Source organism: Mucilaginibacter sp. UYNi724, from assembly GCF_054057495.1.
The window spans coordinates 1-57,671 of sequence record NZ_JBSRZI010000009.1; the positions used below are offsets into that span (position 1 = coordinate 1).

At 44.5% G+C, this 57,671-nt stretch carries 49 protein-coding genes (1 of these 49 running past the window's edge); 18 read left to right on the forward strand and 31 right to left on the reverse strand.

Features of this window, described 5'->3' with window-relative positions:
• Window positions 1-175: 175 nt before the first annotated feature.
• From ACVW0P_RS13720 to ACVW0P_RS13745, 6 genes are all read right to left on the reverse strand, one after another.
• The gene (locus ACVW0P_RS13720; RefSeq protein WP_457132615.1) at window positions 176-2,248 is read right to left on the reverse strand and encodes an IPT/TIG domain-containing protein; all 2,073 of its coding nucleotides are present in this window, start codon (window positions 2,246-2,248) and stop codon (window positions 176-178) included.
• Window positions 2,249-2,400: 152 nt separating this feature from the next.
• Window positions 2,401-3,408: a recombinase RecA gene (gene recA / locus ACVW0P_RS13725; protein ID WP_354432164.1), complete on the reverse strand. Its 1,008-nt coding sequence runs from the start codon at window positions 3,406-3,408 to the stop codon at window positions 2,401-2,403.
• A 171-nt stretch (window positions 3,409-3,579) separates the two neighbouring features.
• Window positions 3,580-4,341 carry an endonuclease III gene (nth, locus tag ACVW0P_RS13730; protein ID WP_457132616.1) on the reverse strand — a complete coding sequence of 254 codons (762 nt, stop codon included), beginning with the start codon at window positions 4,339-4,341 and terminating at the stop codon, window positions 3,580-3,582.
• Between the two features lie 213 nt (window positions 4,342-4,554).
• Window positions 4,555-4,755: a hypothetical protein gene (locus ACVW0P_RS13735; protein WP_457132617.1), complete on the reverse strand. Its 201-nt coding sequence runs from the start codon at window positions 4,753-4,755 to the stop codon at window positions 4,555-4,557.
• Window positions 4,756-5,028: 273 nt separating this feature from the next.
• Window positions 5,029-7,578, reverse strand: a complete 2,550-nt coding sequence (locus ACVW0P_RS13740; RefSeq protein WP_457132618.1) for a family 20 glycosylhydrolase — start codon at window positions 7,576-7,578, stop codon at window positions 5,029-5,031.
• 71 nt (window positions 7,579-7,649) lie between these two features.
• Window positions 7,650-8,576, reverse strand: coding sequence for a cobalamin-binding protein (locus ACVW0P_RS13745; RefSeq protein WP_457132619.1), 927 nt, complete (start codon window positions 8,574-8,576; stop codon window positions 7,650-7,652).
• Between the two features lie 495 nt (window positions 8,577-9,071).
• Here ACVW0P_RS13745 and ACVW0P_RS13750 point away from each other — a divergent pair, with 495 nt between their 5' ends.
• Window positions 9,072-9,698 (forward strand): LysE family translocator, encoded by a 627-nt coding sequence (locus ACVW0P_RS13750; RefSeq protein WP_457132620.1) that lies wholly within the window; start codon window positions 9,072-9,074, stop codon window positions 9,696-9,698.
• A gap of 318 nt (window positions 9,699-10,016) precedes the next feature.
• Here ACVW0P_RS13750 and ACVW0P_RS13755 read toward each other — a convergent pair whose 3' ends face one another.
• The 6 genes from ACVW0P_RS13755 to ACVW0P_RS13780 all read right to left on the reverse strand — a co-directional run bounded on the left by ACVW0P_RS13755 (window position 10,017) and on the right by ACVW0P_RS13780 (window position 14,987).
• Window positions 10,017-11,078 (reverse strand): DUF2157 domain-containing protein, encoded by a 1,062-nt coding sequence (locus ACVW0P_RS13755; protein ID WP_457132621.1) that lies wholly within the window; start codon window positions 11,076-11,078, stop codon window positions 10,017-10,019.
• A 160-nt stretch (window positions 11,079-11,238) separates the two neighbouring features.
• Window positions 11,239-12,189: a bifunctional riboflavin kinase/FAD synthetase gene (locus tag ACVW0P_RS13760; protein ID WP_457132622.1), complete on the reverse strand. Its 951-nt coding sequence runs from the start codon at window positions 12,187-12,189 to the stop codon at window positions 11,239-11,241.
• A gap of 59 nt (window positions 12,190-12,248) precedes the next feature.
• Complete coding sequence (gene truB / locus ACVW0P_RS13765) at window positions 12,249-12,974, reverse strand: tRNA pseudouridine(55) synthase TruB (protein ID WP_457132623.1); 726 nt, start codon at window positions 12,972-12,974, stop codon at window positions 12,249-12,251.
• A 10-nt stretch (window positions 12,975-12,984) separates the two neighbouring features.
• Entirely contained in the window at window positions 12,985-13,779 is a 795-nt protein-coding gene (locus tag ACVW0P_RS13770) for an undecaprenyl-diphosphate phosphatase (protein WP_457132624.1), read from the reverse strand.
• Window positions 13,779-14,039, reverse strand: coding sequence for a DUF3098 domain-containing protein (locus ACVW0P_RS13775; RefSeq protein ID WP_457132625.1), 261 nt, complete (start codon window positions 14,037-14,039; stop codon window positions 13,779-13,781). Before ACVW0P_RS13775 ends, ACVW0P_RS13770 begins: the two co-directional genes overlap by 1 nt.
• Before the next feature lie 69 nt (window positions 14,040-14,108).
• On the reverse strand, window positions 14,109-14,987 hold the full coding sequence (locus ACVW0P_RS13780) for a cell division protein FtsX (RefSeq protein ID WP_457132626.1): 879 nt from the start codon (window positions 14,985-14,987) through the stop codon (window positions 14,109-14,111).
• Between the two features lie 337 nt (window positions 14,988-15,324).
• Between ACVW0P_RS13780 and ACVW0P_RS13785 the strand changes: the two genes are divergently transcribed.
• Window positions 15,325-15,576, forward strand: a complete 252-nt coding sequence (locus ACVW0P_RS13785) for a hypothetical protein (protein ID WP_457132627.1) — start codon at window positions 15,325-15,327, stop codon at window positions 15,574-15,576.
• 1 nt (window position 15,577) lies between these two features.
• On the opposite strand, the gene ACVW0P_RS13790 is transcribed toward ACVW0P_RS13785, so the two are convergent.
• Window positions 15,578-17,443, reverse strand: coding sequence for an ABC transporter ATP-binding protein (locus ACVW0P_RS13790; RefSeq protein ID WP_457132628.1), 1,866 nt, complete (start codon window positions 17,441-17,443; stop codon window positions 15,578-15,580).
• Window positions 17,444-17,480: 37 nt separating this feature from the next.
• Window positions 17,481-18,272, reverse strand: a complete 792-nt coding sequence (gene truA, locus ACVW0P_RS13795; protein ID WP_457132629.1) for a tRNA pseudouridine(38-40) synthase TruA — start codon at window positions 18,270-18,272, stop codon at window positions 17,481-17,483.
• 79 nt (window positions 18,273-18,351) lie between these two features.
• Here truA and ACVW0P_RS13800 point away from each other — a divergent pair, with 79 nt between their 5' ends.
• The gene (locus ACVW0P_RS13800) at window positions 18,352-18,819 is read left to right on the forward strand and encodes a DUF4293 domain-containing protein (RefSeq protein WP_457132630.1); all 468 of its coding nucleotides are present in this window, start codon (window positions 18,352-18,354) and stop codon (window positions 18,817-18,819) included.
• A 5-nt stretch (window positions 18,820-18,824) separates the two neighbouring features.
• On the opposite strand, the gene ACVW0P_RS13805 is transcribed toward ACVW0P_RS13800, so the two are convergent.
• Window positions 18,825-19,697: an alpha/beta fold hydrolase gene (locus ACVW0P_RS13805; protein ID WP_457132631.1), complete on the reverse strand. Its 873-nt coding sequence runs from the start codon at window positions 19,695-19,697 to the stop codon at window positions 18,825-18,827.
• 301 nt (window positions 19,698-19,998) lie between these two features.
• Between ACVW0P_RS13805 and ACVW0P_RS13810 the strand changes: the two genes are divergently transcribed.
• On the forward strand, window positions 19,999-21,852 hold the full coding sequence (locus ACVW0P_RS13810) for a DEAD/DEAH box helicase (protein WP_457132632.1): 1,854 nt from the start codon (window positions 19,999-20,001) through the stop codon (window positions 21,850-21,852).
• Window positions 21,853-21,961: 109 nt separating this feature from the next.
• Here the strand turns inward: ACVW0P_RS13810 and ACVW0P_RS13815 are convergent, their stop codons facing one another.
• From ACVW0P_RS13815 to ACVW0P_RS13835, 5 genes are all read right to left on the reverse strand, one after another.
• Window positions 21,962-22,282: a hypothetical protein gene (locus ACVW0P_RS13815; protein ID WP_354432147.1), complete on the reverse strand. Its 321-nt coding sequence runs from the start codon at window positions 22,280-22,282 to the stop codon at window positions 21,962-21,964.
• A gap of 56 nt (window positions 22,283-22,338) precedes the next feature.
• Window positions 22,339-22,683 carry a hypothetical protein gene (locus ACVW0P_RS13820; RefSeq protein ID WP_354432146.1) on the reverse strand — a complete coding sequence of 115 codons (345 nt, stop codon included), beginning with the start codon at window positions 22,681-22,683 and terminating at the stop codon, window positions 22,339-22,341.
• A 29-nt stretch (window positions 22,684-22,712) separates the two neighbouring features.
• On the reverse strand, window positions 22,713-23,720 hold the full coding sequence (locus ACVW0P_RS13825; RefSeq protein WP_457132633.1) for an NAD(P)H-dependent glycerol-3-phosphate dehydrogenase: 1,008 nt from the start codon (window positions 23,718-23,720) through the stop codon (window positions 22,713-22,715).
• A gap of 314 nt (window positions 23,721-24,034) precedes the next feature.
• Window positions 24,035-25,372, reverse strand: coding sequence for an efflux RND transporter periplasmic adaptor subunit (locus tag ACVW0P_RS13830; protein ID WP_457132634.1), 1,338 nt, complete (start codon window positions 25,370-25,372; stop codon window positions 24,035-24,037).
• Window positions 25,373-25,403: 31 nt separating this feature from the next.
• Window positions 25,404-26,846, reverse strand: coding sequence for a TolC family protein (locus tag ACVW0P_RS13835; RefSeq protein ID WP_457132635.1), 1,443 nt, complete (start codon window positions 26,844-26,846; stop codon window positions 25,404-25,406).
• Window positions 26,847-26,936: 90 nt separating this feature from the next.
• On the opposite strand from ACVW0P_RS13835, the gene ACVW0P_RS13840 reads away from it, so the two are divergent.
• From ACVW0P_RS13840 to ACVW0P_RS13865, 6 genes are all read left to right on the forward strand, one after another.
• Window positions 26,937-27,569 carry a polysaccharide deacetylase family protein gene (locus tag ACVW0P_RS13840; protein ID WP_457132636.1) on the forward strand — a complete coding sequence of 211 codons (633 nt, stop codon included), beginning with the start codon at window positions 26,937-26,939 and terminating at the stop codon, window positions 27,567-27,569.
• A 153-nt stretch (window positions 27,570-27,722) separates the two neighbouring features.
• Window positions 27,723-28,403, forward strand: coding sequence for a hypothetical protein (locus tag ACVW0P_RS13845; RefSeq protein WP_457132637.1), 681 nt, complete (start codon window positions 27,723-27,725; stop codon window positions 28,401-28,403).
• 414 nt (window positions 28,404-28,817) lie between these two features.
• A complete protein-coding gene (locus tag ACVW0P_RS13850) occupies window positions 28,818-29,942 on the forward strand; it encodes a PQQ-dependent sugar dehydrogenase (protein WP_457132638.1) in 1,125 nt (374 codons plus the stop codon).
• 187 nt (window positions 29,943-30,129) lie between these two features.
• Window positions 30,130-32,397 (forward strand): aconitate hydratase, encoded by a 2,268-nt coding sequence (locus ACVW0P_RS13855; RefSeq protein WP_457132639.1) that lies wholly within the window; start codon window positions 30,130-30,132, stop codon window positions 32,395-32,397.
• A gap of 161 nt (window positions 32,398-32,558) precedes the next feature.
• A complete protein-coding gene (locus ACVW0P_RS13860) occupies window positions 32,559-32,972 on the forward strand; it encodes a hypothetical protein (RefSeq protein ID WP_457132640.1) in 414 nt (137 codons plus the stop codon).
• Between the two features lie 27 nt (window positions 32,973-32,999).
• Window positions 33,000-33,923: a TonB family protein gene (locus ACVW0P_RS13865; RefSeq protein ID WP_457132641.1), complete on the forward strand. Its 924-nt coding sequence runs from the start codon at window positions 33,000-33,002 to the stop codon at window positions 33,921-33,923.
• A 182-nt stretch (window positions 33,924-34,105) separates the two neighbouring features.
• On the opposite strand, the gene uvrA is transcribed toward ACVW0P_RS13865, so the two are convergent.
• A complete protein-coding gene (gene uvrA / locus ACVW0P_RS13870; RefSeq protein WP_457132642.1) occupies window positions 34,106-37,024 on the reverse strand; it encodes an excinuclease ABC subunit UvrA in 2,919 nt (972 codons plus the stop codon).
• A gap of 400 nt (window positions 37,025-37,424) precedes the next feature.
• Between uvrA and ACVW0P_RS13875 the strand changes: the two genes are divergently transcribed.
• Window positions 37,425-38,009: an RNA polymerase sigma factor gene (locus tag ACVW0P_RS13875; protein ID WP_191175799.1), complete on the forward strand. Its 585-nt coding sequence runs from the start codon at window positions 37,425-37,427 to the stop codon at window positions 38,007-38,009.
• Between the two features lie 141 nt (window positions 38,010-38,150).
• Here ACVW0P_RS13875 and ACVW0P_RS13880 read toward each other — a convergent pair whose 3' ends face one another.
• Both ACVW0P_RS13880 and ACVW0P_RS13885 read right to left on the reverse strand, forming a co-directional pair.
• A complete protein-coding gene (locus tag ACVW0P_RS13880) occupies window positions 38,151-40,229 on the reverse strand; it encodes a TonB-dependent receptor (protein ID WP_457132643.1) in 2,079 nt (692 codons plus the stop codon).
• A gap of 76 nt (window positions 40,230-40,305) precedes the next feature.
• Window positions 40,306-41,619: a PQQ-dependent sugar dehydrogenase gene (locus ACVW0P_RS13885; protein ID WP_457132644.1), complete on the reverse strand. Its 1,314-nt coding sequence runs from the start codon at window positions 41,617-41,619 to the stop codon at window positions 40,306-40,308.
• Window positions 41,620-41,760: 141 nt separating this feature from the next.
• Between ACVW0P_RS13885 and ACVW0P_RS13890 the strand changes: the two genes are divergently transcribed.
• Both ACVW0P_RS13890 and ACVW0P_RS13895 read left to right on the forward strand, forming a co-directional pair.
• A complete protein-coding gene (locus ACVW0P_RS13890; protein ID WP_457132645.1) occupies window positions 41,761-43,731 on the forward strand; it encodes a T9SS type B sorting domain-containing protein in 1,971 nt (656 codons plus the stop codon).
• Window positions 43,732-43,826: 95 nt separating this feature from the next.
• Window positions 43,827-45,752 (forward strand): T9SS type B sorting domain-containing protein, encoded by a 1,926-nt coding sequence (locus ACVW0P_RS13895; protein ID WP_457132646.1) that lies wholly within the window; start codon window positions 43,827-43,829, stop codon window positions 45,750-45,752.
• Between the two features lies 1 nt (window position 45,753).
• On the opposite strand, the gene ACVW0P_RS13900 is transcribed toward ACVW0P_RS13895, so the two are convergent.
• The 3 genes from ACVW0P_RS13900 to ACVW0P_RS13910 all read right to left on the reverse strand — a co-directional run bounded on the left by ACVW0P_RS13900 (window position 45,754) and on the right by ACVW0P_RS13910 (window position 48,328).
• Window positions 45,754-46,989: an outer membrane beta-barrel protein gene (locus ACVW0P_RS13900; protein ID WP_457132647.1), complete on the reverse strand. Its 1,236-nt coding sequence runs from the start codon at window positions 46,987-46,989 to the stop codon at window positions 45,754-45,756.
• A gap of 21 nt (window positions 46,990-47,010) precedes the next feature.
• A complete protein-coding gene (locus ACVW0P_RS13905) occupies window positions 47,011-47,739 on the reverse strand; it encodes a hypothetical protein (RefSeq protein ID WP_457132648.1) in 729 nt (242 codons plus the stop codon).
• A 67-nt stretch (window positions 47,740-47,806) separates the two neighbouring features.
• Window positions 47,807-48,328, reverse strand: coding sequence for an NADPH-dependent FMN reductase (locus ACVW0P_RS13910; protein WP_457132649.1), 522 nt, complete (start codon window positions 48,326-48,328; stop codon window positions 47,807-47,809).
• Between the two features lie 280 nt (window positions 48,329-48,608).
• Between ACVW0P_RS13910 and ACVW0P_RS13915 the strand changes: the two genes are divergently transcribed.
• The 5 genes from ACVW0P_RS13915 to lepB are packed head-to-tail and all read left to right on the forward strand — an operon-like array spanning window position 48,609 to window position 52,999.
• Window positions 48,609-49,412 (forward strand): ParA family protein, encoded by an 804-nt coding sequence (locus ACVW0P_RS13915; RefSeq protein WP_354432129.1) that lies wholly within the window; start codon window positions 48,609-48,611, stop codon window positions 49,410-49,412.
• Window positions 49,413-49,420: 8 nt separating this feature from the next.
• The gene (locus ACVW0P_RS13920; RefSeq protein WP_457132650.1) at window positions 49,421-50,335 is read left to right on the forward strand and encodes a ParB/RepB/Spo0J family partition protein; all 915 of its coding nucleotides are present in this window, start codon (window positions 49,421-49,423) and stop codon (window positions 50,333-50,335) included.
• 5 nt (window positions 50,336-50,340) lie between these two features.
• Complete coding sequence (locus ACVW0P_RS13925; protein WP_457132651.1) at window positions 50,341-51,054, forward strand: DUF5683 domain-containing protein; 714 nt, start codon at window positions 50,341-50,343, stop codon at window positions 51,052-51,054.
• A 33-nt stretch (window positions 51,055-51,087) separates the two neighbouring features.
• Window positions 51,088-51,837, forward strand: a complete 750-nt coding sequence (dapB, locus tag ACVW0P_RS13930) for a 4-hydroxy-tetrahydrodipicolinate reductase (RefSeq protein ID WP_457132652.1) — start codon at window positions 51,088-51,090, stop codon at window positions 51,835-51,837.
• 22 nt (window positions 51,838-51,859) lie between these two features.
• Window positions 51,860-52,999 carry a signal peptidase I gene (lepB, locus tag ACVW0P_RS13935; protein ID WP_354432125.1) on the forward strand — a complete coding sequence of 380 codons (1,140 nt, stop codon included), beginning with the start codon at window positions 51,860-51,862 and terminating at the stop codon, window positions 52,997-52,999.
• Window positions 53,000-53,142: 143 nt separating this feature from the next.
• On the opposite strand, the gene ACVW0P_RS13940 is transcribed toward lepB, so the two are convergent.
• The 5 genes from ACVW0P_RS13940 to ACVW0P_RS13960 all read right to left on the reverse strand — a co-directional run.
• Window positions 53,143-54,105, reverse strand: a complete 963-nt coding sequence (locus ACVW0P_RS13940; protein ID WP_457132653.1) for a Gfo/Idh/MocA family protein — start codon at window positions 54,103-54,105, stop codon at window positions 53,143-53,145.
• A 114-nt stretch (window positions 54,106-54,219) separates the two neighbouring features.
• Entirely contained in the window at window positions 54,220-55,284 is a 1,065-nt protein-coding gene (locus ACVW0P_RS13945) for a hypothetical protein (RefSeq protein ID WP_457132654.1), read from the reverse strand.
• 69 nt (window positions 55,285-55,353) lie between these two features.
• Window positions 55,354-56,241, reverse strand: a complete 888-nt coding sequence (locus ACVW0P_RS13950) for a class I SAM-dependent methyltransferase (RefSeq protein ID WP_457132655.1) — start codon at window positions 56,239-56,241, stop codon at window positions 55,354-55,356.
• 124 nt (window positions 56,242-56,365) lie between these two features.
• Window positions 56,366-57,118 (reverse strand): ABC transporter ATP-binding protein, encoded by a 753-nt coding sequence (locus ACVW0P_RS13955; protein ID WP_354432121.1) that lies wholly within the window; start codon window positions 57,116-57,118, stop codon window positions 56,366-56,368.
• Window positions 57,115-57,671 carry the 3' portion of an MlaE family ABC transporter permease gene (locus ACVW0P_RS13960; RefSeq protein WP_354432120.1) on the reverse strand. 175 nt of this gene lie beyond the right edge of the window, so only the last 557 of its 732 coding nucleotides appear in the window; its start codon lies beyond the right edge, outside the window — the gene reads right to left on this strand; it ends in the stop codon at window positions 57,115-57,117. Before ACVW0P_RS13960 ends, ACVW0P_RS13955 begins: the two co-directional genes overlap by 4 nt.

Consider the following 57,671-nt stretch of genomic DNA (forward strand, 5'->3'; position numbering starts at 1 on the left):
TATACTTTAAATGCGAGGCTTCACCTTTTACTTTAACTACCTTGTAACTCATTTTGTTGACCATTTATTAGTCAACTTTTTTCAGGACGAGACATACAAACAATAAGCCCCCACATTGCTGCGGGGGCTTCGATAAAAAACACTTACAAGTGGTAACCTGTACTATCTGTTAAACTTACAGTTTCCTTTTAAATATCCTGTATCGGTACGAGCCTAACTGCCCGGTGTAGACCATGATATAGATATTTCCATTAGCCCGTTCAACGCCAGCTATTTTATAGCCCGACGGAATAGCGTAATCTTTAAATGTAGCGCCAACATCATTAGATACGTGCAAGCTGTTCATATTGCTGTAAACTACGTAGTCGCCAAAGGTTTTCACAAGGAAGTTAAATTCGTTGGATACTAAAGTCCAGCTTTCGCCCTGGTTGGTTGATTTGTATAAGCGCTGATCTGTAATTTGCGACCTGGTAGTTTCCGGGCTAAATAAGCAGAAGATGCTTGAGCCGGTTATTTCGAAAAAATTTTGGGAGCCATAATCCAGGAAGTATAAACCGGTTGTAGCGCTTGCTGCCAACCATGTTTTGCCCTGATCGGTAGAACGGTATAGCTTTTTGGGGTCAGTGGCGCCGTGGGTGTTGTTGCTGGTTTTAATCGCATAGAAGTATTTGCCGTTGTAGTCGCTTGAGATATATTCTAACCCGCTACCGGTAGGGGCGTTGGTTTTAGTCCAGCTTGAGCCCGCATTTTGGGATCGAAACAATTCGCCGCCTGATAATAACGACACAACGTTATTCTTTGCCGAAATGCCGGTAAAGCTCCTGTCCGGGGATGATGCGTCCGGGACAAGTTTTGTCCAGTTGATACCGTCGGTGGTTTTTGCAACGCCTTTACTGGTAGTTACATAATACGTACCACCGTCAGCTTTTATTAGATGGATACTTAAGCCCGAAAACGATAATGGGAGCTTTTGATAGACATTGGTGTAAGTAGCACCGTCGGCGGTGTAATATAAAAAATTTGCGCCATCGGCCCCGCTAAACATGAAGCTGTTGCCGGATGATGCGGATAATACAGTTGTTTGCAGTGGGCTACCGAAATCTATCGGCGTCCAATCGCTGTTGTTTTGTGGGACAGTTACCGTGAATATACCCGCACTTGTTAACGCAGCACCCTTATTCACCGTAAGGTTTAGTTTGCCAGTAGTGGCACTTTGCGGTACCACAGCTTTTATTTGGGTTGCCGTAGCTGCTATTACATTAGCACCAACCAGTAAGCCTGTAGGGCCGCTAAATTTTACTACATTATCTGTTAGGGTTGTGCTATAATTTGTTCCCGTGATCGTAATGGTATCGCCAACTTTACCCGAGGTAGGGCTAAAGCTTGCTAGTGTCGCAGCTTGTATGTAGGTAAATGTAGGGCCGTTAGCAACTTCGCTGTTTTTTACTTTTACGGTTACGGCACCAGTGGTGCCTGCAACGGGCGCTTTAACCATTAACTTGGTTGCGGTTGCAGATATAACTTCGGCTTTCGTGCCGTTAAACTGAACAATATCATCAGCGGGTGTAGTGCTGTAATTTACACCGGTGATGGAAATGGTGTCGCCAACGCGGCCTTTAGCAGGGGCAATGTTTTCTATGGTAGGTTTATCGGCTACCGGGGTTGGGTCTTTTACTTCCGATTTTGGTTTGGTTATCACCGATGCAAAAGTGATTGTAAAATCACCTGCCGAGTTAAATTCACGGCCATCCGCCGTTTTGAATTTGATATCCCATTTAACGGTGATGTAGGTATCAGTTATGGTAACAGTGATTGAGCCTGATAACGCATAATAAGCGTTGCCACTATTATAATACTGCACATACGTTTGGCTGGTACCGGCATTTAATTTAATAGTTTTAGTGCCCGGGTTTAATGATGTGCCTACCTTTTTTGTTAGGGCGATGGAACCGTTCTTCAGGTCATCTAAGAAGAAGGTGAGTTTATTGCCGTCGGTATCCAGCGTTGCAGATGTTTCCAGAGACTTAACGCCGTCGCCGCTGGTTGTGTAAAGAGTCGATTTAATGCCATTCTCTTTGATTGCGAAGTCTTTTCCATCAATTTTACCCTCTGCTTTTGGGGTAACGTTTACCGGGGTAATTGGCGTGGGTTTAATGGTTGTCTCTTTTTTACAAGAGCTTACTATTGTAAGTAACAGGAACATCATTACAGATGTTCTTTTTAGTATTTTTTGTAATTGTGCTTTCATGATCGGGCAGGAGATTAAGTGTCCTTAAATGTCTGCCAATTAAATGGTTAGCCATATACCGCATATGTGGTATATTAAACTGCGTAAAAAACACAAGCAACAAAAAAGCCTCCCATTGGGAGGCTTTAAATATATTCTGTGAAGAGCGTATCTTAAACTTCTGCTAAGCTTTCGCCGGTAACGGTTGCTTTGATTTTTGCTTCCAGTTCTTCCATCAGTTCGGGGTTGTCCAGTATCAATTGTTTAACTGCATCCCGGCCCTGGCCTAAACGGGTTTCGCCATAGCTAAACCACGAACCTGCTTTTTTAATGATATTATACTCCACACCCAAATCGATGATCTCGCCTGCTTTAGAGATACCCTCACCAAACATAATGTCGAACTCGGCAATACGGAAAGGCGGCGCAACTTTATTTTTAACGATCTTCACCTTAACGCGGTTACCTGATACTTCGTCGGTATCTTTAATTTGAGAGATACGGCGCACATCCAAACGTACCGATGCGTAGAATTTCAATGCGTTACCACCAGTAGTAGTTTCGGGGTTACCGAACATTACGCCAATTTTATCGCGTAACTGGTTGATGAAAATACAGCAGCAACCTGTTTTGCTGATGGTACCTGTTAGTTTACGCAATGCCTGCGACATTAAACGGGCATGTAAACCCATTTTAGAATCGCCCATTTCACCTTCGATCTCCGCCTTGGGCACCAATGCCGCAACAGAGTCGATAACTAATATATCAATAGCACCTGAGCGGATCAGGTTATCGGCGATTTCCAAAGCCTGCTCGCCGTTATCCGGTTGTGATATTAAAAGGTTCTCTACATCTACACCCAGTTTTTTGGCGTAAAAACGGTCAAAAGCGTGCTCAGCATCAATAAATGCTGCTATGCCACCTTTCTTTTGGGATTCGGCTATGGCATGTATCGCTAATGTTGTTTTACCTGACGATTCCGGGCCATAGATCTCTATAACCCTGCCTTTTGGTAAACCACCTACACCTAAAGCGATATCAAGGCCCAAAGAACCGGTTGATATAGTTTCTGTAGGTTCAATAACGGAGTCGCCCAACTTCATGATGGTACCTTTACCGTATGATTTTTCTAGCTTATCTAACGTTAGCTGTAATGCCTTTAATTTATCTGCGTTGCTCATCTTAAATTATTGTGAAACAAATATAATACATTTTTTATAATTACTAATATTTTTAGTAATTATTTTTTATTTATTGATTTTGAACTTAAAATAGCTTTAAAATCCTTCGACAACCTCCGGATTACGAGCCATTTGTGCCTGACGTAAACTTACTTATCGCTGCCGTACCAATCAAATATCTTTATCAACACTGCGTTTGGCAAGTTCTTTACTTATAGCGTTTAAGGTCTTTCTCTTTTTGGCTTCTTTGGCTTTGCGGATATTTGCAGCTTCGGCTTTTAACAAGGCGGTCTCTGTGTTTTGCTGTTCATAATATTTGCAGAACCAGGTAAGCGGGCAAATTTCGCATTTGGGCGTACGGGCCACGCATATATAACGCCCGTGCAATATCAGCCAGTGATGTGCAATGGCCAAGGTGTTTTGCGGGAGGTATTGTACCAGCTGCTTTTCTACCGCCAGCGGGGTGGTAGCCCGTGTGGTTAAGCCAATGCGGTTTGATACCCTAAATACGTGTGTATCTACCGCTATAGCCGGCGCATCAAATACCACCGATGCGATTACATTGGCGGTTTTGCGCCCAACCCCCGGCATTTGCTGCAACTCATCTAAGCCGGATGGTACTATCCCATTAAACTTCCCAACCAGCATTTTACCCATACCTGCAAGGTGTTTGGCCTTATTGTTTGGATAACTAACGCTGCGGATATAGGTGAAGATCTCGTCCGCATCAGACGCTGCCAGTGCTTCGGCATTGGGGAAACGTTTGAAAAGGGCGGGGGTGATTTGATTAATGCGCTTATCGGTGCATTGTGCCGATAGGATCACGGCTACTAACAACTCGTATGGGCTATTATAATGCAGTTCGGTTTCGGCCTCTGGCTGATTTTTGGAAAAGTATTCTACAAAATGGTGGTAGCGGTCGGCTTTAAGCATGGTTGGTTCACTGGTTCATTAGTTCAATTGTTCATTGGTACTTGCCTAAAGCTTGCCGCCAATAATTACAAAATTATTAAACTATCCACCAATAAACTAATCAACCAGTGACAAATGAACGTTCGTAAAAAATAGAAAGGTTCATAAATCAAACCAATGGGTGTTATACCCAGCCGGAATTATCTATGAACCAGTGCGTTGGCGTAGTACTACTTAGCGACGGCTTTTTGAATAATCGAGGATGTAGTGAATCGTCTGCAGTTTTGGCTTCTTTTTAAGAAGGTCCAAATCAGCACGGAGTGAATGATAAAATATCATATCGTCCGCTTCCAGATTTTCATTTACTACCTCTGATTGTTTCACCTGCGCTTTGTTAGTGACCGCATTAAAAATTGAAGTAAAGGTTTCACCCATAAGCTGTTGATTGTTTAATTATAAAAGTAACGAGAATTATTTATTAATATTTTATAAAAATGAAAATTAAATGAAATTTCTTTCGTGGGTTAATATTTAACTGAAGCTATAAGGTGCAATTAAGAATATTAACTTATTCAATTGAAATTTCACAAGAAATTCGACTTTTAAACGATAGGAGGTTGTTGTATATTGTTGTGAACCTAACAAAAAAAGCCACCCCATACAGGACGGCTTTTGTAACAATATTATTATATTTTTTCTATGGACTAATTACATCGCCGGTGCTTGTTTATTCTGCGCTTCGGCTACGTTGCCGCCGCGGCCTTTGGCATCAAACGCGCGGAACTTGATGATGCCGTTTGCAGGGATAGGGTTTTCGTAAAGGGGGCTGTTGGCATCCGGCTCTTTACCGTTGGTGGTGTAACGGATAACCATACCGGGGAACTGGATATTGCTTTTGTATTTGCCATCCTCTACAATTACTCCCGGTTTTGGGATGCGGAAATTGTAGCCGCCGTTGTAGTATGCTAAGCGTGGCAATTCGCGTTTGCCTAAAATATTCAGGAATTTGCTCCAATCGGCATTGTACATTTCGCGGGCTTTGGTGGTATCGCGCTCGGTAGCCCATGCCGGGTCTTTAGCCCAGGCGCGTTCTGCCAAACCTATTAGCTTAGGGAAGATCATGTAATCCATCCGCTCCGGCGATTTCACCGTTTCGGCCCAAAGCGCGCCTTGCAGGCCTATAATGTTTGTTTTACCATAATCGGTAAGGCGTTGTTTGCCTATAAAAATGTTGCGGTTTATGGGCTGGCCATTCTTATCTACGTCGGCATTTTTAAAATAATCGTAAGGGATAAACGAGAAGAATTTATCGATGCCCAAAAACGCGCCCCAATAATAACCAGGCTCATCAAATGATTTGTAGTTGGCCATATCAAAGTACAGATTAGTTACACAGGTAAGTACCGTTTTATAACCACCGTTTGCCAGTTTATAGGCCAGGTCTTCCTGCCCGTCGCCAAGTACGTTGTTCCAAACATCAACCTGCATCTTCTCGCCAGCAAATTGCGGGTTAGGCACATAAGTGCTTTGCCCGTCTACCAGGGTTTTGCGCAGGGCCATTTCTTCCCAGCCCGCCAGGCGGATGTTGCGTTTCTTCAGGATCTCGTTCACTCTGCCGTAAAAGTAATACCACAGGTCGCCCGTGTTTTGGATGTCGGGGTTGCTTGCCTTTAGTGCTAAATACGACGGCGATTTTTCCCAAACATGCGGCGGCACTTCGTCGCCACCAAAGTGGATAGCAGGCAATGCGGCACCAGCCTCTTTGTACATATTCACCAGGTCGCCAACTACGGTTTCGATGTAGTTATAGGTTGATGGCATCGATACATCTATCACATTATCGTTCCAGTATTGTACCGAGCGGTATTCGGACTTATCATTTACATCGCGCAGCAAATTGCGTTCGGCACCCGCCTTATCGCCGGCAGCCATCAGGCGGTCGTACCTCGCATCCATCGCTTTGATAGAAGCACGTGCGTGGCCGGGGGTCTCTATCTCTGGCAATACAATTATGTGGCGCTCTGTGGCATATTTTAAAATTTCTATGTAGTCGGCTTTGGTATAAAACCCCGTGCCGGAAGTATTTGTAAAATCGGGGCCTGAACCATGCGAGGCGGGCAGGAAGCCTTTACTATCTAACGTATGCCCGCGTTTAGAACCAACGGCTGTCAGTTCCGGTAACGATGGGATCTCTATCCTCCAGCCCTCATCATCGGTTAGGTGCATGTGCAGGGTGTTCAGCTTGTACACGCCCATCAGGCTAATGAGTTTTAGCACCTGTTGTTTGCTTTGAAAGTTACGCGCTACATCCAGCATTACGGCTCGGTATGGGAAACGCGGTTCGTCCTTAACATTCACACAAGGCACAGGAATGCTGGCCTGCGCTTTCATCCATGGGGAGGCAGATATAGCGGTTTTGAACGACTGAATACCGTAGAATAAACCTGCCGTGGTTGATGCCGAGATAGTTATGTCATTGGGCGTAACGCTAAGCGTGTACGCCTCGGCACCTAAGCTTGCGTCCTTTTTAAAGATGATCTTTTTATCTTTTGATGTCCCTTTTAATTTACTGCCCACAAGATTTTCGATATCGGCGATAAAATTGCCCTTCTCTTTGGCAAAGAGTGGGTCGCTAACTATAGCGACGGCATTAGTGATGATAAAGCTGCCCGTATTCTCGGTATAACTCACCGGCGTAGGAATGATTTTTTGCAATTGCGATGAGGGTACATCCTTTACTATCTTGTTTTGGTTGTACAATATCTCCGGTGTAATTAATCCCTGGTAAGTCGGGTCAAATGGTTTAACGGTAAATTCGCCGGGCAGGTAGCCTTTGGTTGGCTCGGCATCCCAAACAAAGTACGGGCCTTCAATGGCATCGGTAAAGTTTACCACCACGGCCTCGCAGATATAATCTATCCGGATACTTTCACCGGGCCTTACTTCCTTAAATTTTTCGTTTGGGGTGATGCTGTATAAGTCGCCATTGGCCTGTACTATTTTGGCGTTACCGCTCACCGCATCCGCAATAAAATTACGCGACGAGTTAAAATAGATCTTCCAGCCACCCGCAGGCAAGGTTTGCTTCCCCTTGTTGGTGATAACTAACGACGTAAGCGCCTCGGGTTTATTCTTGTAATTGTTATCTACAACTTCCCAGCTTAGGTGCAGGTCTTTGATATCAAATGTTAGCGCATTGGCCATTACATTCACAGTGCATAGAGCAACAAACAACAACAGGGTTATAAAACGGCGCATTAGTTTATATTTAGGTTTATAACCGTAAATATAATGATTTTAAGATGTAGAAATACTTTTTAAAATATTTTTTAAAGTACAAATTTTATCCAACCTTCACCCTCGTATCCAAACGCGAATTGTTTGGGATGGATGATCTCGGCCAGGATCTCTACTGAGTCTACCACCCGTGGGCCGGGCCGGTTAAAGTACTGGTTGCCATCGGCAATGTAAACTCGGTTATTTTTCACCGCTTTCAAGTCGGCGAAGCCGGGTTGCTCTAACAGGATATTGATCTCGCGCATGGTGCGCTCGATAGAAAAGCCGCAAGGCATCAGCAGGATAATTTCGGGGTCGCTTTCACGTATGTCACCCCAACTTACATAGGGCGAATGCTTGCCGGCTTGCGCCAATATGGGTGTGCCCCCCGCAATTTGCACTAATTCGGGGATCCAGTTACCGGAGATCATCATGGGTTCCAGCCATTCCACACAGGCAACGGTTGGCTTGTTTTCCATAAACTTCAGCTTATGGCGGATGATGTCGACACGCTCGGTAAGATCATCCAATAACCGCTCACCTGCATCTACCACGCTTAGGGCAGCGGCTACGGTTTTGATATCTGCAAAAATATCGTCCAGGCTGTTGGGTTGCAGCGAAATTATCCGCGCCTGTTTATCTAAATAGTTTTCCAGCGCCTCCTCTACCTCGGGCAACGATACCGCGCAAACCTCGCACTGCGCCTGCGTAATCACTACATCCGGCGACAATTCTTTGATCACCTCCCGCTTAACCGTATAAACCGATAATGCATCGGCCAAGATCTCTTTCACCTTAACATCAATATCGGCACTGCTCATGCCATCGGAAAAGTTTGCTTCAGAGCATACAGGCAAGCTTTTTACACGCTCCGGGTAATCGCACTCGTGCGAGCGGCCCACCAGGCTGCTTTCTAATCCTAATGCGCAAACTATCTCGGTAGCGGCGGGTAATAACGAAACTATTTTATGAGCAGACATAATTTTCAGTTTGCAGTGTGTGGTTTGCAGTTTGCATAAACACACAGCTTTATGGTGCAAATATGCAAATTATAGAAACGGATAGAAAATGGATTTCTGGTGTCGCTTGTTACCCACCATCGTTCTGCCCAATTTCGGACAAAGCTATTTTGTCTGACAGGGGAAATAAAAAAAGAAATCCCACCAATCGAATAGATCGCTGTTTTGTCGCGGTTCACCTGAGCCTGACCAACTGAATGTAAGATATCCAAATGCGGCCTCAGCGCGTTGCGGGTAGCACAGGCTCTGCCTTACTACACCCTTTAATAGCGACGCGGTACAGCCGCGTGTTTTTTCTTTGGTTCCGTTTCTTTTTTGCGACAGAAAAGAAAGGAACAATCACAGAACTGGTGATTTGAAACCGCCATTCCTAACGAAGAATTAACCCGCAATTTTATCTAAAAGCGTCGTCGACTGCCTGCTGCAATTATCCTCTTAAATATTATCTTTACGGCAATGATATTCCTAACCTTTTTTATCGGGATAATAGCCAACTTTATTGGCTACATACCACCCGGTAACATCAACCTTACTTTAATGCAGATCACCATAAACCGCGGCATGAAACAGGCGCTGCAGTTTATTATAGCCTTTAGTTGTATAGAGTTCTTTTTTACCTACGCGGTGATGCAGGGGGCAAAATGGTTATCTGAAGAAGTTAAGCTTGATACCATTATCGACTGGGTAATGGTGGTGCTATTTGGCACGCTGGGTACCATTACCTGGCTTAACCGCAACAAGCCACCAAAAACTACTTACAGTAACCACGCCAGCATTAAGTACGGCATATTGCTGGGTTTCCTGAACCCCATGCAGATCCCCTTCTGGATGGTGACAGGCACGTACCTGATCACACATGAATGGATAGAGGATGGCGCCGTCGCGTTGGTTATTTTTAGTATCGGATCGGCAGCGGGGGCGTTTATAGCGCTGTACCTATATGCCCGCTTCGCTAAATTTTTACAGAAAAAGTTTGAACTAAGCACTAAAGCGGTGGATATCGCTATCTCGATCTTGTTCTTTTCGTTTGCCGCTTACCATATTTTTAAGCAGATCTACCTGGTTTATTTTAAGCACCGCTAAAACCTTTAATGGCCTCGAAGTATGCTTAAATAATCAAACCGAACCTATCGCAGGTCGTTTTTTGGTGATTTAATGTGGAAAAATGTGCAATTATTGGGGGTGTCTCATGGTGTACCACGCTGTACCGTTTTTTGGTGAATGAGATGGCAGCCCAAAATCGTTTAAAGTATTAAATTACAGAATATTCTTTATTTTATTTAAAAAAACACTCGAGGTAAGATGGAAAATTGATAATTTGTTATTAACTGATTATCAATTTGTTCCGTTTTTAATTTGAGTTATGTAATAAAAAGTGGGACACCTTGTTGATTTGGGCGGCTATTCTTCGGCTACCTGCGGTTTGGCGGTGTTGATATTCCAGATCTTTTCTGCCTTGCGGCCGATGAGCCAAAACGACAACGCCAAGATGGAGAAGAACAGCGTTTTGTTCGTACCATCCCAAAAGTATTCGAAGTATTTGGTGTATAGGAATATGATGAGGAAGGTAATGCCAAACTCGCGGGCTATCTCGTCTTTGTATCTTAACCCGTAAAGCAGGAATGCCCCCGCTACTACAGCCGAGATGATGCCCCAGTAGAAAAGACTGATCTGTTTTATCTGCCACCAAACTTCCATACTGCCGTAATTGCCAAATATGCTAAGCAACCAAAGCGACATAAACAGGTACAGCATGCCGACTACATAGGTGAGTTCCCAGAAGTAAGCAAACCATTTTTTGCCTTTAAGCAGATGGCATGCGCCTACCGCCAGTAACCCGAATAACACAAAACGCAGCGGGTAGTTCATCCCCAAAAAGTATAATGCCCAATTAGTTTGATACCCCGTTTCTGTACCGAACCAGCTGCCCAATGATACCAACGCGAATAGCCAAATAAGCCTCGAGCGCATTCGGGAGGCCAAAACGCCATATATAAACACTGATACCAGGAACAAAATGGAATAATGCCCCGAGCCGTTATCAAACGTTTTACCGAGGTAGGCTATGCAGCTGGCGGTGAAAAATACCCCTAAAAATATAGTGGCCTCGTTACTGAAAACTTTTTCGGGGTATTGTTTTTCGCGTTTACGGCCTATCAAAAACAAGCCTGCGGCTGCTACTCCGGATAAAATACTGATGACAATATCGGGGGTATCGTATAAGGTTTTTATCCAGACGAGAACGGCATCATCTACAATTAATGACCCGATGGCTATGGCGCCACAGAACAGGGCAACCCAAATACTGTACTTAGCCAAACGCATCCAGTCGAACCCTTTTACCTCGTAAGAGGTGCGGAGTTTTTCGGCCTGGGTGGCGTCTACTAAGTTGTTTTTTTGCCAATGCGCGATGGTATCGTTCAAAAAGTCACTTTCCTGCCGGTCGATATTTAGTTTAGCCATAGGTTTACAGATACTAATTTAGGCTAATTACATTAATTAATATGAAGATTTAGTGAAATTGTATATCGCACGAAGAAATACCGGTATGATTTGGCTAAAGCCGGGAAATAATCATTTAAAACCCGCCCCATAAATGGGACGGCAATGAACCAACAATTGGCTATGTATTAAACTGCGGACCGTCGATAATCAACAGGGCTTGTACATCTTCTTTATCCTTGCCCAACTGCACAACCAATTGCTCCAGTGATTCGAACTTAACATCGCCGCGCACAAAGTGTAAAAACTCCATCCTGATCCGCTGGTTGTAGATGTCTTCTTTAAAATCGAAAATATTTACTTCGATATTCCTCGTCATCCCGTTAACGGTTGGGCGGTGACCTATGTATGCCATACCCGTATATTCTTTACCGGCTACCTTAACTTTCACGGCAAAAATGCCATCGGCAGGGATCAGTTTATAGCTTTCTTCGATAAGCAAGTTGGCTGTTGGGTAACCCAACTCGCGGCCTAATTGGTCGCCACGGATAACCTTGCCTGTGATGAAAAACGGATAGCCAAGGCATTCGTTAGCAATATTTATATCGTTATCCAGCAAGGCCTTACGGATACGGGTAGAACTGATGGCAACATCGTTTATATCCTGCTCGGGAATCTCTACCACCTCAAAATCGTATTGAGGGGCAAGGGTAAGCAGGTCCTGCAAGCCGCCCTGCCTGTCCTTTCCAAAGCGGTGGTCGTAACCTATCACGATAGTTTTAGTACCTATCTTGTTCACCAGCACATCACGGATGTAGCCTTCGGCAGTTTGGTTAGAAAAATCTCTGGAGAATGGGGTGATAATTAAATGATCGACGCCTAATTGTTCCAGCAGTTCGGCCTTCTCGTTGATAGTGTTGATAAGTTTGATGCTTTCGTCCTCGGGGTGCAATATCATCCTGGGGTGCGGGAAAAACGTCAGGATAACTGTTTCGCCACCGGTAACGGCAGCCAGTTCTTTTATGCGCGATATAATTTTACGGTGCCCAATGTGCACACCATCAAAAGTACCAATGGTAACCACGGCATTTTTAACAGGCGTAAATTCATCAATATGATTATAGATCTTCATCGTGTAGCTGCACAAAGGTAAAAGGACTAAGCAGCTTTTTGCTTGTTGAAGTGTAAAATTTACAAAGCGGGGTTTACTTGTTCACGCGCTTTCAACTCCCTGATAGTATCTACCAACTCCAATATCTCATGCGCATCTTCAACCTTATAGTTCCCGCTACGTGTACGCCTCAATGCCGACATGTACGCGCCATTATCAAGCGCCTTACCAAAATCGTTCACCAACGAGCGGATATAGGTGCCCTTGCTGCATACCACACGGAAATCAACCTCGGGTAATTCTACACGGGTTATTTCAAATTCGGAGATGGTGACGTTACGAAGTCGCAGTTCCACCTCTTCGCCGCGCCGGGCCTTTTCGTAAAGGCGTTCGCCGTCAATTTTTATCGCCGAGTGTGCAGGAGGGTATTGTTGAATGTCCCCCGTAAATTGTGCGCATGCGGCTTTTATCTGGTCGTCGGTAAGGTGGCTGGTTTCAAATTTCGCTTCCGGTTCGCTCTCCAAGTCATAGGTTGGGGTGGTTGCACCAAGCACCATGGTACCTGTGTATTCTTTCTCCTCGGCCTGGAAGGTGTCTATCTGCTTGGTCATTTTACCGGTACAGATGATAAGTAACCCGGTAGCCAAAGGGTCAAGTGTGCCGGCGTGGCCTACCTTAAGTTTTAAGGGCTTAAAAGAGTTGCGCAGTTTGCCCACTACATCAAAGCTTGTCCATTCTAAGGGTTTATTGATGAGGAGGAGTTGCCCATCGGCAAAGTCTTGTATGGATTGGAAAGAAGTACTCAATACCTAAAGGTTATATCACCTGTAAATTATGCCCGCTTAGGTATAGGATAATTATTATCCCGCCTACCAAAATACGGTACCAGCCAAAAAGCTGGAAGCCGCGGCGCTCTAAAAATGTGATGAATGTTTTGATAGCCAACAGGGCTACTATAAATGCGATGACGTTACCTACAGCCAAAAGCTTGATTTCTTCGCCGGTAAATACGTGGCCGTCTTTGTAAAAATCGTACATCTTTTTCGCCGTTGCGGCAAACATCGTTGGCACTGCTAAAAAGAAAGAGAACTCCGCAGCGGCCTTGCGGCTTAGCTTTTGGCTCATACCACCAACAATGGTAGCAGCAGAGCGCGACGTGCCCGGTATCATCGATAAACACTGGAAGAAACCGATCTTCAACGCGGTTAAATAGCTGATCTCTTTTTCTTCCGTAATAGTTGGCTTGTTAAACCACTTATCTACAAAAAGCAAAATAACGCCACCGATAAATAGGGTTATACCAACTGTTAAAGCGCTTTCCATCAAAGCATCTATCTTTTTACTGAACAGCAACCCAAAGACAGCAGCAGGTATAAATGCTACAAAAAGCTTATAGTAAAAATTGAGCGATTGAAAGAACCGTTTAAAGTACAACACCACTACCGAAAGGATAGCTCCTAACTGGATAGCAACTGTAAACAACTTAACAAAATCGTCGCTTTGAATACCCATTACCGATGAGGCAATGATCATATGCCCGGTAGATGAGATAGGTAAAAACTCGGTGATACCCTCTATAATAGCAAGGACAATTACGTGGATGATATTCATTACTTAACGCTTGGCTTTTTTAGGATTGCGTAAAAACCAAGGCCAAAGCCTGCCAGCACAACAATTGGCGCTATAACAATTTTGGTGGTGCTGTAAATATCAGTAGTACCGCTCATTAACACAAAACCAAAGGCTACCACAGCTACGCTGATGATGAGCCACATGTAGTTGTCTTTAGTAAATATAAATTGAGCAGGCGTAACTTCCGTTACCGGGGCCTGTGTTTTGCTTGCAGCTGTTTTTGTTTGTTGCAGTGCCATATTTTTAATTAGTGAATGTTGAATTAGTGTCCCGATAGCTATCGGGATTTGACCGATTGATATTATTAACTACCTGTACAGGTCGTATATTTTTAAGCGTAAAAATTTGTTAACCGCCAGGAACGTGCTAAAGGCCGATATAAATATGCCCAGTATCACGATGCCTAAAAATACCATACCAAACTCGGCAGGGCTTTGCAGGATAACCAGATCGGGGATCTGCTTGTTGGCTACAAATAACGTTCCTATCAATATCACAATAGATATTAACGCGCCAAGCAAACCATGCCAAACACCGTAAAGCAAAAACGGCTTACGGATAAACCCTTTTGTAGCACCCACCAGTTGCATAGATTTGATCAGGAAACGTTGCGAATAAATGGCCAGCCTGATGGTATTATTTATCAACGCTACCGACAGGATAATGAAGATCCCCGCGAACGCCAGTATAATTAAGCTGATCGATGTTAAGTTAGCGTTCATCTGGTCTACCAGTGATTGCTGGTATTTCACCTCTTTAACCAGTTTGTTTTTAAGCAGCTCGGCTTTAAATTTTTCTATACCGGCGTTGTTGGCGTAATCGGCCTTCAGGTAAATATCCAACGATTGCGATAACGGGTTATACCCCAGGAATTTTACAAAGTCTTCGCCAAGGTCCTTTTGCAGGTTGCGCGCGGCAAGTTCTTTACTTACATACGCGGTTTGCTTTACCATGGGGTTACCGTCCAGTTGTTTTTGCAGTTGCAGCACATCTGTTTCGTGGGCAGAATCGTCCATAAATATATTCAGCACAATGTTTTCCTTAACGTAGCGCGAAAGGTTATTGGCGTGTACCAATATTAAGCCCAACAGCCCTATCATCAATAAAACCATGGCAATCCCAAAAACGGTAGATATGTATATCGTTTTGGTTTTTTTTGCTGATTCGCTTGCTTCAAATTCTTCCATGCGTTGTTGTAGATAGTTTGCGAAATTAACAAACCTGCCCTAAAGGTAAAAGTTTATAGTGGATAATTAACAATAATTAACGGAAGGCAGATCCTATTGATTATATGATTGCCCTGATTCTTTTTTCATTGCCGTCCCATTTATGGGGCGGATCATAAATAATCAGGGCTTGGCTTTAGCCAGAACTTACGTGATTTTTTTGGCTAAAGCCCGGACTTTACTTGAAGGGCCCATCGGCTAAAGCCGATGGCAATGAATTACAGGTAAAAATCGCCGCAATTATACCAAACAATTAAATCAGCGGTCAACAAATCTAACTTTCACCTGTTATCCTTACATGACAACTCCAGCAAACGACCACGATAAACCGTCACCATCTGACACCCCGACCGAAAGGCCTGCCGATAACGGGCACAAAAGCGTTGTAAAAAACGAGGACAAGCGGTACAATGCCGATGAACCCGCGCAAGAAAATGTGGCTAAAAAATATGAGAAGGAAGAGCAGCCCGTTAACCCGGTAAAAAGTCCTCCCAAAGAAAACCAGCCCGATGCATCTGATGATGATAACCGCCGTTTAGAATCTAAATAAATTATTCCTGTGGTTTGGCTATACCTGCCGAATTAAATTGCAGGTCGTATAGTTTGCGGTAATAACCGTTGTCAATCCGTAGTAATTCCTGGTGGGTGCCCATTTCCTTGATCTCGCCATGGTCAAGCACGATGATCTTATCGGCATTTTGGATAGTTGATAAACGGTGGGCTATAACGATAGCCGTACGGCCCTGCATCAGCTTATTAATGGCACTTTGTATCAGCAATTCCGTTTCGGTATCTACGGATGAGGTGGCCTCGTCCAATACCAAAATAGCCGGGTTATAAACCAGCGCACGGATGAACGAAATCAGTTGTGCCTGCCCTGCAGATAGGGTTGCGCCGCGCTCCATCACATTATAATCGTAACCGCCGGGCAGACGCTCAATAAAATCGTGTGCGCCAACATCTTTTGCTGCCGCGATGATCTCTTCTCTTGTAATGTTGGGATTATTCAGGCTGATGTTGTTGCCGATGGTATCTGTAAACAAAAATACATCCTGTATAACCGTGGCGATTTTTGATCGCAGATAATCAACTTTATATTCGCGGATGTCGTGCCCATCTACCTTTACCTCGCCTTTGCCGATGTCGTAAAAGCGATTAAGGATGTTAATAGTAGATGATTTACCCGCGCCGGTAGCACCCACCAAAGCCAGCGTTTCACCTGGTTTTATGTGGAAGTTGATATCTTTCAACACCCAATTCTCGTCGTTATAGGCAAACCAAACGTTATTAAATTCTATCGCGCCCTGCAAAACGGCCGGGGCAAGTTTACCATCATCGGTAGCAACCTCGTCGGTATCTAACACTTTAAAGATCCTGTCGGCACCTACCATACCCATTTGCAGAGTGTTGAATTTATCGGCCAGCTGGCGTATGGGTCGAAACAGCATGTTCAGCAACACGATAAACCCTGTAATTACACCCGGCGTGATTCCATTTGGCGAAGCCGATAACGCGTGCATTTGCTGATCGTTCAGGATGCGTTTACAGCCATACCAAACCAGCAGTGCGATACAGATAGCAAACAAAATCTCTACCACCGGGAAGAAGATAGAATAGTACCAGTTAGACCGGATGTTAGCATCGCGGTACTTCTCGTTCACCGACCGGAATTTCCGCATCTCCTGCTCCTCGCGGGCAAAGTATTGGATGATGCTGATGCCGCTGATGTGCTCGGCCAAAAATGTATTCAGCTGCGCCACTTGCGTACGCACTTCCTGAAAAGATGATTTGATGGCTTCTTTAAACACATAGGTAGATGCAAAAAGTAAAGGCATCGGTATCAGGGTTATCAACGCCAGCTTCCAATCCTGCCACATCATGTAACCTATAACGGCTATTAACAACAGCATATCGCCCATAATGGAGATCAACCCCTCAGAAAATATATCTGCAATGGTCTCCAGATCAGATACCGTACGGGTGATAAGCATCCCGATTGGTGTACGGTCGAAATATTTTAGACGCAGGCTGGTGATATGGTTAAAAACATCCTTCCGCAAGTCGCGAATTACGGATTGGCCAAGCGCGTTGGTTAAATAGGTTTGATAATACTGGGCAACGGTTTGCACCAGCAACTGGGCTATCATCAGCCCAACCATAAAAACCAGCCCGTTGTAATCGTTACCCAATATATTTACATCGAGTGTCCGCTGTATCAATATGGGCTGCACCAAGGCAATAGCGGCCAAAAATATAGTAAGGAAAGTAGCTATTACAAAAGTGCGGTTATAAGGTTTTACATAATGCATAACCCGGCCCAGCAGCTTCCAGTCGAGCGCTTTGCCCGTAACGCTCGCCCCCCCGCCCCCTGAAGGGGGAGCTTTTGAAGTATCTTTTTTATTTTCTTCTTTACTCATAAATTTACATCTCAAATTCGGTTTCCCCTTTAGGGGGTTAGGGGGCTAACGAATAAGAGTATTTTATTTCCGTTAAATATAACCCGCATGCCGGTACACTTGTGCCTGCCTTGCTTCGGTTTTTACTATCGATAACCTTGCGGATCTCTTCTGGCTGCATCTCACCACGGCCAACCTGCAGCAACGTGCCCACAATAGCACGCACCATGTTGCGCAGAAACCTATCGGCAGAGATATGGAAAACGATCCCGTTTTCGGTCTGCACCCACTCCGCTTTTGCAATTTTACAATTATTGGTTTTAACCTGCGTATTACTTTTACTAAAACAGCTAAAATCTGTATCTTCCATGACTATTGCTGCCGCCCGGTTCATAAGCTCCAGAGCAGGTTTATCGCGAATGAGCCACGAGTAACCGTTTAAAAATGGGTTCTTTTCAAAATGGATATGGTACTCGTAAGACCGCAGCTTGGCATCAAACCTGGCATGCGCTTCGGGATGGACGGGGATAATATTTTTGATTGCGATGTCGTGCGGAAGCAGGGCGTTGAGCCCCCTAACCCCCTGAAGGGGGAACTTTTGAAAAGCATCTCCTATCCCCCCTTCAGGGGGCTGGGGGGCTTCAACATCTAAATGCGCAAAGTATTCTGTTGCATGCACGCCGGTATCAGTCCTTCCGCAGCCGATGGTTTCTATGGGTTGGCGTAACAAAGTGCTGAGGGCTTTGTCCAATACTTCCTGTACGGTTACGGCATTTGGCTGTACCTGCCAGCCGTGGTAATTTGTACCATCGTAAGCCAGTTCAATAAAGTATCGTTGGGTGTTTGCCACGGCGCAAAGTTAACATCATTTACGATTTTAGATTTACCAAATACCATTCTATATTTGCTTACAACTTACAATCAATAAAATGCTACAAAGAATCCAATCGATATACCTGCTTTTCGCTTCATTAGTGATCTTCGCGCTGTTCGTATTCCCGCTTGCCCACAACATTTTTGTGGATGGCAAACTGGTTAATGTAACCGTAACCGGCGTTTATGAAATAGTGAACGGACAAGACAAGCAGACCCACCCCTTTCTCCCGCTTACCATTGCTACAGTACTGGCAGCTATTATCCCACTATTTTTGATCTTTTTATATAAGAACCGCAAGCAGCAGATCACTATAAGCTATGTGGCAATATTGGTAATGATAGGTTATAGTTTTTGGATGGCCCAAACCGTTAAAAACGTAGTTGGCCCAATAACCCTGGAGTACAAAAATATGGGCATCGGCTTGTTCTTAACCTCGTTAAGTATTGTGCTTATCATCTTCGCTATTAAAGCAATCCAAAGGGATGAGAAGCTGGTAAAATCGGCAGATAGGTTGAGGTAAGAAACCTAATTAAACCTCCCAAATCCTTCTACCTTTCTGTAAGGCTTGGCAAAAAAATCGCCTACAACCTGGTTAAACATGTCCCGATAAAATATCGGGGTAGAATGGCCCGAGTTGGGCAAGATCCAAAGGTAAGCGTTAGCTATATTCTCCGCGATCAGCATAGTATGGTTGGTGGTTATCACATCATGGTCGCCGCCTATCACGAGAGTTGGGCAGGTTATTTTCTTTAATGCGGCCAGTTTAATATGCGGTTCATAGCTAAGCAAGTGCAGCAATTTTACCTGTACCTTCATGTCATCGGTTGGGTTTTTGATCTTCTTCATGGGATCGGCCGCAACGGTGTTCATTTTCATGGCGTAATCATAAATAAACTTATCTACAGCGCTGGTATCGGGCCAAAGGTTGGCACCCGTAACAGCAAGTTTTTTTATTTTGTCGGGGTGGTTCATGGCTAATAATAAACCTTCTATACCGCCGTCGCTCCATCCTATCACATTCGCGTTTTTTACTTGCAAGTGTTCCATCAGCGCGTTCAGGTCATCGCTCATCATTTCGTATGTGATGGAATCTTTAGTATCCACAGATTTCCCCTGCGAGCGGCTATCCGCCAGTATCACCCGGTAATTCTTGGCAAAGTATGGGATCTGGTACCTGAAGTTATTGATAGAGCCGCCATTGCCATGAATGATAAGCATCGGCTCGCCTTTACCATACACCTCGTAATACATTTTAAAACCACGCAAGGTTACAAATTTGCCCACGGCAGGGTTATTACCATATTTAGTGGTGTCTTTATCTGGTTTTTGCTGCGCGTAACTAACTATCGTGAGCAATAATAACAGGGTTGATAATAGTGCTTTGGCAAGGCATTTCATGATACTAAGGTATTAATGTGTTTAAAGATAGGTATTATAGCTGATTTTCAGTAGTTTTCATAATAGGGCCTAACATTGTTTAACACTTTTTAAAAGACGCTAAAAACCGGCGATGTGTACCCCCTACACTAATGTCAAAATCATTAACATAAAAAGCATGTTGATTTTAAGCCTGTTAACCTCAATCTAACCTGTAATTTTACCAGTATCATAAATTTAAAAATGAGTATTTGCAATATCAAATATTAATTGTACTTTTGCACCCGATTTGGCGATGTAGCCAAATACGTTATTTTAATTCATGAACCCATTTATCAATCTGGGAATCCGTCATGATATTGTTAATGCCATCTCTGAGTTAGGATTTGAAAATCCTACACCAATCCAGGAACAGTCAATTCCGGTATTGTTAACAGGCAGCAACGATTTTGTCGGATTAGCCCAAACAGGGACCGGTAAAACAGCTGCTTTTGGACTGCCGTTATTAGAACTGCTTAATTTCGAAGAAAATCATCCGCAGGCGCTTATTTTATGCCCAACACGTGAACTTTGTTTACAGATCACGAACGACATTAATAACTACGCCAAAAAAATGAACAACGTACATGTTGTTGCAGTTTATGGCGGTGCCAGCATTCAGGATCAGTTACGCCAAATTAAACGTGGTGTACAGATCGTTGTTGCCACACCAGGCCGTATGCTTGACATCATTAACCGTAAGGCGATCAATTTTTCGCAGGTTAAGTTTGTAGTATTGGATGAGGCTGATGAGATGCTCAACATGGGCTTCCAGGAAGACATTGACAGTATTTTATCTACCACTCCGGACGAGAAAAAAACTTGGTTGTTCTCAGCCACTATGCCTTCTGAGGTTAGAAGGATCGCTAAAAAATACATGGATAACCCTTTTGAGTTAACCATGGGCGAAAAAAATACAGGTAATGTAAATATCGAGCATGAGTACTACGTAGTACGTGCCCGTGATAAATACGCTGCCTTTAAACGTATTGTTGACAATAACCCACAGATCTTTGGTATCGTATTTTGCCGTACCAAAATTGAAACTCAGGAAATTGCTGAATCACTAATTAAAGACGGTTACAACGCCGATGCTTTACATGGTGACCTATCACAACAACAACGCGATAAGGTAATGAAACGCTACCGCGAACGCAGCCTGCAGTTATTAATTGCTACTGATGTTGCAGCACGTGGTATTGATGTTAATGATGTTACACACGTTATTAACTACAGCTTACCAGATGAGATCGAGAACTATACACACCGTAGTGGCCGTACAGCCCGTGCAGGTAAAATGGGTGTATCTATCGCTATCATCAACAGCAAAGAGCTTGGTAAAATTCGCCAGATAGAACGTGTAATTGGTAAAAAGTTTGTAAAAGCCGAAATACCTACAGGTTTTGATGTTTGCGAAAAACAGTTATTTGCACTTGTACACAAAGTACATAACGTAACCATAAACGAAGAGCAAATTGAGCAATACATACCGCGTATTATGGATGAGTTTGCTGAGTTAAGCAAAGAGGATGTGATCAAACGTTTTGCATCGTTAGAGTTTAACCGCTTTTTAGATTATTATCAAAATGCACCAGACCTTAACGCCCCTGCTGATGATCGCAGCAGAGATGGTGAAAGAGGCGAGCGCGGTATGCGCGAGGCTGGTGGCAAATCAGAATACACACGTTTGTTTATTAACTTAGGTAGTGTTGATGAGTTTAACCGCGGCGATTTGCTGGGTTACATTTGCAACAACTCTAAAATAAGCGGGCGCACCGTTGGTAAAATTGATGTTAAAGGTGTTTACTCATTCTTTGAAGTAAGCAACGGCGATGTTGACCAGGTAGTGAACAACTTTAAAGGCGTTGAATTTAAAGGCCGCGAAGTTAGGATCGAAATATCTGGCGAAGGCACCAGCAGCCCAAGAAGCGGCGGTGGCGAAAAACGTGAAGGTGGTTACCAAAGGCGCGAAGGCGGTGGCGGTTACAACCGTGATAGGAATAGTGGTGGTGGTGGCGGACGCCGCGAAGGTGGTACCAGGGACAGGAACAGTGGCGGCGGCAACGGCGGTGGTGGTTTCCGTGATTTCTCTGGCAAACCCCGCGAAGAGCGCCCTGAACGCCGCAGAAGGTTTTAATATTAGTTAGTTTCATAAGAGCTTTCGGATTAGTTACCCGGAAGCATAGTTTTAGTTTAGTTTTGTTTACAAAGCCTCTCGTTTGTTTATCATCCGGGAGGTTTTTGTTTTAACGGCTAAACGCCACTACCACCGAATCCGGGTATAGCAAATCCATGTGCTGCCCGTCAAGCTTTTTGATCACAAATTTTGTGTAGGGTTGGTTACCTTCAAACGAGGTGAATATGGTATCGCCTTTTGTAAAATAATCCTCGGCGTTTTGTACATCCCCATCCATAATAAACTTTTTGTCGGTTATTTTAAGTGTAACGTTGGCGTCTTTAGATTTCCAGTCGCCAAGTACTTTTTTGTTGGACTCGTGCTTTTCGCAGGCGGTTAGCAGGGTGGCAGCACCAAATACAGTAACAATTAGTAAAGCTTTTATTTTCATAGCGCGAATAAGGTAATAAAAAAGCACCGGTTGGTAAACCGGTGCTTTAACAAATATTATTTTACAGGTTTATCAACCAGTTTTGCTTTTGGCACGTAAATGTGATGGCCTTTTTTGTTCACGTAGTAATAATAAGAGTTTTTATCGATGTAAATGGTTTGGCCACCCGGCGCCACTTTTTCATCGAATTTTTTATCAGCCACTGCAGATGCACCTTTTGATGCAACCTCTGCGGTTTTATTACCTACAGCGCTACCGGCTTTTTTAGTAGCATGCCAGCCTTTTTTTGCTGTTGTACCAATTTTTTGGCCAAGTGTAGTGTCTTTATGTGTTTGTGCGAAGGCCGATGATGCCGCGAATAACGAAGCAGCGAACAAGGCCGATTTGAATAGATTTTTCATTTGGAATTTTTGTTTAGTAACTGCTGTTACTAACTCAATTTCTCTGCCAGTTTCCGCATTTCGACCACAGGGGTGCTTTTCTTGTATAAAATAGCATATACGGCATTACAGATAGGCATATCAACGTTGTATTGCTTATTCACCTGGTGTAGGCAATTTACTGCATAATACCCTTCTGCAACCATATTCATCTCTAACTGGGCCGATTTTACTGTGTAACCTTTCCCTATCATATTACCGAAAGTACGGTTACGGCTAAACTGCGAGTAAGCAGTAACGAGCAGATCGCCTAAGTAGGCCGATTCTTTTATATCGCGGTCTATCGGGTGCACTTTATTCACAAACCTTTCCAGTTCGCGAATGGCATTAGATATCAATACCGCCTGAAAGTTATCGCCATACCCTACACCGTGGCAAATACCACTGGCAATGGCGTAAACGTTCTTCAGTACAGCGCCGTACTCGGTGCCATATATATCATCGGACACGATGGTTTTGATGTATCGGGTGCTTAACATGCCGGCAAATTCGGCAGCCAGTTCCTCATCTTTAGAGGCGATGGTTAAGTACGAAAGTTTTTCCAGCGCAACCTCCTCGGCGTGGCATGGGCCGCTTATCACCAGGATATGGTCAAACGGCACTTCGTAGTTCTCGTTCAAAAACTCGCCAATGATCTTATTTTCATCGGGCACGATACCTTTTATGGCGGATACTATCTTTTTACCCTTCAGATCCGCCGGGGTAATACCCTCAAGTGCCTGTTTAAGAAAAGCAGCCGGTACGTTCAGCAGGATATAGTCAACATCCTGTATCAGCGATTTAAGGTCGGTAGAGATGTTTGCGGCACGTACCTTTATTTCTACCGAACTTAGGTAGTGCAGGTTATGCCCAAATTTACGGATGTGTTCTACAGCTTCACCGTTGCGCATCCACCAAAAAATTTCCTTTTCGGTAGTGTTATCGGTAAGCATTTTAATATTCGCGGTGGCCCAGCTTCCGCCGCCCACAACAGCAATCTTGTTTTTTTGCTTAAGCATTAAGTCAGTAATGTACCAAACGGGCAATTGGTTTTCCCGTTATGCAAATTAATGAAATATTATCGGGACGGGGAATATTTGAGGTAAAAGGTTAAAGGGGAAAGGTAAAAGTATAATACCTGCCATTAGAAAAATAAGTATAAGTGTTCACGTTCACAGCCATGACCACCGTGAACATTTTACAATATGCTCATTATCAATTACTTAATTTTTAGACACCTCTAAAAATTAAGCAAGTATTTGATAATTAGCTACTTTACAAAAAAGGCGAAAAGTCCTCAAACCTTTCGCCTTTTACCTTTAACCTCAAGAACCTATTTCTTAGGCTCGCCGGTAAATAGTTTAGATTTATCTACTTTTTCTACGATCATACCATCATTCAGTGTTTTTGAGATGGCCGCGAATGGCGCAGATACCACCTCCTCGCCGCCTTTAAGGCCACTTAATATTTGTATATAAGTATCATCCTGTATGCCTGTTGTTACCGGCACTTGTTTCACCTTGTTGCCTTGTAAAACGTAAACATATTCTTTTGCAGGTGCGCCGGTCGTTTTCTTAGTATCATCTTTTTGGCTATCGGCCGGTTTAGCATCGGCTTTCTTCTCGTCGCGGGTGGTTACCGATTGGATAGGCACCGACAATGCTTTTACATGGTTGGTTTGGATATCAACCGTAGCGGTTAATCCCGGGCGGAACGGCGAGTGGTTCTCTGCATTCTTCCTCAACAGATCGATGTATGATTGTGCAGTGATGCGTACTTTAACTGTAAAGTTGGTTACCTGGTCGGCATTGGTACCTACCACGTTTGCAGAACTACCTATTTCGATAACTTCACCCGTAAATTTCTTACCTAAAAAAGCGTCTATTTCAATTTGAGATTGGTTGCCAACGGCAATACGGTTAATATCATTCTCGTTCACATCAACATTCACGTCCATTTTGCTCAGGTCAGATATGGTCATGATCTCGGTACCGGCAAACTGCTGGGTACCCAAAACACGCTCGCCCTGCTCAATAGAAAGCTTTGACACCACCCCGTCAACCGGCGCGTAAATAGTTGTTTTGGCAAGGTTATCCTGTGCTTCTTTAACAGATGCCTGCGATTGTGCCAAACCATAGGTAGAACCTATTACGTTTTGTTTAGATGCCTCTAAGGTTGCACGCGCGCCTTCGTAGTTGGCCTTAGCCTGCTCAAATTCGGCAACGGTTAATACCTTTTTGTCAAAAAGCTCTTTGCTACGTTTGTAGATAGACTCCTGGTTGGCAAAAGTAGCTTGCGATTGTTTCAGCATTTGTGCCGAGTTGCCAACGCTTGCCTTTTGGGTATTGTATGATGCCACAGCCCTGTCATAACCCGATTTTAAGATATCCGGGCGGATACGGCATAGCAACTGGCCTTTTTTAACCACATCGCCTTCTTTAATTGGCAGCTCAACCACCTCCCCGGATACCTCGGGGCTTATTTTAACCTCGATGTGCGGTTTTATTTTACCACTTGCAGATACTGTTTCGTTAATATCGCGGCTATCGGCTTTTTCGACAGCGACCTGCGTTACCTGCGGTTTGCCAATAATACCGGTAGCTTTACCAACGATCAATAGAACAACCAGTACGCCAAGGCCTATCAGTATATATTTAGTAGTTTTTCCCATGATAATTTTAGGATTGTGTTTGTGTGTTTAATTATAGTGTTATAGGGTTACCCAAGTAGTAATCGATCACTTTGCTCCGGAATACCACTTCATATTGTGCCTGGATCAGGTCAAACTGCGATCTGTTTAAATTTGTTAATGACGTATTGTAATCAAGCGAGTTTACCAAACCTACGTTATAACGTTGTTGTATCACGTTAAAAGCATCCTTATTAGCATTATACGTTTGCTGGGTAGATATGTACTTTTTGTTTGCCGCCTGCACATCCCAAACCGCCTGGTAAATAATTTTGCTTAACGTATTTTTAGCAAGCTGAGCCGTTATAACGGCATTCTCGTTAGTGATCTTTGCCTTACGTACAGATGTACGCGCGCTAAACCTGTTAAATATCGGGATCTGTAAGGTTACACCAACGGCTTGGTTAAAGTTATCACTTAACTGCCTCCCAATGGGGTAGTGCAGTATAGGGAAAGAGTAATTTGGCACCGTAACCGCGTTAGTGGTGTTTTGAACAAACCCTACCGTATCTACCCTGCCGGTTGCAAATGGTGTGCCTTGTAAACGACGTGCATCAGAATAGTTTGTACCTACCTGGCCAAATAGCACAACACTTGGGTAGTAATTACCCCTTGCAACCTTTATATCCTGTTCAGCAGCTTTCTGTTTTGCTTCGGCTAAAGTTACATCCGGGTTAACGGCTAAAGCAGTTTTTAAAACGTCCTCGGGATTGTATGCAATATTTACATTTTTAAACTTGCTGATGTCGGGCTTTTCAAATGCTATAGGGGTTGCCGATGGCATCTCCATATATTGTTTCAGTGTAAGTACCGATGCCTCTAATTGGTTTTCGGCATTGGTGTAGTTCAGGTCTGCAGTAGATTGTGATGCCTTTGCTTGTGATAGATCGGCCTGTGTTTGGTTACCTGCATCAAAGTTTTTTTGTGACCTGTCTAAAGTTATCTTAGCAATATCTATTTGCTGATTTGCAGCTGTCACCAGATCCTGGTTAGTTAATATTAACAGGTACTGGGTAACTACATTTAAAATAAGGTCGTTCTTTATTTTAGCGGTGTAGCTGCGGTCGGCCCCAAGCAGCAACTTGTTTTCTATAATCTGGTTGCGCAATTGCCCGCCCTGGAAAAGCGTTACCTGCGAGCTAAGTGTACCATTTAATGCAAAGATACGCTGGTTGGTAAACTGGTTGGTAGAAGGGTCGATATTACGGCCGAAGTTTAACGAAGCCTGTGGGCCCGCCGTTAAATTTGGTAGTTGGTTGTATTTAGATTGCTTAAGGTTTTCTTCGGAGATCGCTTCGCTAAACTGCGCTTGTTTTATGGTTAAATTGCGCTCAAGTGTAAGGTCTATCGCTTTTTGTAAAGTAATAACTTCCTGCGCCTTAACGGTAAAGTTCGCTGTAGAAAGTAATATGAGGCAAGCAATAGTTACTTTTGTGATTGGTAAGTTTAGTTTCATAATAAATTATATACAATTGTAAGTAAAGCTATTTACTTTGCAAGCTCGGATCTTGTTGATTAATTAATAAAATACTTAAACGTTTTACGAATGTATTTGGTAAAAACTCCCTGGTGGCTTAAAAAGCTGTATCCTCAATTAATTTGGGATACTAAACCAGGTGCCCGTTGCATTTATTTGACTTTTGACGACGGCCCCATACCCATTGTTACACCATTCGTATTAAATATTTTAAAAAAGCACGATGCAAAGGCCACATTCTTTTGCATTGGCGACAACGTACGCAAGCACCCGGACGTGTTTGCCGATGTTAAAAAAGCAGGCCATACCATCGGCAACCATACCTACAACCACCTTAAGGGGTGGGCAACAGACAGCCAAATCTATCTGGAAAACTTTAAAAGAGCCAACGAGGTTTTAGACACGCCTCTTTTTCGCCCCCCATACGGCCGCATTAAACGCGACCAGATAAAACTTTTAAAAGAGGCCCGCCCCGATCTTAAGATAATTATGTGGGATGTACTTTGCGGCGATTTTGACATGGCGCTAAAAAAGGAAGACGCATTGAAAAACGTGCTTAACAATGTCAAAGATGGCTCAATAGTACTGTTTCATGATAGTGTAAAGGCCTTTCATAAGTTAGAGCATGTTTTACCTGTGGCAATGGAACACTGGAGCAAAGAGGGGTACACTTTTGCAGGGCTTACAGACGTCACTATCTAAGCGGAGGCCTGTGCGATCCCCTCCCAACGGGAGGGTGTAGGGAGGGGTTTATGCGACATACATTACGCACAAACCCCTCCCTGCCATTACACAAGCCGTCGCACCCCGAAATTAACTTATGACCCTGCTACAGGGAAGTTACAATAATAGAATATGGAACAAAAATTAAGTGTTTGGTCGCTAATAGAGCAAAATAAATTTGAAGATGCTTGTGAACTCGCTGATAAGGAATATGCGGAAACTGGAGATTTGTTAACCTTGAGAAATAAAGTTTACGCTTTATTTCATTTACATAAGTATATAGACGCAATTTCGTTAAGCGACAAATTAATTGAATACCGACAGGGTGATTCAGAGACGGATTTTCATTTTTCCGGAATTGGAAATTGGATAATTGGAAATGAGCGACAAGCTGTTGCGGATTGGGAACAGTCAAAAAAAAGTTTGTATAAGGATGCTGCGGGCGGAGTAGGCACACAAGTGTTTTTATATTTTGCGGGAATAAAATTGGGAGAAGAAAAATTAAGATTTACAGCTATAAAATCTATAAAAAATATACTTAAAGCGAAGCGTGCAATAAATTGGCCAGGTCCCATTGGTCATTATTTAGTAAGCGATATAAATGAAAATGAATTATTTTCATACGTATCCGATATTCCAATATTAAAAGAAAGGCAGTTATGTCAAGCAAATTTTGTGATAGCTATCAAACTATTAGAAGGTAAAGATAATCACGGATATTACAGAAAGCTCAAGGATGCTGTTGCTTATGGCACTTCAGCGTATGTAGAGAAATTATACTATCTGGCTAAAGCGGAGTTAGAGGCAATTTAATAGTCGATCTTTTTATTTTGCAGAAGTGTTACATATCTGTAGCTCTTGCTTCTAACATGTAACTAAAAAAAGTTCCAAAATGTTAGAGCGTAGCCACACTTTTTTGGATGAAGTCTTTAAAGTTCTTGTTGGTCAGCATTTTGTCGATGAGTTTGAAAATCTTGGATTCACCATGCGGATGACCACTTCGATAGAAAGCTTCACTTCATCACGTTTATAGCGTCCGATAATATCGCCGGAAGTATCTACTCAACTTGAAACATTACAACTACTTAAAAGCGGTTCTAACAGTTAATAGCAAATTAAAGCAAATGTTTTTTTAAGCCCTCTCCTTCGGAGAGGGTTGGGGAGAGGCCCACAACAAATCCCCTCTATCCCTGTTGTTTAATTATCAGCACATTAAACTTAAGGATTATGAGAGCATGGATAACTGTGGCAGCGCTGGCAGGCCTTTTAGTATTAAGCACCTGTAAGAAAAACCCGCCTGATAATACTATCAACGGCAATACACCAGAAACACCGGGCAGTACCGCAGAACTTACCGATAAAGTTTTAACCGATAAGCTCACCTTTCCCTGGGAGGTTTTGTGGGGGCCCGATAACAAACTATGGATAACCGAACGCGGCGGCAAGATCAGCAGTATTGACCCTGGAACGGGGGCTATCACCCTAATTAAAAACTTAACAGATGTGGTTTCGCAGGGAGAAGGCGGGCTTTTAGGGATGGTACTGCATCCCGATTTTGCAACTGTGCCCGAGGTTTTTGTGGCCTACAATTATAACAAGGGCGGCACCTACACCAAAAAGGTGGTAAAATTTACTTACAGTGGCGGCACGCTCATTAACCCGGTTGTACTGCTGGACGATATCCCCGCGGCAACTAATCATAATGGTACCCGGTTGGCTATCTCGCCGGATAAAAAACTATTCATCACCAGCGGCGACGCGGCAACATCATCAAGGGCGCAGGATAAGAACAACCCGGCAGGCAAAATTCAACGCATTAACCTGGATGGCAGCATCCCCGCAGATAACCCGACTGCAGGCAGTCCCGTTTGGAGTTTCGGTCATCGCAACCCCCAAGGCCTGGTGTTTGTTGGCGACAAGTTATACAGCTCGGAACACGGCAACAATACCGATGACGAGGTGAACATCATTCAAAAAGGCCGCAATTTTGGCTGGCCCAATGTGGAAGGATATTGCAATACCGATGCAGAGAAAGCCTTTTGCACCGCAAATAACGTAGCAGAACCCATCCGAAACTGGACGCCCACCATCGCGCCATCCGGCATCGATTACTATAACAACAACGCCATCCCGCAATGGAAAGGCTCGTTACTTTTGGCCGTATTAAAAGACAGTGAACTGTTACAACTTAAACTCAACGCCGCAGGCACAGGCGTGGAAACCGTTAACACCTTTTACAAAGGCAAGTATGGCCGCATGCGCGATGTTGCCGTATCGCCCGATGGTAAGGTGTATATTATTACGAGCAATGGCGGAAGTGATAAGTTGATAGAGGTGAGTAAAGCCCCCTAACCCCCTGAAGGGGGAATAGGATTTTCAAAAGTTCCCCCTTTAGGGGGTAGGGGGCTCTTATTTAGAACTTATCCAAATAACAATTGTACAAAGGCCTGACTGTGAATAAAGTTTATATTTTGTAAATTCGCCGCAAGTCGGTTATTAGGCCGTCTTATATTCTATTACCTACTAAAAATCAAACATTATGGCTTTTGATTTAGATATGATCAAAAAGGTTTATGATCGCTACAGCACCCGTGTGGATGCTGCCCGTACAGCGACCGGTAAACATTTAACACTAACCGAAAAAATATTATACGCTCACCTTTCTGAAGGCGATGCTAAAAAAGCTTTTGAACGCGGTACCGACTACGTTGATTTTGCACCAGACCGTGTTGCTATGCAGGATGCTACAGCGCAAATGGCGCTATTGCAGTTTATGCAGGCAGGCCGCCCGCAGGTTGCAGTACCATCAACCGTACATTGCGATCACTTGATACAAGCAAAAGTTGGCGCAGTTGCCGATCTAAATACCGCGGTTGATATTAACCGCGAAGTTTACGACTTCCTTTCATCTGTATCTGATAAATACGGTATCGGTTTCTGGAAAGCCGGCGCAGGTATCATCCACCAGGTTGTTTTAGAGAACTATGCGTTCCCCGGTGGCATGATGATAGGTACCGACTCGCACACACCTAATGCAGGTGGTTTGGGTATGGTAGCTATTGGTGTTGGCGGTGCCGATGCCTGTGATGTGATGGCAGGTTTGCCATGGGAGCTAAAATTCCCTAAACTTATCGGTGTAAAACTAACCGGTAAACTATCCGGATGGACATCAGCAAAAGACGTTATTTTGAAAGTAGCAGGTATCTTAACCGTAAAAGGTGGTACCGGTGCTATTGTTGAATATTTTGGTGAAGGCGCACGTTCACTTTCTGCTACGGGTAAAGGTACCATTTGTAATATGGGTGCCGAGATAGGTGCAACCACTTCTATCTTTGGTTACGACGAAAAGATAGCCACTTACCTGCGCGGTACACAACGTGCCGAAGTTGCCGACCTTGCCGATGCTGTTGCCGCTCACCTAACCGGTGATGACGAGGTTTACGCGAACCCTGCAGCTTACTTTGACCAGGTGATCGAGATCAACCTGTCAGAACTTGAGCCACACGTTAACGGCCCGTTCACACCGGATCTGGCATGGCCTATTTCTAAATTCGCGCAAGCTGTTCGTGAGAATAACTGGCCCGAGAAGTTAGAGGTTGGTTTGATAGGTTCTTGTACCAACTCATCTTACGAAGACATTACCCGTTCTGCATCTATCGCAAAACAAGCTATCGATAAAAACTTAGTTACCAAAGCCGAGTTCACCATCACCCCGGGTTCGGAATTGGTGCGCTACACGGTTGAGCGCGATGGTTACTTAGGTACTTTCGAGAACATGGGCGGTGTTGTATTGGCTAACGCTTGCGGCCCTTGTATAGGCCAGTGGGCACGCCACACCGACGACCCTACCCGTAAAAACTCTATCATCACATCGTTTAACCGTAACTTTGCTAAACGCCAGGATGGTAACCCTAATACGCACGCTTTTGTAGCCTCTCCGGAAATTGTAACCGCGTTTGTTATTGCCGGCGACCTTACCTTTAACCCACTTACCGATACTTTAATAAACAAAAACGGCGAGCAGGTTAGATTTGACGAGCCACAAGGCATTGAAATGCCGATAAGAGGTTACGCTGTTGAAGATGCAGGCTACCAGGCACCGGCCGAAGATGGCAGCGGTGTTGATGTAATTGTGAGCCCAACATCAGCGCGTTTACAATTATTAGAGCCGTTTACCGCCTGGGAAGGTACCGACATTACAGGTTTAAGACTGTTAATAAAAGCCCGCGGTAAATGTACCACCGACCATATTTCTATGGCAGGCCCATGGTTGAAGTTCCGTGGCCACCTGGATAACATATCTAACAATATGCTGATCGGTGCTATCAACTATTTCAACAACACGGCAGATAGCGTTAAAAACGAACTGACAGGCGAATACGGCCCGGTTCCGGCTACACAGCGCGATTACAAGGCCAACGGAATTGGATCTATAGTTGTTGGTGACGAGAACTACGGTGAAGGTTCATCGCGCGAGCACGCGGCGATGGAGCCACGCCATTTAGGCGTACGTGCCATACTGGTAAAATCATTTGCCCGTATCCACGAAACCAACCTTAAAAAACAGGGTATGTTAGGTATCACATTCGCAGATACCAACGACTACGAAAAAATACAAGAGGACGATGTTATTGACATTACCGGCTTAACCACCTTCGCCCCCGGCCAACAGTTAACCGTAGTGTTACACCATGCAAATGGCACAACAGAAAGCTTCCCGGTAAACCACACTTACAATGCACAGCAAATAGAGTGGTTTAAAGCAGGCGGGGCGCTGAACATCATCCGCAGGCAAATGATTTCTTAATTTTAGATTTGAGTCCCGATAGCTATCGGGATCGGATTTTAACAAAGCCTTCCTGATTGGGGAGGCTTTTTTTTGTGGATGAATATCCGCCACGTCATTAATGTACGATTTAGGAAGTTTGCAAATCATTTAATTATCTTCGCTATCTACAGTTTCCATCTATGAAAAATTTAAAACTCACCATCCTTTTTCTTTTATTTACCACTTCCCTGTTCGCGCAAAGCAATAACACAGCGGCAGTTATAAGCCCGGCGTTTACCGACTCGTTAAACATTCAGATCCGCCGTATTGCGCCTAAGGATTTGAATGTTACTAAACTTGTTTACACCAGCACAATTTCTACAGAAGGTAGGCTAACAAAACCCATGATATTACAGCAAGTAGGCGGTGGCAATGCTGCCGATAATGATTTTGTAGTAGCCCTTAAGAAATTAATAATGGCAGCCCCCGCGTGGAAACCGGCAATTGGTACCATATCAAATAAGCCAGTTGAAGATAGCGTGGAATTTTCTATTGAAATAAAAAAGCGCAGTATCAATATAAAGCAAATCAGCTTAATTAATTCGAATAATTGAATGTCTTATCAATATTAAATTTCAATTATGAAACTCCTAAAACTTACCGCCTTACTCATCTTATCAACAACCACCCTTTTCGCGCAAACCAATAAAAAGCTGGTTGCCGAATTAACGGCCATTTATAGTGATGACCAGCAGTACCGCGTAGCAGCCATAGCTGCGGCAAAAAAGTACGGGCAAAACTCGGAGCAGGATAAGGCGTTAATGAATAAACAGGGTGTTTCCGATAGGGCTAACCTGGCAAAAATAGATGCCATAATATCCCAATATGGGTACCCCGGCAAAACTTTGGTGGGCGCATACCTTAGTAAGGTTGCCTTTATGGTTGTACAGCATAATGAAAACGATGCGCAAGAGAAATACCTCCCCGTGTTTATAGAAGCAGCAGATAAAGGCGAACTTGCCCCATCGTTATTACCTTTAATGGTTGACAGGATCAGGACTGACAAGGGCCAGCCACAAGTTTACGGAACCCAACTGCACGAAACCAAAGGAGTTGGCATACAAATATTCCCTATCGGGGACGAAGCCTTTGTAAATGTTCGGCGTAAAAAGGCAGGCTTGCCGCCCCTGGAAGTATATTTGAAACAATGGGGTATTAATTATATAGTGCCATCGTCGGTGAGTAACCCAAACCCCGCAAGCCTATACTATATCCGAACCCCGCAAGATGAATCACCTATTAGCCCTGTTGGCGGTAATGATGCCATCTACAGCAAACTCATATATCCGGAGCAAGCTAAAACCAATAATATCGCCGGGTTTGTGACCATTGAACTTACCGTAAGCGGTGGCGGCGACACCAAAAACTTATCGGTAGTAAAGGGCTTGGGCTATGGCTGCGATGAAGAGGCCCTGCGCATAATGAAAGAAGCAAAGTTCACCAACAAAGCCGGCGAAGATACTGACATAAGGGTGAAGGTGCCGTTTCCCTATGTAAAGAAATAATCAAAAATATGTCATTGCGAGCGAGGTAAGGTTGTCAGTCTGAGCTTGTCGAAGACTTTATGCGCTGGCAATGGTTCTACAGGCTCACCATAACAAGACTAAAGCAAAAGGCGATAAGTAAACCTCATCGCCTTTTTGATTTCGAGAACCGCTCTCTAATCACCACTCACTATTCTCCGTCCCTAAAATCTCTCCTTTAAAAACTGGCCGGTGTAGCTGTCCTTAACTTTTATCAGATCTTCGGGCAAGCCTTCAAATACTACTTTACCGCCACGGTCGCCGCCTTCGGGGCCGATGTCTATCACCCAGTCGGCGCATTTTATCACGTCCATATTGTGTTCAATAACAATGATGGTATTGCCATGCTCTAACAACGCGTCGAACGATTTCAGCAGCTTCTTAATATCTGCAAAGTGCAAACCTGTGGTAGGCTCATCAAATATAAAAAGCGTTTTATTGGTATTGTTACCCTTCACCAGGAACGATGCCAGCTTGATACGTTGCGCCTCTCCGCCTGATAGCGTGTTAGACGATTGACCTAACTGCACATAACCCAAACCAACATCAACCAAAGGTTTTATCTTGGCCAAGATCTTTGGCTCTTTCGCGAAGAACTCAAGGCCTTCGTCGATGGTCATTTCCAACACTTCAGATACGTTCTTCTCGTTGTAGGTAACATCCAGTATGTGCTGTTTAAAACGTTTACCGTTACAGGCCTCGCAGGTAAGGAAGATATCGGCCATAAACTGCATTTCTATCTTTACTTCGCCTTCGCCCTGGCAAACATCGCAGCGGCCACCCTCAACGTTAAAAGAAAATGCCGATGGTTTTAAGCCCGCGGCCTTAGATACAGGCAATGCGGCATATAGGTTACGGATCTCGTCCCAGGCCTTAACATAAGTAACCGGGTTGGAGCGTGATGAACGGCCTATCGGGTTTTGATCTACGATCTCTACCTGTTCAATTTTATTGTAATCGCCCTCGATGCTATCGAATGATCCGCTTTGGTCGCCATTATAACTGCCAAGCGTTTTTTGCAGGGCAGGCGCGAAGATGCGTTTCACCAAACTGGTTTTACCCGAGCCGGACACGCCTGTTACCACCGTAAGGATCCCCAGCGGGAACTTAGCGTCGGCATTTTTAAGGTTGTTTTCGCGCGCGCCTTTTATCTCTATAAAGTCGCTCCATTTACGGCGACTTGTTGGTATGGCTATTTGCTCGCGACCGCTCAGGTATTTACCTGTAAGGCTGTTGTCATCTACAATTATCTGGTCGTACGTACCGGTAAATATCAGGTTACCGCCATGCGTACCGGCTTCGGGGCCAATATCAATAACATGGTCGGCTGCTTTCATGATCTCTTCCTCGTGCTCTACCACCAAAACTGTGTTACCCACATCGCGAAGCGATTTAAGTACCGTAATCAACCGCTGCGTATCGCGCGGGTGCAGGCCAATGCTCGGCTCATCCAACACATATATCGACCCCACTAAACTACTCCCTAAAGATGTAGCGAGGTTGATCCGTTGCGATTCGCCGCCCGATAGTGTGTTTGATAATCGGTTAAGCGTTAAATACGCCAAACCTACGTCGTTCAAAAACACCAGGCGGTTCACTATCTCCAACAATAATCGTTTACCAATTTTGGCATCCGTTTCGTTCAGTTTAAGGTTGCTAAAAAACTCCAGCGCGGTATCTAAAGGCATCAGCACAACATCGGTGATCGATCTGCCGTCTATTTTAACATAGGTTGCATCCTTGCGTAAACGGCTCCCCTTACACTCGGGGCAGGTAGTTTTACCCCGGTAGCGCGATAATAATACACGGTATTGGATCTTATAGGTCTGCTCCTCCATCTCCTTAAAGAAAGCATTAAGCCCACGGAAATATTGGTTACCCGTCCACAACAATTGCTGTTCCTTTTCGGTAAGCTGGTTGTACTGGCGATGGATAGGGAAATCGAACTTTAGCGAGCTTTTTACCAGCACGTCGTTCCACTCGCGCATCTTTTCGCCACGCCACGGGGCAATTGCACCTTCGTAGATACTTTTGCTTTTATCGGGAATAACCAGGTCGGCATCAATCCCAATAACCTTACCGTAGCCCTCGCATTTTTTACAGGCACCGTAAGGGTTGTTAAAGCTAAAAAAGTTTGGTGTAGGCTCCTCAAAACGGATATTATCCAGTTCGAAACGATCACAGAAGAAGCGCTCGGCGGCCCCACCCAAACCCTCCCCGAAGGAGAGTGCAGACGACGTATCATACTGCACATAGCAATCGCCCTTACCTTCAAAAAATGCCGTATGGATACTATCTGCTAAACGGCTGATGGTTTCGTCTTCCTCATTCTTGGTGATACGATCTATAACGATGCGCACAACCGAAACCGCGGGTAATGATGATTCAACCACCTCTTCTCCCTTTTTCGCTTTGCTTTTCTTGGCCTTTGCAGGTGTGGCTTCTTCGTCCATCACCATTGATGCCCCGTCTATGGTTTCGTCTTCCAGCAGGCTTTCTATACGCGATACCTGTCCGTTAAATTCCACCCTTACAAAACCTTTTTGCATCAAAACGGCAAGTTCCTCTTTAATGCTGCGGTTGTTATGCGGATGCAGGGGGCAAAGTATGGTCACCTGTGATTCATCCGGCAAGGCCGTAATAAAATTGATCACATCGGTCACCGAATCTCTTTTAACCAACCCACCGGATACAGGCGAAATGGTTTTACCAATGCGCGAAAAAAGCAGTTTAAGGTAATCGTAAATCTCGGTAGAAGTACCCACGGTAGATCGCGGGTTGCTGGTAATAACTTTTTGCTCGATAGCGATGGCGGGGGCTATACCTTTAATATAGTCCACATCGGGCTTGTTCATACGGCCCAAAAATTGGCGCGCGTATGATGACAGGCTCTCCACATAGCGGCGCTGCCCCTCGGCATACAAAGTATCAAACGCCAGGGATGATTTACCCGACCCCGACATGCCCGTGATAACCACCAGCTTGTTTTTGGGGATGGCAACATCCATGTTTTTAAGGTTGTGTACCCTTGCCCCTTTTATAATAATATGTTTCTTCGGATCTTTCTCTGCTTCCTTGATCATGTTTTTAGCGCGTGGTTGATGGTTCACAGATCATGGCAGAAATTTGCATTATCAATTAAACCTTAAAGGAAACCTGTGGTCTAACCAATAGTTTGCAATGATGTATGATCTATTGCCTATGAACTTTTTGGATGTGCAAAAATCCTAAAATTTTTAGCTTAATCCAAATAGGTTTTGGTAATTGTAAGGGTTAATTGGTTATTAATAAAAGAGTTTGCATTTTAGTGACACAGTGGCTTTTGAGAAGAACGCAAAATACCCTGTTAAAAATATTTGTTTTTATTTTTAAGATTATTATATTTGAGGGTAACATTTTCTTAACCCTAAAAAGAAACGCTATAGATAGAACTCTACTTTTAATAACGACAAAAACATTAATTTAGTTTATTAGTAGCTTTCTATGGATTTTCAATTGAAAAGTGATCAGGATCTAATCCATCTATATATCGCCGGAGACGAGGCAGGACTTGTTGAACTCATCAGGCGGTACCAATCAAAAATTTACACTTCTATCTATTTGCTTGTTAAGGACGAAGCCCTTGCCGAGGATATCTTTCAGGATACGTTTATTAAGGTTATTAATACGCTAAAAGCCGGTAAGTATAACGAAGAGGGTAAGTTTTTACCGTGGGTAACCCGTATCGGGCACAACCTGGTGATTGACCATTTCCGCCGCGAAAAACGCGCGCCGATGGTGAGTAACGGCGACGACTTTGATATTTTTGAAGTGCTTGGTAATTATGACGAAAGCGCCGAGGACCGCCTGGTGCGCGAGCAAACGCATAAGGACCTTAAATCGCTGATCCAGCTTCTACCATCCGAGCAAAAGGAAGTATTGATCATGCGCCACTTTGGTGATATGAGCTTTAAGGAAATTGCAGATGTTACCGATGTAAGCATCAACACAGCCCTTGGCCGTATGCGTTACGCGCTCAACAACCTGCGCAAAATGATGCAGAACAAAGAAATGAGTTTGAAAAATTAGGGCGCTTTATTAGTCGCTCGGCAGGCCCCGATCTGCTATAATAATAATAAAGGCTGCCTGACGGGTAGCCTTTATCGTTAAAAAAACGCTCCGTGATTGCTTCGAACCTTGCAATGACGCGGGGGGATTGTAGCACCTAAATTACATATTCAAATTCACCCCAAAAAAGTAATTTCTCAATGACGCGGGGTTATAATACCGGCTACCCACCGCATTTAGATCATTCCCTAAACTATACTTTTGATTGAGTAGGTTATCGGCGCCTGCGTAAAGTTCCAGGCGGGTTTTATGCGCGATGTTATGCTGCCATGATGCTTTGGCCTGCAGCAGGTGATACTTGGCTGCATAAACGGTGTTGCCATCATTCAGCGGGATGTTTGACGTGTAATTATGCTGCACAAACAAGGCAAAACTTTGCGGGAACAGGGTTTGTAACGATGATACGATAACCTCGCGCGGTACACCTGTTAGGCGGTTGCCCGAGTAACTTGCGCCAGCTACATTATAATCCCTGAATTTGAAACGGCTTATCGTAAGCGAGGTGTTAAATTGTAACCCGCGGATAATGCCGCTGCTGTTCCGTTTGATAAGCCAATCTGTAAAGGCCAGTTCAAAACCGGGTTGGTTGGTGCCACCCGAGTTAATGTAATACTCCGTTTCGTTTGGATTGAGCCGGCGCACGATAGATTTATCCAACCTGTAATAAAAAACCGATGCATCAAGCAGCAGGCTTTCATCTTTGTTACGCAAGCGGAAACCCGTTTCATAGTTCCAGCCGGATTGTGCCTGCAGGTTGGTGTTGATAATGTTGTCGGTAGGCCTAACCTCGGCAGTGGTGGGCGTAGAATACCCGCGACTAACAGACGCCCGCCAGATAAAATCATTAGTAACCTGGTAGGATAGGGCCAGCCTTGGCATCACCACGGCATCAAAACTGCGGGTAGTGAAATCGGCCTCGTTCAATGGGGCGATGTTGCGGAACTTGTAGCCGTAATAGTTTAAACTGGCGGCGGCCTCTACATGCAGGCGTTTAAAAATATCGGCCGCGTAGCGCGCGAAGAAGAAGTGTTGCCCGGTGTTAATCTTATCTATCTTTTGCACTTTGCCCTTTTCGCCGGCATTGTTGTCATAGTTGCTTATTTGCGAGTTAGTTTGTTGCCACTCGGCACCTACATTCAGTTTCCAGTCAAAGTTTTCCTGAGGGATGGCGGCCAGCTCAAAGTAGGTGCGCGCGCCATATGTATTTTCGTTACGTTGCTCGTAATTGGTGATGAAGGGGTTGGCAAAGTCTACATGGTTACCAAATACGGCCAGCACATTGCGGATGCGGTCGGTCAGTTTTGCATCGTTAACTAAGCCACCCAAAAGCATTTTGGTATTGATGCGGATCTTTTGCTGGATAGCGCCCGGCAGGGTAGCCGTTGGTAACCTCGCACTACGCGGGTCTGCTTGCATTTGCGCAAGGTTAAGGCCGCCGGGTGTCTGGTAATCTAGGTCGGAGTAGAGGATGGTTGCCCTTAACTCACTTTGCGGGGCGTATTGGTAAGCGTCCCCCGCCTGCAAATAAGTGCGGTGCATGCGGCTGTTTTGCCGATAGCCATCATAAGTTTGATATGACTGATTAAAGTTGAAGCGGTTTTTAGCACCCGTATTTTGCAGTGAAACCTTCTCGTGAAACAAGCCATACGAGCCGCCATTGATCCCTGCGGATAAATAATTACTGTCCGTACGGTTAACGGGGCTTAGCAAAACCACCCCGCCCGAATTCGCCCCAAAAAGGCTCCCATCCGGCCCTTTCAGGATTTCGATATGGCGAATGTTGCTGATATCGATAGCGTTTAAATAGGTATTGCCACCGGCGTCGGTCAGCGGGATCTCGTCAAAGTAAACCTTCACATCCCGCACCCCAAACGGCGACCGCAGCAAACTGCCACGGATAGATAAGCGGTAACTCCCCGGCGAGCGTTCTTCGGCACGTACCCCGGGTATGGTATTAAGGGCTGTCACGAAAGAATTATCGGGCTGCAACTTTAGCTGCGCCGAACCAAGTACGCTAACAGAAGCAGGTACGCTCAACACAGGTTGCTCGGATAGGTAAGCTTTAATGGTTACAGGTTTCAGCTGCTTTAAACTATCTGCTTTAGTTGCAGGCTTGGTTTGTGCCATAGCCGCAACCGGGAGTATACAAATGGCAAATAAGCTCAGGTAATATTTTATCATAGATGCGGGTGAATTAAAACAAAAATAGCCCTTTACATTGTATTGGGCTATCCTTATAAATAATATTACAAATAGTTTATTTAGCGCTTACACGCCAGATGCGGTTGCTCACATCATCGGCAACTAATAGCGAGCCATCTTTGGCAATAGCCACACCAACCGGGCGGCCATACACTTCTTTTTTATCCAAATCCGCAATAAAGCCCGTTAAAAAATCTTCCATTTTTGGGGCAGGTTTGCCGTTTATAAATGGTACAAAACCAACCTTGTAACCGGATAATACCGACTTGTTCCACGAGCCATGTTGCCCAATGAACGCGCCGTTATTATACTTTGCCGGGAATTTTTTGCCGGTATAAAACACCAATCCTAACGATGCCGTGTGCGGGCCTAATGATAAGTCGGGCGTAATGGTTTTAGCAACCATATCAGGGCGTTTAACTTCGGGCCTTGGGTCTTCATGCTTGCCGAAGTATGCCCATGGCCAACCGTAAAAGCCACCTTCTTTAACGCTGGTAAAGTAATCGGGCACCAAATCATCGCCCAGGTTATCGCGTTCATTAACGGCGGCATAAAGCACACCTGTTCCCGGCTGGAAATCTATCCCGGCAGGGTTGCGCAAGCCGCTGGCATAGATGCGTTCGCCGCTGCCATCGGGGTTTATCTCTAACACATCGGCACGGCGTTTTTCAACGTCCATACCATGCTCGGCGATGTTTGTGCCCGAGCCTACCGCCACATAAATTTTAGTCCCCGCGGCGTTGGCTTTAATGTTACGTGTCCAATGGTTGTTGTACCCCCCGGCAGGTAAAGCCAGGATCATTTTGCCCGGGGTGGTTATCTTGGTTTGGCCGGGTTTGTAATCGTATTTCCAAAGGCCGTCGGTATTGGCAACGTAGAAGGAGTTACCTAATATCAGCAGCCCGTAAGGCTGGTTCAGGTGGCTCAAAAATACCTCGCGGGTATCGGGGATGCCGTCGCCATTTGTATCGCGCAGTATAGTTATCTGGTTAGCACTTTTACCCAAGTTTTGGGATGCGGCGGCACCAATTACTTTAGCGCCTATTTTTTTGATCCCCTTTATTTCGGTATTGGCTTCGCTTAAAAAAATATCCCCGTTAGGGGCAACATAAATATTGCGGGGATTTTTAAGCGTATCGGCAAAAAGGTTTACCACGAACCCGGCGGGGGCTACAGGCATTTTTCCTGCCGGCCAGGCAATAACTTTACAGTAATTGCTCACGGCTTTAGTTTGGTATGGCGCGGGTAAATTCACCTCTTGTTGGGAGGGGGTATTCACGTCGGCTGCTTTTGTGGCATCCACCTTTTTTTGTTTACAGCTTGCGGCCAGTAAAGTAATGGCCGCTATATGGGCGATATAAGTTTTCATAGTTAGTGTTTGTAGTTAACTAACCCCGGCGCGTTTGCTTTTGTTTGGTTTGCCCTGTTATGTAAAAGCCTTATTACAAACATTTAAGGCGATTATCTGCCTAAAAGTTATATTTTTGGATAAGCCTGTATATCAGCACTAATGCTAACCTATAAACGCAGATTGTTACTTTTGGCGATAGCCGTTTTGATTGCCGTAAAGGCACATGGGCAGGTGCAATACAGCCTTGGCGACCCTGTGCTTTCTGAAGACTTTGGCTTTGGCGGCCCGTACTCTCCTGTTGGCCCGCCACTACCCGATGCAAATACAACAATGAAAAGCGGGGGAGATGGCAGGTGCCCCGGCCCGGGGCGCTACCTGGTTTTAAACACTTCCGCAAACTGCTATGGCGATACCTTCTCCACCATTAATTTTGACCATAGCGGCACCAGCCCTTATGGTTATTTAATGATGGTTAATGGGGACGACAAACCTGTAACTTACTACACCAATGTAATAAGCGGCAGCAAGTTTTGCCCCGGGCAAAAGTACAGGTTCGCGGTTTTTCTAAAAAACATCAATACGCAAATGCCCCGCCCGGCAGGTTATGCAGATGCCAATATACTTTTTACGGTTAAAGCGGCCAATGGTACAATATTGACAAACACACCCACCGGTGCTTTTACAGAGGAAGGTTTTAAAGAATACCATGCCGATTTTGTTGTGCCAAACGATGGCTCTGATGTTACTGTATCACTCAGCAATGCGGCTTTAACGGGCACAATAGGCAATGATTTTGCCATAGATGATATTACGGTTAAGCCCTACGGCCCGGTAATAAATGCCGGGATTGGATCGCCAACTGGGCCTGCATCAGCTACACAGTGTTTGGATAACCACTCCGTTAGGTATATCCTCAAAGCTGAAATACCCGCCTACGCTACGCCACAGTATCAATGGCAACTAAATTATAATAAAAAGGGCTGGGTAAATGTGGCCGGCGAAACCAATGCAGACATTGACCTGCGTTTAGAATTTTTAGCCCCGGCAGCAGGTAAGTATGAGTACCGGGTGGGTGTGATAAGCGCGCCGGGCGCTTCACTAAATTGCCAAACGTTTTCGCTGCCGGTAGTTATTAATGTGGTAAAAAATCCTGAATTTAAGTTGCCGGCTATAACATACGTCTGCAAAGGGGATGCCCTTTCCATACATGCCGATGGCGGAACGGATTACTTGTGGACATACCCTGACGGCCGCACCTCATACAGCCATTTTTTAGATGTAACAGGTAGTGTAGACGAAAGCTTTGAGGGCGAGTATAAGGTTGTGGTTACCGCGGATGGCTGTTCTAAAGAATCAACAACGCAGGTTAAGGTAGTGCCGGCTTTAAACGCCAGCGTAGAAAATGATCACCCGGTAATATGCCGTGGCGAATTTGTGCAACTGAATGCTATAGGGGGTAATGCTTACAAATGGGTTAAGTCGGGCGATAGCCCTCCAATCGGGTTAGACCATGATGACATACAAAACCCAATAGCAACGCCAACTGAGACTACTAAATACAGCGTTTATATAAGTAACGAGGGCTGTAGGCAACAACGAGATGTAACCGTAACCGTTATACAGCCCCCGACCGCCAATGCAGGCCCAGACAGGACGATGAACGAGGGGGAGATCATAACCCTGCAGGGAACAGTAACGGGTACAAGCCCAACTTATTCGTGGTTTCCACCCGATTACATGGACGACCCCACATCTCTTACACCCAAGGTAAACCCACCCGATAATATTACGTACACGCTGCATGTAGAATCGGCCGATAATTGCGGCATGGGTTATGATGACGTGATGACTGTTAAAGTATTTAAAAAGCTAATTATCCCATCTTCATTTAGCCCCAATGCTGACGGTATAAACGACAGCTGGCATATTGACAAGTTGTACACCTACCCCCAAAGTGTGCTTTCCGTTTACACCCGCGAGGGCACCGAAGTTTTCAGGACAGTGGGCGATGCCAGGCAATGGAACGGTATATTTAACGGCCAAGCATTGCCACCCGGCACCTACTATTATGTTATCGACCTGAAAAATAATTTGCCTAAAAGATCGGGGTGGGTATTGTTGTTAAAATAGACCTCCACAAGCTTAATTAATTAAATTTGACCAATTGGCGCAACTTTGCTAAAAAGCTATATTTTTGACGCTACCTATTTGTACACCAGTACGCTATGCCAATTAATAAGTTAAAGTTTTTAGTCTTCCTGGTTTTTTTATTGATCAACGTGCGGGCGTTTGCGCAGGTAGGTAACGGTAGTTTGGGCGACCCTGTTGTAAAGGAAGATTTTGGCTCCGGTTCCGACCCCCACTATCCAAACACCACGTATCCCCGTATAGGCGGCTCATGTCCGCCACCCGGTTATTATGCACTTGCGAAAAGTGAAAGTGGTTGTCATGATACCTGGCACAGCGTATTAAAAGATCATACAGGTAACGATGGTTATATGATGATAATTGATGCTGCTGTAGATGCAGGGGAATTTTATAAACAAGAAACTCCTCATTTACTCTGCGGAGGTACCACTTACGAGTTTTCGGCATATGTTAAAAATTTGGTGCTACCTGCTTATGCAAACACCCATTCAAAACCCGACCTTACCTTTAGGATCGAAAGGGTAACAGGTGAGTTAATAGTCCCCCCATTTTCTACAGGCCCAATTTATGAAACAGCCGGGGCAGACGATTGGCAAAGGATATCCCAGGTAATTCCGTTACCAGCCGATGCGGATGCGGTGGTTGTAAAAATAATTAATAACGGTACTGGGCAAATAGGTAACGATCTGATATTGGATGATATAGCCTTTAGGGCCTACGGCCCGGTTTTACAAGCGGGGTTTTCAGGTGGTATTAATGTAACCCAAAACAACGTGTGCGAAGGGCAGACCGCTAATTATACTATTACTACTACAACCGGGGTAGGGTATAACAACCCAGCCTACCAGTGGCAAAAAAATACCGGAAGCGGATGGGTTAATATTGACGGCGAGGTAAACACATCCTTAAAAGTTTCATTCCCCAGCGCCCGGCTTGGTTCATATGAATACCGCTTGCTGGCTGCCGAGGGTGGCAATATAAACTCGCCAAATTGCAGGGTGTACTCAAACACGGTAACAATAAAAGTTACAGCGTTCCCGGTAGTCCCCAATATACCGCCACAAGTGGTTTGCGAGGGCGATCCAATCATACTTACGGCAACGGGTGGGGCAACCTACCAATGGACCTTGCCTGATTTGACAACCAGTACGCAAAACCCTTTAATAATACCGGTATCAAGCGTTGCCCATAGGGGCACTTACCATGTAGATGTCAAATCTGCCGCGGGTTGTGTGACGCCAAAAAGTGTTGAAGTTACTGTTAATACCAAGCCTGTTATTACAGTAAGCCCGCCGCAAAGTACCTGTGCGGGTAATGGTGTGCCAATTACCGCGTTCGCTGTAGATGGGGTTACCTACAGGTGGTCGCCGGCGGCGGGCCTTTCAGATGTTAACTCGGCTAATCCCGTTGCCAGCCCTACGGTATCCACGCTGTACGCGGTTACGGTTACCAATGCTAAAAATTGCTTTAGCACCAATACGGTGCAGGTTGATGTGTTACCCCTGCCGGTAGCTAATGCTGGTGATGATAAAAAGATATTTGAAGGCCAATCTGTAACGCTGAATGGCAGCGGAACAGGTGATAATGTAACCTACAGTTGGTCGCCTACCACCTACCTGGATAATCCTGCATCGCCCACACCAACGGCTACGCCGCTAAACGATATTACTTACACATTAACGGTAACATCGGCCAATTGCGGCACCAATGAAAGCAGTATTTTTGTAAGGGTTTATAACAAGTTAGTTATCCCAACCAGCTTTACACCGAATAGCGATGGGACAAACGATATATGGAATATAGAGGCGCTTGATACCTACGCGCAGGGTGTTATTACGGTTTACACCCGTACCGGCAGGCAGGTATTTACAAGTAAAGGCTACAGTAAACCTTGGGACGGTACATTTAATGGCCGCCAATTGCCTGCCGACACCTACTATTACATCATCGACCTGAAAAACAGCACACCAATCCTTTCTGGCTGGGTGCTTATCATAAGATAATTTATTTCAAAATATAATTAACGCCTAAATGTGCACCGGTTGTAGTGATACGGTAATAAGAGTCATGTGAAACATCGTTTATGCCCTGGTAGCCCGCGTTTATTTCTATTTGCTTGTTGATGACTACGCCGGCTTTAACAATTATTGAATTTGCCGATTTTAAAAATGCATCAAACGGTTGTGTTGCAAGCTGGCTTGGGGTTCCGTCGGCATTGCGAAATTCTTTACCGCTGTAGCTGATTAGCGACGCCTGCAAACCTGCACCCATAAAAAATTTAAAATCAGGCTTGTTATAAAAGTTGTAAAGTATTTGCGGGCTAACAGATATATTTAGCTGATTGAACTTAAATATGGCATCATTATAAGGGGACACCGTACTGGTATATGCTGTAGAGTAGCGGCTTAAGGCAGCCCCGGCTTCTAACCTTAACACCAGTTGCTGTATGCGCGGGTTTGCATAAACATTAAAGCCGACAACTATTTTTGGCAAAACCGACGAAGCATTTGGCGCGCCTGCAAACCTAAGGCCACCATCCGTTTTGTAAAAACCGAAGTTAGCGCCCACGCCGGCATAAAAAACAAGGGTTTTTGCTTTTTGTGCTGATGCCGCCATGGCCTGGTTATCGGTAATGTTGTTTATGCTGTTAATCACTTTCACCAGGTCTTGCTCGTTATAATTAGTCTGCTGTATCAGTTTGTTTAGACCATCATCCAGTTTTTGATTTTGTGATGCAATAACGCTCAATTGCTTACGATAGGTACGCTCATCTACATTCAAATCATTTTGCTTATACGTGCGAAAGATAAGTTCGACAGGGGCGGCTTGGCCCGGTTTTATAAAATACCTCATTTTTAGCCGGTCGCGGTAATCATATATTGCTGCTATATCGCCATGGGTAAGCAATTTCAGGAAAGTGGTACGCTGTTCCACAGAGGTGTCCCTTTCAGTGCTGCCTTCCACATCTGTACTTATAGGGCCGGTATAACTTTCGTAAACATCCATCCCGATTATTTTTACTAACCTGGCGTTTTGCGGGGTTAATTGCCGGCGTTGGTTATCATTAAGGGTGGGCTTAAAATCAATTACATCGGGGTTCTCGCTCCATTCGCGGTAGTTAATATAACCTTTTGTAGTATCGCCACCGGGCGAAATAAAATAGCCGGCTTTGTAATTGCTTTGTGCATTTGCAGCAATAGCGAGCAGCATAATAGCTGCCAGGGAACATAAATATTTCATGAAACGATGGTGTTAGGTTATTTAGCTTTTAAAAAGTACAAGGTATGCTATTACGCCAAACAGGATTACAGCAAGCGTTAGTTTGGTATAATTTTTCTTCTTTTTAACCAGTAAGGGTTTATCTATCCCATTTATTTGTGCTGCAACTTTTACGAGGGTATGTTCGTGGTATTCTAAGCCATCAAAAGTTCTTTGCAGCTTATCTGTAAGCGCGCCATGTTTTAGGGCTATATCTGCAAGTTGCTGAATATATAAACGCTCTGTTTTGTTGCCTATCGGGTCCGGGATCATGTATAAACGGTAAATGAGCTCGCGGGGCGTATCATTATCCTTTTCGGTTGTGTAAAAGCGCGTTTTTGTATTGTCGGAGTAGGAATACAGGGAGATGTTTTTGCCCTTTTGCAATTGCTCCAGGAATACTGTATCTACTTTTGAAGTTGTATCCCTGGCGTTTAAATGGTTTTCATCAACAGTACCAAGGCTTATGCTGCACACATAACGTTTATACGTTAGCGCATCGGCAATGGTAAATTGTTTAATATCGGCAACCGTAAATCTTTGGGCGGTGTGGATGGTATCTGGTTTAAAAGAAACCGACTTCGGGTTAGAATCCCATTCGTGTTCGCTAATCAGGCCTTTTAGGGTATCGCCTTTTAGGGTAATTACATAACCAGGCTTAAAATTGCCCTGGCCGTAAGAAAGTGCTGGGAATATTAGGGCCGCTAACAGCAGCTTATAAATAAGTTTCATTAATTAGTGATAATTGGTGGGATGAATATATCGAAATTCTCCATCAGTAGCACTAAAATTTAGTTATTTAAAATTTGATGAACTTATCCATCTGCTCGTTGGTGAATTTCAAAGTATCTTCGGGCGTGATGTTGCCCTGTTCATCCATCTCGTTACGAATAGATGCGATGTGGATCTTTAGCGGCATTACATGCAGGTTGAGGTAGTGGCATACGCCCGTAAAATGATCTACCCCGCGGATGTTACCATACTTACCGGATGACAGGCCAACCAGTGCCGCCTTTTTATCATAAAAACTTTCGGGGAAGCTGCAGGCATCCACAAAAACCTTTAAAATACCGGGGTAGCTGCCATTGTATTCGGGAATCACGAACACGAATTTTTCTGTAGCGGTGATGATGTCCTGGATCTTGCCAAAGGCCTCGCTGCGTTTGCCGTAAAGGTCTGTCTCTATCAGGTTTGGCGGCAGTTGTGCCAATGATAGCAGCGTTGTTTCCATACCCTTTGCAGCCAGTTGCTTTTGATAGTATTGGGCAAGCTTTAAGGTTGAGCTGCCGGCGCGGTTTGTAGATGCTATGATGGTGACCATGTTAATTATTGAATTAGTGAGTTGGCGAATTAGTGATTGGCTTTAATGGTAGATAAAGGTTAATTGCTTGACGCTAGGCAAGAAAACTTCACTACTTCACTAAATCAATAACTCACTAATTAGCCCCAACAATGTTTGTAAGTTGGCAAAACTGTTAATTTCTCAATTGTTTAAATCCGTATCTTTAGCGGCGGATAAAAAAACAGTACAAACATAGAAATTTATGTGCCTGTTTTTCGTTCGTAATACACCACAGACTTAATTTTTTTAGAGATATATAATGGGTAAAATTATTGCTTTAGCTAACCAGAAAGGTGGCGTTGGTAAAACTACATCATCCATAAACCTTGCCGCAAGCTTAGCCGTGCTGGAATACAGGACGTTACTGTTAGATGCCGACCCGCAGGCAAACTCAACATCGGGCATTGGTTTCGACCCGCGCAATATAAAGAACAGTATTTACGAGTGCATCATTAACGAAGTGGACCCTCGCGAAGCCATCCAAAAAACCGAAACACCAAACCTTGACCTTTTGCCAGCGCATATAGACCTGGTTGGTGCCGAGATAGAAATGATAAACCTGCCAAACCGCGAGTATAAAATGAAAGCGGTTTTAGAAAGCATCCGCGATGATTACGATTTTATCATCATCGACTGCTCTCCGTCGTTAGGTTTAATTACCATAAACGCCCTTACCGCTGCCGATTCGGTTATTATCCCGGTGCAGTGCGAGTACTTCGCGTTAGAGGGTTTGGGCAAGTTATTGAACACCATCAAAATTGTACAATCGCGCCTGAACACTACCTTAGCTATAGAGGGTATTTTATTGACAATGTACGATGTGCGCCTGCGCCTTTCTAACCAGGTGGTAGATGAAGTGCGCACCCACTTTGAGGATATGGTGTTTGATACTATTATACAGCGTAACACCCGCCTAAGCGAGGCGCCAAGCTTTGGTATATCCGTAATTATGCACGATGCAAACTGTAAAGGTGCCGTTAACTACCTTAACCTTGCCCGCGAGATCATCCGCAAGAATGGTTTGGTGAGTAATGAGGAACTGGCAACTACCGTAACAGCTTAATAACAACAATGAGTACAGAAAAAAGAAACGCTTTGGGAAAAGGTTTAAGCGCCTTGCTAAACGATTCCCCAAGCGTAAATCAAAATAAGAACAGTTATTCTAACCCGGGCAACCCGGTATCAGAAACAGATAGCCTGGGGTCGGTTAACGAGATCAGGATAGGCGAGATAGAAGTTAACCCTTTTCAGCCCCGCACCGGCTTTGATGAGCAAGCCCTTGCCGACCTATCAGCCTCAATAAAATTGCAAGGGTTGATACAGCCCATCACCGTGCGTAAGGTAAGTGCGCACGCTTACCAGTTAATATCGGGCGAGCGCAGGTTGCGTGCGTCAAAAATGGCGGGCCTTACCCGGATCCCGGCATACGTACGCACCGCTAATGACCAGCAGATGCTGGAGATGGCATTGATAGAGAACATCCAGCGCGAAAACCTGAATGCTATTGAGGTAGCCCTGAGCTTTCAGCGGATGATTGACGAGTGCAGCCTTAAACAGGAAGAACTTGGCGATCGCGTGAGCAAAAACCGCTCTACGGTTACCAATTACTTAAGGCTTTTAAAATTGCCGCCAACCATCCAGGCGTCTATCCGCGATGGCGGCATCAGCATGGGTCACGCAAAGGCTTTATTAGCTGTTGATGATCCCGCTGTTCAGCTCTACATTTTCCAGCAGATCATTAAAAACGAGCTGTCGGTGCGTAAGGTAGAGGAGATGGTTCGCGAGATCCAGAAAGCCCCGCAAAAAAAAGAAGGCAAACAGCCCGAAACGCTTACCTATCAGCTACAAAAGGTACAGGATGACCTTGCCTCGAAGTTTAGCACCAGGGTAAAACTTAAAGTTAACGCGCAAGGCAATGGAAGTATCGAAATCCCGTTCTTATCCGAAGACGATCTGGGCCGGATACTTGAAATGCTGGATTGGTAAAACACATGCTGAAAACACTTTTAACTACTGTACTATTTTTAGGGTTTGCCTTTTTCGCGATGGGCCAAACCCCTGATACCGTGGCGGCAAAAGCCAAGGCTGATACCGTTGTTAAAAAAGCAGACCCCATAAAAAGAAATTCTTTTGCTCCGCCTATAAAAAAGGAAAAAGAATACCACCCGGATAGTACACACAGCCCAAGTTTGGCTGTAAAACGCTCGCTCATCATCCCCGGATGGGGCCAATACTATAACCGCGAACTATGGTATATAAAGGTGCCGGCAATTTATGCGGGCCTGGGCTTACTGGGTAATGCCATTATTGTGAACCAGAAAAATTATAAAATTTTTGTGGCGCTTGCCAAAATAACCCGCACAGGTGGGGTGCCCGTACCGGGCGACAGGCTTTACGATTCTTATGTAAAATATAAAAGCGAATACAACCTGTATGTGGTAAATTACGGCGCCTCAAGCACCGATCTGGAGAGCGCGGCAAACGGGTATCAGCGTAATTTTCAGATTAGTATATTAGGTGTAATAGCCGTTTGGGGCATACAGGCCGTAGAGGCTTACATTACCGGGAAGTTCATTAATGCTTACACAGTAGATAATAATCTCTCTTTTAAAGTTACCCCAACCTTAATGGGGCAGCCTGTTTATGCAGCATCAAATTTTAACAGTACATTTATGCCGGGATTAAAATTAACCATAACGCTTTAAATAGAACGAAGCATACAGTTCAATAATTTACGGATGAAGATCGCATTGTTAGGTTACGGTAAAATGGGGAAGATAATCGAAAAGATAGCCCATGACCGCAAACACGAAATTGTACTTAAAATAGGTAACAATAACCTTGATGACCTAACTACCGAAAACCTGCAAAAGGCCGACGTAGCCATCGAGTTTAGCACCCCCGCAACTGTGCTGGGTAATATAGAAAGCTGTTTTAAGGCAGGTGTACCCATTGTTGTGGGCACCACCGGCTGGCACCACGAAATGGCGCAAATAAAAGAACAATGCGAATACCACAAAGCGTCGTTTATTTACGCCACCAACTTTAGTGTTGGGGTGAATGTGTTTTTCCACGTAAACAAGATCCTGGCTAAACTGATGAATAATTACCCGTACTATGATGTGCAGGTAGAAGAGATCCATCATACCCAAAAGCTGGATTCGCCAAGCGGCACAGCCATTACCATTGCCGAGGGCATACTGGAAAACCTCGATGCCAAAAGAGACTGGAAAAATGTATTGATAAGCGATGATAAACCCGATGAAGAGGTTGTTGCCGCCAACGAACTGCTGATAGAATCGTTAAGGATAGAGAATGTGCCCGGTACCCACACCGTTATATACGATTCTGAAATAGATACCATAGAGTTTAAACATACCGCCCATAACCGTAATGGCTTTGCATTAGGTGCCGTGCTGGCTGCCGAATGGGTGCAGGATAAAAAAGGTTTTTATTCTGTTGAGGATATGTTTGATTTTAATAACTAATTTACTGCCCAATATTTAAGTAATGAACTGGAAATTCTGGAATAAAAATAAATCAAAAGAGAAGAAAAAAAAGAGCGCCGGCCGCGAGTGGGCAGACGCTATAATTTTCGCGGTAATTGCCGCTACGCTGATCCGTACGCTGTTTATAGAAGCATATACCATACCTACACCATCAATGGAGCGCTCGCTTTTAGTAGGTGATTTTTTGTTTGTAAGCAAAGTTAACTACGGTGCCCGCACGCCGATGACGCCTATCGCGTTCCCGTTTGCGCATCACACTATGCCAATATTAGGTACCAAAGCATACTGGGATGGCATCAAATTGCCATACTATCGACTGCCTGGTTTAAGCGAAGTTAAAAAAGGTGATGTAGTGGTATTTAACTTCCCGATGGAAGCCGATTCGCCATACTTTAGGCCGGTTGATAAACGCGAAAACTACATTAAACGTTGCCAGGGTGCGCCCGGCGATACGTTAAGCCTGATAAATGCACAGGTTTATATCAATGGTAAAGCAGCGCCAAACCCACCGGGCGAGCAAACTGATTACAATGTTGTAACCAACGGTATGGATTTAAACCCGCAGGTACTGGCCGACCTGAATGTGTCTTACTACGATTCAAATCAGCCGATCCCTACCATGACAAAGGATGCGGCTACGAAGTTAAAAACATATTCAAACGTAAAATCTATTACGCCAAACTACAAACAGCCCGGTATGTCAGATCCGTTTAATCCGGTGTTCCCGGCGGCGTATCCAAAATATAAGCTGAGCCCGCTTAATAAAGATCCTGACTGGAACGTAGATAATTATGGCCCTATCATTATCCCTAAAAAAGGCTGGACAGTTAAATTAGATAGCTTAACCCTGCCGGTATATGGCCGCGCTATAGAAGTATATGAAGGTAATAAATTAGAGATCGAACACGGTAACGGTAAGATCCTGATAAACGGTAAAGAGGCAACTACCTATACCTTTAAAATGAATTATTACTGGATGATGGGCGATAACCGCCACGACTCGTTAGACTCGCGCTACTGGGGTTTTGTGCCCGAAGACCACATTGTAGGCAAAGCCCTGTTTGTGTGGATGAGCTGGGACGATAACGCCTCGTTCTTCAGCAAGATCCGCTGGAGCAGGTTGTTCATGGGCATCCACTAAAGCCTGTATGATATTTGATAAAGCCCTGTTCATAAGAATGGGGTTTTATCAAATAGCAATGGCGTGTGGTTAAAGAGAGACGATACCTTCCAAGGGAGGGAATTGCTTAACTGCTCGCAATAACGTCGTTTAAAGTGTCTTAACTATTCCCCCTCATACTTTAACCCAACCTGTTTTCTCGCCTCATCTATCATCGCTATCATTTGCCGCGACATATCATGGCTAATGATGGGGCTTTCCACTTTGCCGGCTTGCATCAAGTCAACAAAGTGTCGAATCTCGTAATTTAGACCGCCTGCGGTAAAAGGCTCGTCAATTTCAACGGTGCGGCCATCAAGGTAATTGATAGTGGCCTTTGCAGGGTTCCACCAGTTTTTGTGGATGGTGATGTTGCCAAGCGTGCCGCAGATAAGCGCATCGCCTTTACCATGCAGATCGAACCCGCCGTAAAGCTGCGCGTAACCATGTTCATGTTTAGTTTGAAACACGCTGAACATATCTATCTCCATCCCGCTGAAGCGGCCCATTGCTTGTACCTCTTCGGTTTTACCAAGCCAGTCTATCGCTAAAAAGGCTTCGTAAATACCAATTTGCATTAATGCGCCACCCGCCAAAAGACGACTAAAATTTGGATGGTCCCGACTGATATCCGCTACCGAAGAACCCGCCCGAACATAACCCACCGGGCCAATGGGGTCTTCAAGTAAATAATCTTTTAGCTTTTGGTAAAGGGGGTAAAAAGGGGGCTTCATTCCTTCCATAAATAAAAGCCCGCTTGCTTTGGCAACGGCCAACACTTCTTTTAACTGAATTAAGTTTAGCGTTGCCGGTTTTTCACAAAGTACATGTTTGCCGGCTTTTAAAGCTTTAATACTATAGTCCGCGTGAGTATCTGGCAGGGTGGCAATGTAAACGGCATCAATATCACTTGATAAAAGCTCTTCGGCGTTGCTGCAAGCCACTCCGCCATATTGTGCCACAAAGTCGGCCACCGTTTCCGGCCGGCGCGAGTAAGAGGCTGCAAGCACGTTATTGGGCAAGGCGTTTAAGCCCTGCATAAACCTGTGCGCTATGCGCCCGCAACCGATAATACCCCATTTGGTCATATTAATTCAAAAGTTAAAAGTCAAAAATAAAAAAGCCTTAAGCTGAGAACAACTTAAGGCTATGTGTTATGGCGGTAAACCAATCTCTATTCACCGCTCCTCGGTCACTAATACCTATTGATACTGTATATACAAAGGGTACGGGCTGTACCTCGATATTACCTCTGCAGGTGATAACATATGGTTAGGTGCTTTCTTGATGTCGTTTTTGTAGAACAGTTTAAAGCCCGTGAATTGAACCGGCTCCTGGTTAATAAAGTAGCGGTAGGTGCCTGTTTTCAAGTCAGGTTCGCCCCATCCGTCCATATCCATTACTACCTGTACTTCGGGGCGTAATTTGATGTTTTTGTAGTTGGTAACCATCTTTTTAGTAAAGCGGTGTACAACCAATATTTTTGGAGGCAGGCCGTTCTTTTTAACAATGCTGGCTAAGTAACCGGTTACATAGTTAATATCGGCAGCATCGTATGTGCCAATTTTTTTGCCGGGCTTGCTGCCGTCTTTCATAGAAAACTCAGGGTCCATACCAAAATGTACCTGTGGCATTTTTAAGTATTTTTCAAATAAAGGTAACTCAGCCTGTATGTTGCTTAATGCCACCTGCACATCTAAGAAAACAATGGCATGCGCTTTTTTGGCTAATACCAATATACTATCAATTTGCTTAAATGGCATGCGGTAACGGTATTTACCATCTTTACCGCCATCGCCTTGTGCTACTACAGCAATGTAGTGCAGGGCAGGTTGTACAGGTGTTTTAGGATCGGCTTTTTCCCAGGCTTTTACTTCGCCTTTTAGTTTGGCAAGCATTTCATTTGGCGGCAATTCACCCAGGATGCCCATTTTTTTAGAGTATAGGTTACCGTAAAAAGATACTATACGTTTAAAGGGTAGTATGGCACCACCCAGGGGGTAAGGCTGGTTTTTAACCGGCCACCTGCCGCTGGTATCGGTATGCGCGTTAAATTTCAATAACGAATCGTATTTGGCTTTATCAATTGGCGGGTAGGTCGATTTTACTGTGCCTAAAGTATCGGCCTCTTCGCCCGGTGCTTTCGCGGTGGTATCGCCTCCCTTTTTATCGGCTGTTTTGGTGCTGCTGTTGCTGTTACAAGCCGGCAATAATGCTACCGAGCCTAACACGACAAGTGCTGAAAAAATTACGCTTTTTAATTTCATAGATAGATGGGGTATTGAGTATGTGTGTGGTTAAATATAATGCTTGTAAAGATATAATTTACAAGCCGCTTAGCTTTTATTTTTGTAAAATTTACCGAATACGCCTAATGGTAATTTAGGGCCTGCTGTAGCTTGTAAATACAGCTCGCCTATCTCTAAATTCTCAACTTTAGGGTACGCGCTTTTAATAAGGTTTTCGATAATGACAGATGAAAAGCCAAGCGAGTAAGTATTCAGGATCAGGAAGTGTTCTTCGGGATCAAGCAATTGCATTACATCGCTCATCATCTCGTTAATGTTATCTTCCAGTTTCCATTTTTCGCCGTTAGGGCCGTTACCGTAAGCAGGCGGGTCAAGGATGATACCATTGTAGGTTTTGCCGCGCTTTACTTCGCGCTTAACAAATTTAAGGGCATCCTCCACCATCCAGCGGATATCTTTTAATCCCGATAGTTCCTGGTTCTCGTTTGCCCAGGTAACCACTTGTTTTATCGAATCTACGTGCGTGGTATCGGCACCTGCCGCACGGGCAATTAATGATGCGCCGCCTGTGTATGCGAACAGGTTGAGCACCTTTGGCGTTGGCGTTTTAAATTTTTTGATATTGTCTGATATATAATCCCAGTTAACGGCCTGCTCCGGGAAAATGCCCAGGTGCTTAAAAGAGGTTAACCCCAGGCGTAACTTGATAGCTACATCGTTATTTTTGTATTCCACATGCCAGCGGTCGGCAATTTTTGGGTCTTTCTTTACCCAGTCGCCGGCGGTTGCGCTGCGGCCTTTAAACTTTATGTGGTGCAGGCGCTGCCAGTCGGCAGGGCTAAGGGTTTTGCTCCAAACGGCTTGTGGCTCGGGGCGTATCAGTATGGTATTACCAAACCTTTCCAGTTTTTCAAAGTCGCCGCAATCAATCAGCTCGTAATCTTTCCAGTGGGTTGGTGTAAGGAGTTGGATCATTTTTTTTTGAGTATCAAGTAGCAAGTATCAAGTAGTTAGATCTTCTTGCCAACGGCAAAGGTAGGAAAATTGCTAAAGTTGGGTCTTGATACTTGATACTAATTACTTGCCACTACTAACAGAACTATAATTTATCCTTAGCCGCCTGCATAAATTTACTGGCAAATACAAAATCGTTAAGTTCTTGATTGTCGGTTTTAGCAATTTCTTTATTAGAACCTTCCCACCATTTTTGGCCCTCGTGTAAAAAAATGATATGATCGCCAATTCCCATTACCGAGTTCATATCGTGGGTCACAATAACCGTTGTCATGTTATATTCTGTGGTAAGGTCGTTGATCAGGTCATCTATCAGGATAGAAGTTTTTGGGTCAAGGCCCGAGTTTGGCTCATCCACAAATAAAAACTTGGGCTGCATGGAAATGGCGCGGGCAATACCCACACGTTTCTTCATACCTCCCGATAGTTCGGCGGGGTAAAGTTTGTTTTTATCTTTAAGGTTTACACGCTCCAGGCAAAAATTGGCTCGTTCCTGTTTTTCGGCAGCCGATTGCTCGGTGAACAGGTTAAGCGGGAACATGATGTTCTCTTCCACCGTCATGCTGTCAAACAAGGCCGAGTTTTGGAAAAGCATCCCAATTTGCGTACGGATAGGTACACGGGCGGTAAAATCCATCTCGGTAAAATTATCTTCCTCAAAAAAAACCTGGCCTTTGGTAGGTTCATGTAAGCCTACGATACATTTAAGCAAAGTAGTTTTGCCCGAGCCGGAGCCGCCTATAATAAGGTTGTTTTTTCCGGTTTGGAAAGTAGCACTGATGCCTTTAAGTACATCATTATCGCCAAAGGTTTTATAAATATCTTTGATCTCGATCATAACATTAAACTGGTGATCATAAGGTCGGCAAATAAGATCCACACACAACTAAATACCACGCCCTGTGTAGCCGACTGGCCAACCTCAAGCGCGCCGCCCGATGTGTAAAACCCCTGGTAAGAACATATGGATGCGATAAGGAAGCCAAATACAAATGCTTTCACTAACGCTACGCGGATGGTTAAACCATCAAAACCATCGTTAACACCCATCAGGTAATCTGCAGGGGTAATGCTGCCGGTAACTAAACAAGCGATATAACCACCGGTGATGCCTAATGCAATTGATATGATAACCAATAGCGGTACCATGGTGATAGACGCCAATATTTTAGGGGCTATTAAATAACCCGGTGCGTTTACGCCCATAATCTCCAGCGCGTCTATCTGTTCGGTTACGCGCATGGTGCCAATGTTCGACGCGAAGTTTGACCCTACACGCCCGGCCAATACCAATGATGATATGGTTGGGCTAAACTCCAGAATGTTGGAGTCGCGGGAGATGCTGCCGGCAATACTGCGGGGCACCAACGGGCTGGATAACTGGAAGGCCA

Excerpts from the sequence above, each read along its gene's own strand:
- ACVW0P_RS13880 (WP_457132643.1), bottom strand. The coding sequence starts at position 40,229 with ATGATAAAATATTACCTGAGCTTATTTGCCATTTGTATACTCCCGGTT.
- ACVW0P_RS13875 (WP_191175799.1), top strand. The coding sequence starts at position 37,425 with ATGGATTTTCAATTGAAAAGTGATCAGGATCTAATCCATCTATATATC.
- uvrA (WP_457132642.1), bottom strand. The coding sequence starts at position 37,024 with ATGATCAAGGAAGCAGAGAAAGATCCGAAGAAACATATTATTATAAAA.
- ACVW0P_RS13865 (WP_457132641.1), top strand. The coding sequence starts at position 33,000 with ATGAAACTCCTAAAACTTACCGCCTTACTCATCTTATCAACAACCACC.
- ACVW0P_RS13800 (WP_457132630.1), top strand. The coding sequence starts at position 18,352 with ATGCTACAAAGAATCCAATCGATATACCTGCTTTTCGCTTCATTAGTG.
- recA (WP_354432164.1), bottom strand. The coding sequence starts at position 3,408 with ATGAGCAACGCAGATAAATTAAAGGCATTACAGCTAACGTTAGATAAG.
- ACVW0P_RS13805 (WP_457132631.1), bottom strand. The coding sequence starts at position 19,697 with ATGAAATGCCTTGCCAAAGCACTATTATCAACCCTGTTATTATTGCTC.
- ACVW0P_RS13735 (WP_457132617.1), bottom strand. The coding sequence starts at position 4,755 with ATGGGTGAAACCTTTACTTCAATTTTTAATGCGGTCACTAACAAAGCG.
- ACVW0P_RS13745 (WP_457132619.1), bottom strand. The coding sequence starts at position 8,576 with ATGTCTGCTCATAAAATAGTTTCGTTATTACCCGCCGCTACCGAGATA.
- ACVW0P_RS13940 (WP_457132653.1), bottom strand. The coding sequence starts at position 54,105 with ATGACCAAATGGGGTATTATCGGTTGCGGGCGCATAGCGCACAGGTTT.
- ACVW0P_RS13750 (WP_457132620.1), top strand. The coding sequence starts at position 9,072 with ATGATATTCCTAACCTTTTTTATCGGGATAATAGCCAACTTTATTGGC.
- ACVW0P_RS13785 (WP_457132627.1), top strand. The coding sequence starts at position 15,325 with ATGACAACTCCAGCAAACGACCACGATAAACCGTCACCATCTGACACC.
- ACVW0P_RS13790 (WP_457132628.1), bottom strand. The coding sequence starts at position 17,443 with ATGAGTAAAGAAGAAAATAAAAAAGATACTTCAAAAGCTCCCCCTTCA.
- ACVW0P_RS13900 (WP_457132647.1), bottom strand. The coding sequence starts at position 46,989 with ATGAAATATTTATGTTCCCTGGCAGCTATTATGCTGCTCGCTATTGCT.
- ACVW0P_RS13955 (WP_354432121.1), bottom strand. The coding sequence starts at position 57,118 with ATGATCGAGATCAAAGATATTTATAAAACCTTTGGCGATAATGATGTA.
- ACVW0P_RS13905 (WP_457132648.1), bottom strand. The coding sequence starts at position 47,739 with ATGAAACTTATTTATAAGCTGCTGTTAGCGGCCCTAATATTCCCAGCA.
- ACVW0P_RS13830 (WP_457132634.1), bottom strand. The coding sequence starts at position 25,372 with ATGGGAAAAACTACTAAATATATACTGATAGGCCTTGGCGTACTGGTT.
- ACVW0P_RS13860 (WP_457132640.1), top strand. The coding sequence starts at position 32,559 with ATGAAAAATTTAAAACTCACCATCCTTTTTCTTTTATTTACCACTTCC.
- ACVW0P_RS13780 (WP_457132626.1), bottom strand. The coding sequence starts at position 14,987 with ATGGAAGAATTTGAAGCAAGCGAATCAGCAAAAAAAACCAAAACGATA.
- ACVW0P_RS13920 (WP_457132650.1), top strand. The coding sequence starts at position 49,421 with ATGAGTACAGAAAAAAGAAACGCTTTGGGAAAAGGTTTAAGCGCCTTG.
- ACVW0P_RS13835 (WP_457132635.1), bottom strand. The coding sequence starts at position 26,846 with ATGAAACTAAACTTACCAATCACAAAAGTAACTATTGCTTGCCTCATA.
- ACVW0P_RS13925 (WP_457132651.1), top strand. The coding sequence starts at position 50,341 with ATGCTGAAAACACTTTTAACTACTGTACTATTTTTAGGGTTTGCCTTT.
- dapB (WP_457132652.1), top strand. The coding sequence starts at position 51,088 with ATGAAGATCGCATTGTTAGGTTACGGTAAAATGGGGAAGATAATCGAA.
- ACVW0P_RS13895 (WP_457132646.1), top strand. The coding sequence starts at position 43,827 with ATGCCAATTAATAAGTTAAAGTTTTTAGTCTTCCTGGTTTTTTTATTG.
- ACVW0P_RS13825 (WP_457132633.1), bottom strand. The coding sequence starts at position 23,720 with ATGCTTAAGCAAAAAAACAAGATTGCTGTTGTGGGCGGCGGAAGCTGG.
- ACVW0P_RS13885 (WP_457132644.1), bottom strand. The coding sequence starts at position 41,619 with ATGAAAACTTATATCGCCCATATAGCGGCCATTACTTTACTGGCCGCA.
- ACVW0P_RS13810 (WP_457132632.1), top strand. The coding sequence starts at position 19,999 with ATGAACCCATTTATCAATCTGGGAATCCGTCATGATATTGTTAATGCC.
- ACVW0P_RS13845 (WP_457132637.1), top strand. The coding sequence starts at position 27,723 with ATGGAACAAAAATTAAGTGTTTGGTCGCTAATAGAGCAAAATAAATTT.
- ACVW0P_RS13770 (WP_457132624.1), bottom strand. The coding sequence starts at position 13,779 with ATGAATATCATCCACGTAATTGTCCTTGCTATTATAGAGGGTATCACC.
- ACVW0P_RS13740 (WP_457132618.1), bottom strand. The coding sequence starts at position 7,578 with ATGCGCCGTTTTATAACCCTGTTGTTGTTTGTTGCTCTATGCACTGTG.
- ACVW0P_RS13855 (WP_457132639.1), top strand. The coding sequence starts at position 30,130 with ATGGCTTTTGATTTAGATATGATCAAAAAGGTTTATGATCGCTACAGC.
- ACVW0P_RS13850 (WP_457132638.1), top strand. The coding sequence starts at position 28,818 with ATGAGAGCATGGATAACTGTGGCAGCGCTGGCAGGCCTTTTAGTATTA.
- ACVW0P_RS13910 (WP_457132649.1), bottom strand. The coding sequence starts at position 48,328 with ATGGTCACCATCATAGCATCTACAAACCGCGCCGGCAGCTCAACCTTA.
- ACVW0P_RS13945 (WP_457132654.1), bottom strand. The coding sequence starts at position 55,284 with ATGAAATTAAAAAGCGTAATTTTTTCAGCACTTGTCGTGTTAGGCTCG.
- ACVW0P_RS13840 (WP_457132636.1), top strand. The coding sequence starts at position 26,937 with ATGTATTTGGTAAAAACTCCCTGGTGGCTTAAAAAGCTGTATCCTCAA.
- ACVW0P_RS13720 (WP_457132615.1), bottom strand. The coding sequence starts at position 2,248 with ATGAAAGCACAATTACAAAAAATACTAAAAAGAACATCTGTAATGATG.
- ACVW0P_RS13760 (WP_457132622.1), bottom strand. The coding sequence starts at position 12,189 with ATGAAGATCTATAATCATATTGATGAATTTACGCCTGTTAAAAATGCC.
- ACVW0P_RS13890 (WP_457132645.1), top strand. The coding sequence starts at position 41,761 with ATGCTAACCTATAAACGCAGATTGTTACTTTTGGCGATAGCCGTTTTG.
- ACVW0P_RS13755 (WP_457132621.1), bottom strand. The coding sequence starts at position 11,078 with ATGGCTAAACTAAATATCGACCGGCAGGAAAGTGACTTTTTGAACGAT.
- lepB (WP_354432125.1), top strand. The coding sequence starts at position 51,860 with ATGAACTGGAAATTCTGGAATAAAAATAAATCAAAAGAGAAGAAAAAA.
- ACVW0P_RS13820 (WP_354432146.1), bottom strand. The coding sequence starts at position 22,683 with ATGAAAAATCTATTCAAATCGGCCTTGTTCGCTGCTTCGTTATTCGCG.
- ACVW0P_RS13775 (WP_457132625.1), bottom strand. The coding sequence starts at position 14,039 with ATGGCACTGCAACAAACAAAAACAGCTGCAAGCAAAACACAGGCCCCG.
- ACVW0P_RS13915 (WP_354432129.1), top strand. The coding sequence starts at position 48,609 with ATGGGTAAAATTATTGCTTTAGCTAACCAGAAAGGTGGCGTTGGTAAA.
- ACVW0P_RS13950 (WP_457132655.1), bottom strand. The coding sequence starts at position 56,241 with ATGATCCAACTCCTTACACCAACCCACTGGAAAGATTACGAGCTGATT.
- ACVW0P_RS13815 (WP_354432147.1), bottom strand. The coding sequence starts at position 22,282 with ATGAAAATAAAAGCTTTACTAATTGTTACTGTATTTGGTGCTGCCACC.
- nth (WP_457132616.1), bottom strand. The coding sequence starts at position 4,341 with ATGCTTAAAGCCGACCGCTACCACCATTTTGTAGAATACTTTTCCAAA.